44 protein-coding genes, 2 tRNA genes, 1 pseudogene and 1 riboswitch (1 of these 48 running past the window's edge) are annotated in these 46,663 nt (G+C 70.6%); of the genes and pseudogenes, 17 read left to right on the top strand and 30 right to left on the bottom strand.

All coding sequences use genetic code 11. The features are described from left to right. Positions 1-383: 383 nt before the first annotated feature. On the bottom strand, positions 384-926 hold the full coding sequence (locus IEY79_RS32305) for a MarR family winged helix-turn-helix transcriptional regulator (RefSeq protein WP_189111202.1): 543 nt from the start codon (positions 924-926) through the stop codon (positions 384-386). Between the two features lie 154 nt (positions 927-1,080). Here IEY79_RS32305 and IEY79_RS32300 point away from each other — a divergent pair, with 154 nt between their 5' ends. Continuing rightward, positions 1,081-2,364 (top strand): MFS transporter, encoded by a 1,284-nt coding sequence (locus tag IEY79_RS32300; RefSeq protein WP_189111209.1) that lies wholly within the window; start codon positions 1,081-1,083, stop codon positions 2,362-2,364. A gap of 12 nt (positions 2,365-2,376) precedes the next feature. Here the strand turns inward: IEY79_RS32300 and IEY79_RS32295 are convergent, their stop codons facing one another. Together IEY79_RS32295 and IEY79_RS32290 are read right to left on the bottom strand one after the other, a co-directional pair. Continuing rightward, entirely contained in the window at positions 2,377-4,218 is a 1,842-nt protein-coding gene (locus IEY79_RS32295; RefSeq protein WP_189111201.1) for an ATP-binding SpoIIE family protein phosphatase, read from the bottom strand. A 137-nt stretch (positions 4,219-4,355) separates the two neighbouring features. Next, positions 4,356-5,831: an NAD(P)/FAD-dependent oxidoreductase gene (locus tag IEY79_RS32290; RefSeq protein ID WP_189111200.1), complete on the bottom strand. Its 1,476-nt coding sequence runs from the start codon at positions 5,829-5,831 to the stop codon at positions 4,356-4,358. A 336-nt stretch (positions 5,832-6,167) separates the two neighbouring features. Between IEY79_RS32290 and IEY79_RS32285 the strand changes: the two genes are divergently transcribed. Further along, positions 6,168-6,986, top strand: a complete 819-nt coding sequence (locus IEY79_RS32285; protein ID WP_189111199.1) for a TetR/AcrR family transcriptional regulator — start codon at positions 6,168-6,170, stop codon at positions 6,984-6,986. Positions 6,987-7,337: 351 nt separating this feature from the next. After that, positions 7,338-9,338 carry a sigma-70 family RNA polymerase sigma factor gene (locus IEY79_RS32280; protein ID WP_189111198.1) on the top strand — a complete coding sequence of 667 codons (2,001 nt, stop codon included), beginning with the start codon at positions 7,338-7,340 and terminating at the stop codon, positions 9,336-9,338. A 53-nt stretch (positions 9,339-9,391) separates the two neighbouring features. Here the strand turns inward: IEY79_RS32280 and IEY79_RS32275 are convergent, their stop codons facing one another. Continuing rightward, positions 9,392-11,497, bottom strand: a complete 2,106-nt coding sequence (locus tag IEY79_RS32275; RefSeq protein WP_189111197.1) for an asparagine synthase-related protein — start codon at positions 11,495-11,497, stop codon at positions 9,392-9,394. A 573-nt stretch (positions 11,498-12,070) separates the two neighbouring features. On the opposite strand from IEY79_RS32275, the gene IEY79_RS32270 reads away from it, so the two are divergent. From IEY79_RS32270 to IEY79_RS32255, 4 genes are all read left to right on the top strand, one after another. Further along, positions 12,071-13,621: an NsdA family TPR-like regulatory protein gene (locus tag IEY79_RS32270; protein WP_189111196.1), complete on the top strand. Its 1,551-nt coding sequence runs from the start codon at positions 12,071-12,073 to the stop codon at positions 13,619-13,621. 148 nt (positions 13,622-13,769) lie between these two features. Beyond that, entirely contained in the window at positions 13,770-15,023 is a 1,254-nt protein-coding gene (gene lhgD, locus IEY79_RS32265; protein ID WP_189111195.1) for an L-2-hydroxyglutarate dehydrogenase, read from the top strand. Positions 15,024-15,197: 174 nt separating this feature from the next. After that, positions 15,198-15,983, top strand: a complete 786-nt coding sequence (gene trmB / locus IEY79_RS32260) for a tRNA (guanosine(46)-N7)-methyltransferase TrmB (protein WP_229701313.1) — start codon at positions 15,198-15,200, stop codon at positions 15,981-15,983. Positions 15,984-16,140: 157 nt separating this feature from the next. Further along, complete coding sequence (locus tag IEY79_RS32255; RefSeq protein WP_189111207.1) at positions 16,141-17,403, top strand: PrsW family intramembrane metalloprotease; 1,263 nt, start codon at positions 16,141-16,143, stop codon at positions 17,401-17,403. A gap of 57 nt (positions 17,404-17,460) precedes the next feature. Here IEY79_RS32255 and IEY79_RS32250 read toward each other — a convergent pair whose 3' ends face one another. The 5 genes from IEY79_RS32250 to IEY79_RS32230 form a co-directional block, all read right to left on the bottom strand. After that, complete coding sequence (locus IEY79_RS32250; protein WP_189111194.1) at positions 17,461-18,525, bottom strand: M23 family metallopeptidase; 1,065 nt, start codon at positions 18,523-18,525, stop codon at positions 17,461-17,463. Positions 18,526-18,536: 11 nt separating this feature from the next. Beyond that, a riboswitch (cyclic di-AMP (ydaO/yuaA leader) is annotated at positions 18,537-18,691 on the bottom strand. Positions 18,692-18,943: 252 nt separating this feature from the next. Further along, positions 18,944-20,125, bottom strand: a complete 1,182-nt coding sequence (locus IEY79_RS32245) for a PP2C family protein-serine/threonine phosphatase (RefSeq protein ID WP_189111193.1) — start codon at positions 20,123-20,125, stop codon at positions 18,944-18,946. A 493-nt stretch (positions 20,126-20,618) separates the two neighbouring features. Continuing rightward, a complete protein-coding gene (locus IEY79_RS32240) occupies positions 20,619-21,368 on the bottom strand; it encodes a MerR family transcriptional regulator (RefSeq protein ID WP_189111192.1) in 750 nt (249 codons plus the stop codon). Positions 21,369-21,510: 142 nt separating this feature from the next. Then, positions 21,511-21,584: transfer RNA gene (locus tag IEY79_RS32235), tRNA-Met, on the bottom strand. Positions 21,585-21,654: 70 nt separating this feature from the next. Then, complete coding sequence (locus tag IEY79_RS32230; RefSeq protein ID WP_189111191.1) at positions 21,655-21,834, bottom strand: hypothetical protein; 180 nt, start codon at positions 21,832-21,834, stop codon at positions 21,655-21,657. Between the two features lie 101 nt (positions 21,835-21,935). Here IEY79_RS32230 and IEY79_RS32225 point away from each other — a divergent pair, with 101 nt between their 5' ends. Further along, complete coding sequence (locus tag IEY79_RS32225) at positions 21,936-22,592, top strand: HAD family hydrolase (RefSeq protein WP_229701305.1); 657 nt, start codon at positions 21,936-21,938, stop codon at positions 22,590-22,592. 39 nt (positions 22,593-22,631) lie between these two features. Here IEY79_RS32225 and IEY79_RS32220 read toward each other — a convergent pair whose 3' ends face one another. Beyond that, positions 22,632-22,844, bottom strand: a complete 213-nt coding sequence (locus IEY79_RS32220; protein WP_189111190.1) for a hypothetical protein — start codon at positions 22,842-22,844, stop codon at positions 22,632-22,634. Positions 22,845-23,028: 184 nt separating this feature from the next. Here IEY79_RS32220 and IEY79_RS32215 point away from each other — a divergent pair, with 184 nt between their 5' ends. Beyond that, complete coding sequence (locus tag IEY79_RS32215; protein WP_189111189.1) at positions 23,029-23,235, top strand: antitoxin; 207 nt, start codon at positions 23,029-23,031, stop codon at positions 23,233-23,235. 114 nt (positions 23,236-23,349) lie between these two features. On the opposite strand, the gene IEY79_RS32210 is transcribed toward IEY79_RS32215, so the two are convergent. Beyond that, positions 23,350-23,781: a VOC family protein gene (locus tag IEY79_RS32210; RefSeq protein WP_189111188.1), complete on the bottom strand. Its 432-nt coding sequence runs from the start codon at positions 23,779-23,781 to the stop codon at positions 23,350-23,352. Positions 23,782-23,860: 79 nt separating this feature from the next. Here IEY79_RS32210 and IEY79_RS32205 point away from each other — a divergent pair, with 79 nt between their 5' ends. Beyond that, a complete protein-coding gene (locus IEY79_RS32205) occupies positions 23,861-24,460 on the top strand; it encodes a TetR/AcrR family transcriptional regulator (protein WP_189111187.1) in 600 nt (199 codons plus the stop codon). A gap of 37 nt (positions 24,461-24,497) precedes the next feature. Here the strand turns inward: IEY79_RS32205 and IEY79_RS32200 are convergent, their stop codons facing one another. Beyond that, complete coding sequence (locus IEY79_RS32200; RefSeq protein ID WP_189111186.1) at positions 24,498-25,376, bottom strand: alpha/beta fold hydrolase; 879 nt, start codon at positions 25,374-25,376, stop codon at positions 24,498-24,500. A 184-nt stretch (positions 25,377-25,560) separates the two neighbouring features. On the opposite strand from IEY79_RS32200, the gene IEY79_RS32195 reads away from it, so the two are divergent. Beyond that, positions 25,561-27,618: an AfsR/SARP family transcriptional regulator gene (locus IEY79_RS32195; RefSeq protein ID WP_189111185.1), complete on the top strand. Its 2,058-nt coding sequence runs from the start codon at positions 25,561-25,563 to the stop codon at positions 27,616-27,618. A gap of 30 nt (positions 27,619-27,648) precedes the next feature. Here IEY79_RS32195 and IEY79_RS32190 read toward each other — a convergent pair whose 3' ends face one another. The 5 genes from IEY79_RS32190 to IEY79_RS32170 all read right to left on the bottom strand — a co-directional run bounded on the left by IEY79_RS32190 (position 27,649) and on the right by IEY79_RS32170 (position 30,935). Continuing rightward, complete coding sequence (locus IEY79_RS32190; protein ID WP_189111184.1) at positions 27,649-28,434, bottom strand: DUF4232 domain-containing protein; 786 nt, start codon at positions 28,432-28,434, stop codon at positions 27,649-27,651. 84 nt (positions 28,435-28,518) lie between these two features. Further along, on the bottom strand, positions 28,519-29,013 hold the full coding sequence (locus tag IEY79_RS32185; RefSeq protein WP_229701311.1) for a GNAT family N-acetyltransferase: 495 nt from the start codon (positions 29,011-29,013) through the stop codon (positions 28,519-28,521). A gap of 17 nt (positions 29,014-29,030) precedes the next feature. After that, positions 29,031-29,444: an arsenate reductase ArsC gene (locus IEY79_RS32180; RefSeq protein WP_268240643.1), complete on the bottom strand. Its 414-nt coding sequence runs from the start codon at positions 29,442-29,444 to the stop codon at positions 29,031-29,033. After that, entirely contained in the window at positions 29,437-30,543 is a 1,107-nt protein-coding gene (arsB, locus tag IEY79_RS32175) for an ACR3 family arsenite efflux transporter (protein WP_189111181.1), read from the bottom strand. The genes IEY79_RS32180 and arsB overlap by 8 nt, the downstream gene beginning before the upstream one ends. Further along, on the bottom strand, positions 30,540-30,935 hold the full coding sequence (locus IEY79_RS32170) for an ArsR/SmtB family transcription factor (protein WP_189111180.1): 396 nt from the start codon (positions 30,933-30,935) through the stop codon (positions 30,540-30,542). The genes arsB and IEY79_RS32170 overlap by 4 nt, the downstream gene beginning before the upstream one ends. Before the next feature lie 90 nt (positions 30,936-31,025). On the opposite strand from IEY79_RS32170, the gene IEY79_RS32165 reads away from it, so the two are divergent. Beyond that, a complete protein-coding gene (locus tag IEY79_RS32165; protein WP_189111179.1) occupies positions 31,026-31,475 on the top strand; it encodes an ArsI/CadI family heavy metal resistance metalloenzyme in 450 nt (149 codons plus the stop codon). A 421-nt stretch (positions 31,476-31,896) separates the two neighbouring features. Then, entirely contained in the window at positions 31,897-32,256 is a 360-nt protein-coding gene (locus IEY79_RS32160) for a hypothetical protein (RefSeq protein WP_189111178.1), read from the top strand. A gap of 107 nt (positions 32,257-32,363) precedes the next feature. On the opposite strand, the gene IEY79_RS32155 is transcribed toward IEY79_RS32160, so the two are convergent. From IEY79_RS32155 to IEY79_RS32135, 5 genes are all read right to left on the bottom strand, one after another. Beyond that, positions 32,364-32,675: an SCO5918 family protein gene (locus IEY79_RS32155; RefSeq protein ID WP_189111177.1), complete on the bottom strand. Its 312-nt coding sequence runs from the start codon at positions 32,673-32,675 to the stop codon at positions 32,364-32,366. A 55-nt stretch (positions 32,676-32,730) separates the two neighbouring features. Next, entirely contained in the window at positions 32,731-33,135 is a 405-nt protein-coding gene (locus tag IEY79_RS32150; protein WP_189111176.1) for a CBS domain-containing protein, read from the bottom strand. 46 nt (positions 33,136-33,181) lie between these two features. Continuing rightward, entirely contained in the window at positions 33,182-34,693 is a 1,512-nt protein-coding gene (locus IEY79_RS32145) for a DEAD/DEAH box helicase (RefSeq protein WP_189111175.1), read from the bottom strand. 322 nt (positions 34,694-35,015) lie between these two features. Then, on the bottom strand, positions 35,016-35,219 hold the full coding sequence (locus tag IEY79_RS32140) for a cold-shock protein (protein ID WP_189111174.1): 204 nt from the start codon (positions 35,217-35,219) through the stop codon (positions 35,016-35,018). 379 nt (positions 35,220-35,598) lie between these two features. Further along, on the bottom strand, positions 35,599-35,934 hold the full coding sequence (locus IEY79_RS32135; protein ID WP_189111173.1) for a MerR family transcriptional regulator: 336 nt from the start codon (positions 35,932-35,934) through the stop codon (positions 35,599-35,601). A gap of 824 nt (positions 35,935-36,758) precedes the next feature. Here IEY79_RS32135 and IEY79_RS32130 point away from each other — a divergent pair. Next, positions 36,759-37,379: pseudogene (locus IEY79_RS32130) on the top strand (tyrosine-type recombinase/integrase); the annotation flags it as partial. 80 nt (positions 37,380-37,459) lie between these two features. Here IEY79_RS32130 and IEY79_RS32125 read toward each other — a convergent pair. After that, a complete protein-coding gene (locus IEY79_RS32125) occupies positions 37,460-38,464 on the bottom strand; it encodes a 5'-methylthioadenosine/S-adenosylhomocysteine nucleosidase family protein (protein ID WP_268240644.1) in 1,005 nt (334 codons plus the stop codon). A 34-nt stretch (positions 38,465-38,498) separates the two neighbouring features. Beyond that, positions 38,499-38,921, bottom strand: a complete 423-nt coding sequence (locus IEY79_RS38110; protein WP_189111171.1) for a 5'-methylthioadenosine/S-adenosylhomocysteine nucleosidase family protein — start codon at positions 38,919-38,921, stop codon at positions 38,499-38,501. 137 nt (positions 38,922-39,058) lie between these two features. Between IEY79_RS38110 and IEY79_RS32115 the strand changes: the two genes are divergently transcribed. Both IEY79_RS32115 and IEY79_RS32110 read left to right on the top strand, forming a co-directional pair. After that, positions 39,059-39,595 carry a hypothetical protein gene (locus tag IEY79_RS32115; RefSeq protein ID WP_189111170.1) on the top strand — a complete coding sequence of 179 codons (537 nt, stop codon included), beginning with the start codon at positions 39,059-39,061 and terminating at the stop codon, positions 39,593-39,595. A gap of 302 nt (positions 39,596-39,897) precedes the next feature. Beyond that, the gene (locus IEY79_RS32110; RefSeq protein ID WP_229701304.1) at positions 39,898-40,521 is read left to right on the top strand and encodes a hypothetical protein; all 624 of its coding nucleotides are present in this window, start codon (positions 39,898-39,900) and stop codon (positions 40,519-40,521) included. Positions 40,522-40,695: 174 nt separating this feature from the next. On the opposite strand, the gene IEY79_RS32105 is transcribed toward IEY79_RS32110, so the two are convergent. The 6 genes from IEY79_RS32105 to IEY79_RS32080 all read right to left on the bottom strand — a co-directional run bounded on the left by IEY79_RS32105 (position 40,696) and on the right by IEY79_RS32080 (position 45,350). Further along, a tRNA-Lys gene (locus IEY79_RS32105) sits at positions 40,696-40,768 on the bottom strand. Between the two features lie 155 nt (positions 40,769-40,923). Next, positions 40,924-43,128, bottom strand: a complete 2,205-nt coding sequence (locus IEY79_RS32100) for a DEAD/DEAH box helicase (RefSeq protein ID WP_189111169.1) — start codon at positions 43,126-43,128, stop codon at positions 40,924-40,926. A gap of 234 nt (positions 43,129-43,362) precedes the next feature. Next, a complete protein-coding gene (locus IEY79_RS32095) occupies positions 43,363-43,944 on the bottom strand; it encodes a hypothetical protein (RefSeq protein WP_189111168.1) in 582 nt (193 codons plus the stop codon). A gap of 148 nt (positions 43,945-44,092) precedes the next feature. Next, positions 44,093-44,446 (bottom strand): fluoride efflux transporter CrcB, encoded by a 354-nt coding sequence (gene crcB, locus IEY79_RS32090; protein ID WP_189111167.1) that lies wholly within the window; start codon positions 44,444-44,446, stop codon positions 44,093-44,095. After that, positions 44,443-44,976, bottom strand: a complete 534-nt coding sequence (locus IEY79_RS32085) for a fluoride efflux transporter FluC (RefSeq protein WP_189111166.1) — start codon at positions 44,974-44,976, stop codon at positions 44,443-44,445. Before IEY79_RS32085 ends, crcB begins: the two co-directional genes overlap by 4 nt. Further along, entirely contained in the window at positions 44,973-45,350 is a 378-nt protein-coding gene (locus tag IEY79_RS32080) for a metallopeptidase family protein (RefSeq protein WP_189111165.1), read from the bottom strand. The genes IEY79_RS32085 and IEY79_RS32080 overlap by 4 nt, the downstream gene beginning before the upstream one ends. A gap of 84 nt (positions 45,351-45,434) precedes the next feature. Between IEY79_RS32080 and IEY79_RS32075 the strand changes: the two genes are divergently transcribed. Further along, a protein-coding gene (locus IEY79_RS32075) for a metallophosphoesterase family protein (protein WP_189111164.1) crosses the window boundary here: on the top strand, positions 45,435-46,663 show its 5' portion. It continues 409 nt past the right edge of the window; only the first 1,229 of its 1,638 coding nucleotides appear in the window; the start codon lies at positions 45,435-45,437; its stop codon lies beyond the right edge, outside the window.

Here is a 46,663-nt window from a genome sequence, read left to right as displayed (position 1 = left end):
TCAAGGAACGGACGCTTCCTTCGTACTCACCCTCTCGGGCTTTCCTCCGGGCTTCCCTTCGGTCCTGCAGTCTTGCTGTCTTGCGTTTCCGACTCTATCAGAACCTTTCGGCGCCTGATTCCCAGTCAGCGGGTTTGTCTTTCCGGCCCTGCGGCCGTTCCGACGTTTCAAACTCTAGCCCGTTTCCCCGCCGTCTCACAAATCGAGTCCCGGTAATGGATTTTCGGCACGCCGAAATTGTTCCCGGTCGAGGGGTCCCGCAGAGTTTGTGTGCCGCATTCAAGCGGCCGGAGTGCGTCGTAGAACCCGTTACGGCTCCATGACAACTCGAAGAACCTTACGGACCGACCCCCGCAGTGTCAACTTGGGCTGTTCGCCCTGCGTCAATCCAGGTCGGTCAGGCGCCCGCCGGCGTCCGGCTGCTCATGTTCCACGCGGCGGAGCAGGCGGATCAGCAGCTCTCCCAGCACTCCTCGTTCCGCTCCCGAGAGGTCCTGGAGCAGGTCTTCCTCGAAGTGCGAGGCCATGCGCATGGCTTCCAGCCACTTGGTGCGGCCCTCGTCCGTCAGTTCGACGATCACCCGGACCCGGTTGTTCTCGTCCCGGTCGCGGGTGACCAGGCCCTCGCCCGCCATCCGGTCGATCCGGTGGGTCATCGCCGCCGGGGTGAGGCCGAGGCGCTTCGCCAGTTCCCCCGGGCCGAGGCGGTACGGGGCTCCCGCCAGGACCAGTGTCTTGAGGACCTCCCACTCGGCGTTGCTGATGCCGAGCTCCGAGACCTGTCGCCCGTACGCCACGTTCATCCGGCGGTTGAGCCGGCCGAGCGCCGAGACGACTTTCTCCACCTGGGGGTCAAGGTCGTCGAACTCCCGCTGATAGGCGGCGATCTGTTCGTCGAGGCTCGGCTCCTCGGGGCTGTCAGGCATGCCGCGCAGTATGGCACGCAGGCCGTTCGCACTGAAGTCCTTCGATGTGTATTGTTGAGACTCTAACTTTAGTGTTGAAGTCTTCAGACCTCAGTAGTTCGTACTTGTCCTTCTTCTCCTTCTTCGTCAAGGCAGGTGAGTGTTGACCAGGGTGATGGGCGCCGCGATGCGCCGGATTCAGGCAGGGAACGCGTTGAGCGCGTTCGGGCTCGGGTTCACCGTCCCGTATCTCTATGTGTATGTGGCCCAGGTGCGGGACCTGGGCGCGAGTACGGCGGGGGCCGTGCTGGCCGTCTTCGCCATGGCCGCGCTCGTCGCCCTGCCCTTCACCGGTCGCGTGATCGACCGGCGCGGTCCGCTGCCCGTCGTTGTCGGTGGTGCGGCTCTGGCCGCCGTGGGTGCCATGGGCATGGGGGTGGCGGCCAGTGTGCCGGCCGCCGTGCTCTCGGCCGCGCTGCTCGGCGCCGGTACCGCCGTCATGCAGCCCGCGCTCGCCACGATGATCGTGTGGTGCTCGGCGCCGTCCGCCCGTACTCGGGCCTTCGCCACGCAGTTCTTCCTCCAGAACCTGGGGCTCGGCGTCGGTGGTCTGATCGGCGGGCAGATCGTCGACGTCAACAGGCCGGGGAGCTTCACGCTGCTTTTCGGGGTCGAGGCCGCGATGTTCCTGGTGCTGGCCGCCCTTGCCGGGACGGTCCGGCTGCCCCGTACGTCCTCCGCCTTGTCCGCGCTTTCCAAGGAGGAGACGCGCGCCGGGGGTGGTGGGCTGCGGGCGCTGATCGGGCACCGGGCGATGGTGCGGTTGTGCGTGCTGGGCTTCGTGCTGTTCTTCGCCTGCTACGGGCAGTTCGAGTCAGGGCTGGCCGCGTACGGGACCGAGGCCGCCGGGATCGACCCGTCGACGCTCGGTATCGCGCTTGCCGCCAACACCGCCGTGATCGTGGTCGCACAGTTCGTCGTGCTCAGGCTGGTCGAGCGGCGCAGGCGGAGCCGGGTCATCGCCTCGGTCGGGCTGATCTGGGCGGTCGCCTGGATCGTCGCGGGGTACGCGGGCCTGGGCCACGGGAGTCAGACGATGGCGACCGCGGCCTTCATCTCCACGTACGCGCTCTTCGGGCTCGGCGAGTCGATGCTCTCGCCGACCGTGGCTCCGCTGGTGGCCGATCTGGCGCCGGACGAGATGGTCGGGCAGTACAACGCCGCTTTCGCCCTGGTCAAGCAGCTCGCGCTGGCCGTCGGACCCGCTGTGGGCGGGCCGATGGGGGCCGCGCTGCACGGCCCGTACATCGTGACGTTCGTGCTGTTCTCGCTCGGCGTCAGTGTGCTGGCGCTGCGGCTGGGGCGGCGGCTCACCCCCGTACAGGACCGGCCTTCGCTCGCGCACAAGTCGCGCGTGGTGGCCGTGCACAAGCCGGAGACCGTCGCCCTTCCTCAGTAGGAGGGGCGCGGTTCAGTGGGGCAGGGCGAACTCGCACCAGACCGCCTTGCCACCACCCGGTGTGCGGCGGGAGCCCCAGGACGAGGCGATCGTCGCGACGATCGAGATGCCGCGGCCCGCCTCGTCCGCCGGTTCGGCGTGGCGGCGCAGTGGCAGATGGTCGTCCCCGTCGGTGACCTCGATGATCAGCCGGCGGTCCGTACGGCGGAGTCTGAGCCGCATGGGCGGGGTGCCGTGCTGGAGGGAGTTGGCGACGAGCTCGCTGGTGGCGAGCACGCCGAGGTCTCTGAGCTCGACGGGAAAGCGCCACGAGGAGAGGACTCCCGAGGCGAACGCGCGGGCGCGTGGCGCTGCCTCGATACCGCCGAGCAGGTCGAGCGCGGCGTTGTGGAAGAGCTCGGCGGCCTGGCCGGTACGGGCGGGGTGCTGGAGGACCAGGACCGCCACGTCGTCGTCGTGCTCGGCCGTGACGCCCATCGCGCGGATCAGCCGGTCGCAGACGACCTGGGGTGATCCCTTGGCCCCGGCGAGCGCGCGCTCCAGGGAGGCCACGCCCTCGTCGATGTCCTCGCTGCGGCGCTCGACGAGCCCATCCGTATAGAGGACGGCGGTGGAGCCGGGCGCCAGCTCGATACTCCCGGAGGTGTGGATCCAGCCGCCGGTGCCGAGCGGGGGGCCTGTCGGGTCGGCGGCGCGCGCGACCGTGCCGTCCTCGGCGCGTACGAGGATCGGCAGATGGCCCGCGGACGCGTAGACGAGACGGCCCTCGTTGGGGTCGTGGACGGCGTAGACGCAGGTGGCGATCTGGCTGGCGTCGATCTCGGCGGCCAGTCCGTCGAGCAGTTGCAGTACTTCGTGCGGCGGCAGGTCGAGGCGCGCGTACGCGCGGACGGCGGTGCGCAGCTGGCCCATGACGGCCGCCGCGCGGACGCCGCGACCCATGACGTCGCCGATGACCAGGGCCGTACGGCCGGCGCCGAGGGTGATCACGTCGTACCAGTCGCCGCCGACCGCCGCGTCCGTACCGCCCGGCTGGTATGTGGCGGCGACGCGTAGGTCGTCGGGCTGTTCCAACTCCTGCGGGAGGAGCGAGCGCTGGAGGGCGACGGCCGTCTCGCGGAGTCTGCGCTCGCTGGCGCGCAGGCGCTCGGCCGCCTCGGCGTGGTCGGTGACGTCGGCGGCGAAGATGAGGACGCCGCCGGATCCGCTGGTGTCGACGGGGGTGCAGGTGACCGTGTAGGAGCCGTCGCGCGCCACGGTGGCGGCGCCGTTGACCGAGGTGTGGGGCGACGGGTGGGCGGCACCCGAGGTGTGGAGCGCGCCGGATGTGGCCGCCTGGACCTTGCGGGACTTGACCGTACGGGGCTTTCCGCTGCGCAGGACCTGGTCCATGAGGGGCATCAGGCCGAGCTCGATCAGCTCGGGGCAGCTCTCGGCCGCGGTGCTGCCCGGCTCGCGCGGTCCGAAGGCGTCCTCGTAGGCATCGTTGACGTACGCGACGCGGTGGTCGGGGCCGTACACCAGCGCGACGAGGGCGGGGAGTCCGCCGAGGACGTCGCGGACGGTCAGCTCTTCGAGCTCGGGGATTCCGGCCGGTCTGCGGTCGCTCGCTTCGCCGCCGCCACCGCTGTCTCTGCTGCCTCTGGTGTTCTTTCCGCCTCTGCCGCCCTGGCGCTCACCGCGGCGCTCGCCGTGTCGTTCGAATTCACCACGGGCGGCGGGCACGGAACCGGCGGAACCCGACGAGTGCGCGGAATTCTCCCGTGGCTTCGCCTGGGAGTCTCCAGAGTCCGCCCGCGCGGCGATGCGGCGCTGTGTACCGGGGAGCCGGGCGCTCCAACGCGTGAAATTCACGGATTTTCAGGCCTCATGGTGTCGTTGCTGTTCGCCTTGGCGGGCTACCGGGTCGCTCTCTACCCAATCACGCTGTGCAGATGTGAACCCACCTATGGTCACACGTTCAGTGTTGCCGACCGCACTGACATTGGACGTCACACGTCTCTGGGTCGTTCCCGTCCGGCGGCGAGTTCGAATTCGGCACGTGGGTGCTCCAGGGAGCCGAGGGAGACGATCTCCCGTTTGAAGAGCCCGGCAAGGGTCCATTCCGCCAGTACGCGCGCCTTGCGGTTGAAGGTCGGTACGCGGCTGAGGTGGTACACGCGGTGCATCAGCCAGGCCGGATATCCCTTGAGTTTACGGCCATACACGTGTGCGACGCCCTTGTGGAGACCGAGTGACGCGACGGAACCGGCGTACCGGTGACGGTAGTCGTGCTGCTGCTCGCCTCTCAGTGAGGCAACGATGTTCTCGGCGAGGACCCGGGCCTGGCGGACGGCGTGTTGCGCGTTGGGGGCGCATTCGGCACCTGGCTCGTCCGCCGCCAGGTCGGGGACGGCTGCGGCGTCACCGGCCGACCACGCGTGTTCGGCGCCGTCGACGGCGAGCTTGGCCGTACAGACGAGACGGCCGCGTTTGTCGAGGGGCAGATCGCTGGCGGCGAGGATCGGGTGCGGTTTGACGCCGGCGGTCCAGACGAGGGTGCGGGTGGGGAGGCGGGCGCCGTCGGAGAGGACGGCGACCCGGTTCTCGCAGGAGTCGAGGCGGGTTTCGAGGCGTACGTCGATGTTGCGGGCGCGCAGCTCGCGGACCGCGTACTTGCCCATGTCGTGGCCGACCTCGGGAAGGATGCGGTCCGAGGCCTCGACGAGGATCCACTTCAGGTCGTCGGCCTTGACGTTGTGGTAGTAGCGGGTCGCGTAGCGGGCCATGTCGGCCAGTTCGGCGAGGGCTTCGACACCCGCGTAGCCGCCGCCGACGAAGACGTAGGTGAGGGCGGCGTCGCGCAGTTCCGGGTCGCGGGTGGAGGAGGCGATGTCCATCTGCTCCAGGACGTGGTTGCGCAGGGCGATGGCCTCCTCGACGGTCTTGAAGCCGATGCCGTGCTCGGCGAGGCCGGGGACCGGGAGGGTGCGGGAGATCGAGCCCGGGGCGAGGACGAGTTCGTCGTACGTCATCTCGAAGGCGCCGGGCGGCTGTTCGGAGCCGTCGGCGTCCGGGCGGTCCGCGTGACCGGCGCCGGCGTGACCGCTGTTGACATCCCGGCCGCCGACGGCCGCTCTCGTATCCGCCTCTTCCTCCGACGCGGCGGTGACGAGCGTCGCGACGCGCTTGCCGTGGTCGATGGATCTCGCCTCACCGACGATGATCGTGCAGTCCGGCAGGACCCGTCGCAGCGGCACCACGACATGGCGCGGTGAGATCGAGCCCGCGGCGGCCTCGGGCAGGAACGGCTGGTAGGTCATGTACGGGTTGGGCGACACGACCACGACCTCCGCCTCGCCGCTCCGGAGCCTCTGCTGGAGCCGGAGCGCGGTGTACATCCCGACGTAGCCGCCACCGATGACGAGAACGCGTGCGCGGGGCGGTTGTGCGGGGGTCGTCCCCCGGGAGATCTCTGCCTTCACCACCCCATGAGGCAACGGGCTCCTTGGTTTGTCCACAGCCCCGGCAAATTGTGTGACCGGAGCCCTTCGACCGCCCCACGTGCGCAAATCCCCCTGTGGCGGGGAAGGTTCGCAGGTCAGGCGGCACGGACCCGGTGGTGGGAGAGTACCGAATCAGGCATCTTCCGGTCCTTGCTCCGATCGGGGGGCGCACTGTGCGGAACCACCCCCTTCTGAATTCCCCGGGGCTCAACTATGTTCGTACTTCGTCGGGGGCGTCGGCCGTGACTTGGTCGGACGGTCCCGGCTGTCAAGGCGGGGAGGTCTCCGGGGGGAGACGTCATTACCGGGGGAACGCTTATGCACATTCAGGATTCTCATTGGCAGGCCGTCGTGTCCGTGGACGGCAACGGACGCGCGAGCGCGGGCGGGATCGGCCGTGCCGCACCGCTTCGCGTCGACGCACAGCGCAATCTTGAGCATGTCCTGCGGGCGGCTCGTGAGGTGTTCGGCGAACTCGGTTACGGGGCGCCGATGGAGGACGTGGCGCGCCGGGCCCGGGTCGGGGTCGGCACGGTCTACCGGCGGTTTCCCAGCAAGGACGTGCTGGTCCGCCGTATAGCCGAGGAGGAGACCTCCCGGCTGACGGAGCAGGCGCGTGCCGCTCTGGGGCAGGAGGACGAGCCGTGGTCCGCGCTCGCCCGCTTCCTGCGGACGTCGGTGGCTTCCGGTGCGGGCAGGCTGCTGCCGCCTCAGGTGCTGAGGGTCGGGGTGGACGTCGACGAGTCGACGGTCGTCCCGGAACCGGCCGACGAGGCACGCGTGCCGCACCAGCGGCAGTCCGGGCACCCGGATCTTCGGGTGGTCGGTGCCGGCGAGCATGCCGGGCAGCACCCTTCGGTGCCGGGGGGGTCGGCGGAAACGGCCGACTCGGCTGGATCCCTGGGCGACGACCTGGCGGACTCCGCTTCGGGCACGGTCGAACTGCTCGATGTCGTAGGGCAGTTGGTCGAGCGCGCGCGGGCGGCCGGCGAGCTTCGGTCCGGCGTGACGGTGGCCGATGTCCTGCTGGTGATAGCCACGGCGGCGCCGGCGCTGCCGGACGCGGCCCAGCAGGCGGCGGCTTCCGCACGGCTGCTGGACATCCTGCTCGAAGGGCTTCGGTCCCGGGCGGCGTAGGGCGAGCCGGGGCTCGACGGATACCGGCCGAGGTGGTCGGCGCGTCAACTTGAGGCCCTGGGGCGGTCGTCGGACGGCTGTTCGTCCGACGACCGTGCCGCCCTGCCGTGAACCGGCCGTCGTGAGTCGTGCGCCCGAGGCGTGCCAGGCACGTGCGGTGCGGAACATCCTGGTGAACGACGTGCGTGCCGCGCCCGGTCGAGTCCTCCGCGTACGGCCGCGGGCGGCGGCCCGGTTCCGGGGCCCCATCACGTAAGAGTGACCGCTGTCAACACGGGTTTGGCGGTGCCGGGCGCTGTGGCACGCTGGCCAGGTGTTTCGGGTCTGCAGGACGCTACGGGGGCTTCCGCGATGAGCGGTGACGGACGGGACGGGCCACTGGGTGGTGGCGGTGCCGGGGGTACGGGGCCGGGGGGGCCGCCGTCCGAGCAGGTGCCGTACCAGGGCGGGCGGGGAGGTTCTTCCGGGGCCGCCGGGCCTGTTCATCCCGGGCGGCCCCAGGGCCAGGCGGGCCCGAGTGTGCCGCAGCAGCGCGCGGGCGCACCGGTGGCGGCCGAGGCCGAGACTCTTACCGAGGGACCAGCCACCGATCTGCCGCCCTCGGACGCCGAGTTGATCCAGCGCATGCGGGCCGGCGACGACGGTGCGTACGAGGAGCTGTACCGGCGGCACTCCGCGGCCGTACTGCGCTACGCGCGGACCTGCTGCCGGGACGGCCACACCGCCGACGACCTGACGGCCGAGGTGTTCGCGCGCACGCTCCAGGCGGTGCGCGGGGGCGCCGGGCCGGAACAGGCGGTGCGGGCGTATCTGCTCACGACCGTGCGACGTGTCGCCGCCGCGTGGACGAGGACCGCCAGGCGCGAGCAACTGGTCGAGGACTTCGCGGTGTTCGCGGCGGATTCCGCCCGCCCGGCCGAGGTGTGGGACGACGGGACGTTCGACCCGGGCGCCGACGTACGGGCGATGCACGAGGCCGAACGGTCGCTCGCCGTGCAGGCGTTCCGCAGTCTGCCCGAGCGCTGGCAGGCGGTGCTCTGGCACACCACCGTCGAGGAGGAGTCGCCGAGCGCGATCGCTCCGCTGTTCGGTCTGACGGCCAACGCCACCGCCGTGCTGGCCAGTCGGGCGCGTGAGGGACTCAAGCAGGCGTATCTCCAGGCGCATGTGAACACGGCGGTCGCCTCGGCCGGCGACTGCGCGCAGTACGCGGACCGGCTGGGCGCGTACGCGCGCGGCGGTCTGCGGATCCGGGCCGAGCGCGGGCTGCGCAAGCACTTGGACGAGTGCGCGAAGTGCCGCCTCGTGGCGGGCGAGTTGGCCGATGTCAACGCCGGGATTCCGGCGGTGCTTCCGCTCGCGGTCATCGGCTGGTTCGCGGCCGGGTACTCGCTCAAGGCCGCCGGGGTCGTCGCCGGTGGGGCGGCGGGTGCCGCGGGAGCGGGCGCGGCGGCCGCGGCAGGTGGTGCGTCGGGCTCCGGGGGAGGCGCCGCGGGCGCGGCAGGCGGGGCGGCGGCCGAGGGGCTCGGCGCGCCCTTGAAGGCGGGGATCGCGGCCGTGCTCGCTCTCGCCGCGGCGGCGGGGCTGGTGTGGGCCCTGTCCGGGGACGAGGTCGCCGACCGGCCGAAGGCGAAGCCGCCCGTCGTACAGCCTGTCGTACCGGAAGTGCCCATGCCTACACCGGAGTTGAAGCCGCCGGCCGCGCCCGCTCCGCCGCCCGAGCCGGTACCGGCTCGGGCGGACAAGGCGACACCGTCGCCGTCGCCGAAACCGAAGCCGAGTCCCACGCCGACGAAGGCGCAGCCGGCTCCGCCCGAGCCCCAGCCCTCGGCCCCGGTGCGGCCCCCCGCCCGTCCGAACCCTCCCGCTCCACCGCCACCGCCGCCACCGCCGCCACCACCGCCGCCTTCGCCCGCGCCGGACGTCTATCAGGTGAACCGGCTCAAGTTCGACGTGACGGGCGACGGGTCCGGGCCCGAGGTGCGGATCGGGCAGAGCAGTTGGCTCTGGCAGCGCGCCGGGATGTCGATCGGCGGCACGCGGTACGGGCACGGGGCCTCCATGCACGCCTCGGGTTCGGTGACGATCGACCTCAACCGCCGTTGCGCCGGTTACCAGGCGCTGGTCGGCATCGACGACATGACGCTGGGGCTGGGCGCGGTGCGCTTCTCCGTGTACGGCGACGGCCGCCGGCTCTGGCGCTCCCCCGTGGTGCGAGGCGGCGACGGGGCCGTACCGGTGAACGTGGGGATCGGCGGCCGGAAGACGATCCGGCTGGTGGTCGAGCCTCACACGCCGTTCGAGGCGGTGGCGGTCGCGGACTGGGCACAGTCCAGGATCAGCTGCGGCTGAGAGAGGCGGGCCCCTGGCGGCACCGCCGGACCAAGGCACGCCGGACCGTCCTCCTACGGATGCAGCGTCGGGCGGGGCATCACGCCGCCCGCCACGGCGCGTTGGCGCGGCGCCGCCGTGCCCGTCCAGCAGGTGCCGCGGCGCGAGAGCAGCCGCCTGAGCCACAGTTCCGTGGAGACCAGGTCCGCGATGCCGTCCAGCGGGATCGGCTCGCCCTCGGCCGCCTTGCGCAGTGCCTTGCGCACCACACGGGCCTCGATCAGACCCGCGTCGGCGAGCAGCGGCGCGTCGAACAGCGCCATCAGGTCGTTGACGGCCGCCCGCAGCCCGGTGCGGGTCGCGGCCACCGATGTCGCGTGCGTCGTGGCGCCCCAGCCCGGCGGCAGGTCGTGGATGCCCGCCCCCGCGAGGACCGCGCGCAGCACGTCGGAGCGGGCGCCGGGCTGGACCCTCAGCGATTCGGGGAGCGCCCGGCAGGCCCGTACGACCTGGTTGTCGAAGAACGGCGCGTGCAGCCGCTGGCTCCGGATCTCGGCGGCCTGCTCGAAGATGCGGTGGTCGGCGGCCTGCCGGGCCAGCGCGGCCCGTGCACGGGCCTCTCCGGGCCGCTGGACGGAGGTGGGGCGGATCGCCGCCGCCGTGAGGCGAACCGATACTTCAGCCAGAGCCTCCCCCGTCAGCCAGCGCGCGGCCGGTCCGGGACGCGACCAGGTGAGCGCGGCGAGCGATGCGCCCAACGGCCCATGCGCGGCGGGGGCGTTGCGGTCGCGGTGCACGCCGGGGAGCTGGGCGGCGGCCTCTTCGAGGCCGGTGCGGTACGGCGTACGGGCGAGGCGGCGGGCCGCGCGGTAGACGGTCAGCGGCACGAACAGCGAGCCCGCCGAGGACCCCTGGGCCCTGGCGAGCGCGGTGGTCGGCCGCAGCAGATCGCGCCGGCGCCGGTCGATCAGCAGGTCGGCCAGGCGCGCCGGGTGGGCGTCCAGTACCTCGCGGGCCCCGGCGCCGGTGAAGTGGTCGGCGCTGCCCGCGGCGAGCCGGCGGCGGTGGCGTTCGGCGGTGACGAGGGACGGGCCGGGCTCGTCGGTCAGCGGGCCTTCCAAGTCCGCGTACGGCAGGGCCTCTTCGCCCGCCGCGACGACCACGTGGTGCAGCCGGGGGTTGGAGGCCATGGCGCGGGCCCGTTCGAGCTCGGCCTCGCGGCCGCCGGTGACGAGGTCGTTGAAGGTGACGGCGAGGAGCCGTTCGCCGGCTCCGGTGCCGTGGCCGAGGACGGTGCCCGGCGCGCCCGGCAGGCCGGCGGCGAGCAGGGCGAGCGTGCCGGAGGCGCTGCCGCCCGACAGGTCGGCGCCGATGCCGGGGACGGGTCCGCCGCGCGCGGCGCGCCGGTCGGCGGGTCCCATGCCCGGCACGGGCCCGGGGTCGGGCGGCGTCGCCTCGGGGGCGTGGCGCGGTGCGAGGAGTCGGGCCCGTACGGCTTCGACGAGGGCGTCCCGGACTCCCTCGACGGCCCGTTCGGGGTCGACCTGGGGCGCGGCGACGGCGAGCGAGGCGACCTGTTCGTACCCGGTGATCTCGCGGGATCCCTCGCGCAGTACGAGGGCGTGGCCGGGCGGGACGCGTTTGACACCCGCGTACGGGGTGGAGTCGCGCAGCGCCTCGGGGGTCTCGGGGCAGGCGAGCAGCGCGGCCAGATGCCCGATGTCCAGCTGCGCCTCGATGAGGTCGGCGAGCGGCAGGGCGGCGGTGGCGTACGCGGTGCCACTCGCCCACGGCGTGTGGAAGACGGGTCTGGCGCCCGCCAGATCGCCCGCGACGGTGATCCGGCGGCCGATCTGGGCGACGGCCGTGTAACTGCCGGGCCAGGCGGTGAGATGGCGCAGGGCGCCGCCGCGGGCCGCGAACAGGCCGATCTTCAGCTGTTCGTCGGTGGCTCCGCAGCAGCCGAAGACGGCGAGTCGGGTGAAGGGGTCGACGCTGACGACACGGACCTCGTCGTCGCGCCAGTCGCCGACGGCCCACAGCGGATCCGGGTCGCCCCACAGGAGTTGGGAGCCGACGGGATGGACCGTACGGCCCTCGGACTGATCGCCGACGGAGCCCGCCGTGGCGGCCGTGCCGAAGCTCGCGGCGATACTGCTCCACCCCACCAACCAGCGCATCGCCGCCTCCACAGCCTGTGGACCAGAGTCGAACCGTAGTCGTTCGTGAACATGCTGCCACGACAACGGCACACAGGAGGGGCCCCGGGACGGGAGCGCGAAACACGAATGCGCCCCTGGCAAAGGACAATTGGCGCACTGGGGGGCTCAGGTCGGACAGGCAGCATTCAGCCAATCTCCGAGCCCGATCGGCCGACAGAACGTCGGCAAACGTACAGTCCGGGAGGCGCCTTCGCCTCCCGGACCGATCCGCCACCCGCGGGGAAATGAGGCGGCGGTGTCCCCCAGCCCACTGGTTCCAGTACGCAGTGGGCCGACCCACGCAGCACTCATGGAAGCGCTCCCGGTCTCTTTTGGCCAAGAGCGCACGGCCGGGCGCACGGCCACACACCCGGAGCACGTGTCGGCCGCGGCGAGTTTCGCGCGTACTCGCGTACGGACAACAATCCCGCCATCCGGACCTCCGCCCCTTAACGGTAGGGATGCGGCGAACTACGCTGGGTTTACGAATGCCACGGGGTCCCTCACAAGAGGGGCCGGCGGGGCGGCCGTCTGTGTGTCGAGGGGTGGCGCATGTCCAGGGAGCTACGCGGGCCGAACGAGAAACTCGGCACCGTTCTCGCCCTCGCGGGAATCAGCAACGCCGGTCTCGCCCGGCGGGTCAACGACCTCGGGTCGCAGCGCGGTCTGACGCTTCGATACGACAAAACCTCAGTGGCGCGGTGGGTGTCGAAGGGGATGGTTCCGCAGGGTGCGGCGCCCCATCTGATCGCCGCGGCCATCGGCGCCAAGCTGGGCCGTCCCGTACCGCTGCACGAAATCGGCCTGGCCGACGCCGATCCGGCGCCTGAGGTGGGTCTCGCCTTCCCGCGCGACGTGGGTGAGGCGGTGCGCTCGGCGACGGATCTGTACCGGCTGGACCTGGCGGGCCGGCGGGCGGGCAGCGGCGGCATCTGGCAGTCGCTGGCCGGTTCTTTCGCGGTCAGCGCGTACGCCACGCCCGCTTCCCGGTGGCTGATATCGCCCGCCGACTCGTCCGTCGCGCGAGATGCGGCGATGGCCGAGGCGGCACGGAGAGCGCACGCGGCGCACGGCGGACCGGGGTTGACCGGACCGCCGCCTTCCACCACCGGCGCGACGGGCCCACCGGCCGCCCCGGGCGCACCCGGGGCCTTAGCCGCCGACGCGGCCGGCGAGGTCTCGCCGCTGCGCGTGGGCCACAGCGATGTCGCCAAACTCCGCGAGGCGGCCGCCGACGCGCGGCGCTGGGACTCCAAGTACGGCGGCGGGGACTGGCGTTCGTCGATGGTGCCCGAGTGTCTGCGGGTCGACGCGGCGCCGCTGCTGCTCGCCGCGTACAGCGACGAGGTCGGCCGGGGTCTCTTCGGCGCGACCGCCGAACTGACCCGGCTGGCCGGGTGGATGGCCTTCGACACCGGCCAGCAGGAAGCCGCGCAGCGCTACTACATCCAGGCGCTGCGGCTCGCCCGCGCGGCGGCCGACGTGCCCCTCGGCGGTTACGTCCTGGCCTCCATGTCCCTCCAGGCGACCTACCGCGGCTTCGCCGACGAGGGCGTCGACCTGGCCCAGGCGGCGCTGGAGCGCAACAGGGGCCTCGCGACGGCCCGCACCATGAGTTTCTTCCGGCTGGTCGAGGCACGCGCGCACGCGAAGGCGGGCGACGCGGCGGCCGCCGGAGCCGCCCTGAAGGCTGCGGAGGGCTGGCTGGAGCGCTCGCGGCCGGGCGACGCGGATCCCAGCTGGCTGGGCTTCTACTCGTACGACCGCTTCGCCGCCGACGCCGCCGAGTGCTATCGCGATCTGAAGGCGCCCCGGCAGATGCGGCGCTTCACGGAGCAGGCGCTGTCCCGGCCGACGGAGGAGTTCGCGCGCTCGCACGGGCTGCGCCTGGTGGTGAGCGCGGTCGCGGAGCTGGAGTCCGGCAATCTGGACGCGGCGTGCGCGGCGGGGACCCGGGCCGTGGAGGTGGCGGGGCGGATCTCGTCGGCGCGCACCACGGAGTACGTACGGGACCTGCTGCACCGCCTTGAGCCGTACGGCGACGAGCCGAGGGTCGCGGAGCTGCGGGAGCGGGCGCGCCCGCTGCTGGTGGCGCCGGCGTAGCGGAGGGCGGGGCCGGCGGGCTCCGCCCCGATCCGGTGCCGGGCCACCGACGGAATGCTTGGTGAACGGTGTAAGACACGCGTGGGACCCCGATGGTTTAAGGGCATTGTCAGTGGGCCAGTGCACTATCGGGTGGGAGGTAGCGCGGGTGAAGAACGACGGCTCGGGTCGCGTCGGCGGCCACGGCTACGGCTATGACTGCGACGTGCTGGTGATCGGTGGCGGCATCGTCGGTCTGTCGACGGCCTACGCCCTCACCCGGGCGGCGCCCGGGACCCGAGTGACGGTCCTGGAGAAGGAGCCCGGTCCCGCGCGCCATCAGACGGGGCACAACAGCGGAGTCATCCACAGCGGTGTGTACTACCGCCCCGGCTCCCTCAAGGCGCGGTACGCGATCAAGGGCGCCGCCGAGATGGTCAAGTTCTGCGCGGAGTACGGCATCGCGCACGAGGTCACCGGCAAGCTCATCGTCGCCACCGGCCGGGACGAACTGCCCCGGCTGCACGCACTGGTCCAGCGCGGCCGGGAGAACGGCATTCCGGTCCGGGAGCTGGGCCCGGCGCAGATCATGGAGTACGAGCCGGAGGTGCGCGGCCTGGCGGCGATCCACGTGGGCACGACCGGGGTGTGCGACTTCGTCGCCGTCACGGGGCGGCTCGCCGACTCGGCGGAGGCGTCGGGCGCGTCCGTGCGGTACGGCATGGAGGTCACCGTCGTCGACCGGCGGGAGTGGGGTGTCGCCGTCCGTACGTCCTCCGGAGAGGTCGTCAGGGCCCGCACCCTCGTCAACTGCGCGGGGCTCCAGTGCGACCGGGTGGCGCGGCTGACCGGTGACGACCCGGGCATGCGGATCGTCCCGTTCCGGGGCGAGTACTTCGAACTGGCCCGGCCCGGTCTCGTCCGGGGGCTGGTCTATCCGGTGCCGGATCCGGCCTTTCCGTTCCTGGGGGTGCATCTGACGCGCGGCATCGACGGCGGCGTCCATGTCGGCCCGAACGCGGTGCCCGCGCTGGCCAGGGAGGGCTACTCCTGGTCCGCCGTGCGCCCCCGTGAGCTGGCGGGCACGCTCGGCTGGCCCGGATCCTGGCGGATAGCGCGCAGACACTGGCGTTACGGCGCGGGCGAGCTGCGCCGCTCGCTCTCCAAGCGCGCCTTCGCCACCGCCGTACGCCGGCTGCTGCCCGAGGTGACGGACGCGGATCTGCGCCCGGCGGCGGCCGGGGTGCGGGCCCAGGCGGTGCTGCGGGACGGCACCCTGGCCGACGACTTCCTGATCCGGGAGGCACCGCGCGCGGTGCATGTGCTCAACGCCCCCTCGCCGGCGGCGACGGCCGCGCTCCCGATCGGCCGCGAGGTGGCGAGGCGGGCGCTGACGATGCTGAGGGACGCGGGCAGGGTCTAGGGGTGCCGCGGACCTCGGTGGGCGGTGATCTTTTTTGGGCCGCCCGGGCGGGTCCGTAGAATCGGTGGTCCTGCCCAATTCCGACGTGGCTGAGAAAACGTGTCCGAGACCCAGATGAACGTGAACAGCGACCGCGACGGCGCGCCCGCCGACGACACCCACCCCTGGTCCCGGATGTTCCCCGGGGGCACGGGACCGGCCGCCGACCCGGCCGGATCGCACTTCGAGCGCCGTATCCGCAGCTTCCAGCCGCGCCGGAGCCGGGTCACGACCGGCCAGGCGGAGGTCCTGCGGCGGCTGTGGCCGTCCTGGGGGCTGGACATCGACGGCCGGCGGGTCCTCGACCTCGACGCCATGTTCGACGGACTCCCGGTCGTCCTGGAGATCGGCTTCGGCATGGGCGAGGCGACGGCGCGGATGGCGGCCGACGATCCCGGCACCGGGATCCTCGCCGCCGACGTCCACACACCGGGACAGGGCAACCTGCTGCGGCTGGCGGAGCGGAACGGGCTCACCAACATCCGGGTGGCCAACGGCGACGCGATCATCCTGCTGCGGGAGATGCTGGCGCCCGGGTCGCTGGACGGGATACGGGTCTACTTCCCCGACCCGTGGCCCAAGACGCGCCACCACAAACGGCGGCTGATCCAGCCCGAGTTCCTCACACTGGCGGCGCCCGCGCTCAAGCCCGGGGCCGTACTGCACTGCGCCACGGACTGGGAGCCGTACGCCGAGCAGATGCTCGACGTGCTGAGTGCGCACCCGGCGTTCGAGAACACCGCCCCGGACGAGGGCTACGCGCCGCGGCCCGCCTCACGGCCGCTGACGCGGTTCGAGGGCCAGGGCCTGGAGAAGGGCCATGCCGTACGGGACCTGGTCTTCCGCCGCGTGGCGGGCGCTTCACCGACGGACGGCGCGCCCGTGGACGACTCGGCCGTGGACGGCGCCGTCGCCGGATAGGACCGCGGTTGGCCGGGACGGGCCGGACGCCGTCGCGGTTGTCGGTCGCCCTCGTTAGGGTCAGTAGGTGTCCGAACCGTCCCGACCGCCCCCGTACGACCCTCCGGCCCCCGAGCCGGCGATCCCCGCCGTCGAGCGTCAGCAGCAGCTCGGCGACATGTGGGCCGCCGTTCCTGAGCGCTCCCGGTGGCGCTACCGGCCGCATCGCGCGTTCTGGCGGCACCCCGCCGTGCGCGCGGGCGCCGTGATCATCGTGCTCGCGCTCTGCGGCCTGCTGCTCATGTCGCTCGTACGGGAACAGACCGGCACCCAGGGCTTCCTGGTCGGTCTCGGGCTGGCGATCCTGCCGGTGCCGCTGCTGATGGCGGCCTTCCGCTGGCTGGACCGGGTGGAGCCGGGCCCGTGGCGGAATCTGCTGTTCTCCTTCGCCTGGGGTGCCTGCGCCGCCGCCCTCGTGGCGATCACGGCCAACTCCTTCGCGACGCAGTGGATAGCGACCGCCACCGCCGACCCCGCCGGTGCGGAGTCCCTGGGGGCCACGGTGGTGGCACCGATCGTCGAGGAGAGCGCGAAAGCAGCCGCGATCCTGCTGATCTTCCTCTTCCGGCGGAGGTCCTTCACCGGTCTCGTCGACGGGGTCGTCGTCGCGGGCTTCACCGCGACCGGCTTCGCGTTCACCGAGAACATCCTCTATCTCGGCAGCGCCTACGGCGAGGACCAGCAGATAGGCAACTCCGGGCTGCCGGCCGTGACCGCGGCGACCTTCTTCGTACGGGTCGTGATGTCGCCGTTCGCGCACCCGCTCTTCACGGTCCTGACGGGTATCGGCTTCGGCATCGCCGCCCTCGCCACCCGCCGGCAGCGCGTCCGCCGGTGGCTGATGCCGGTGCTGGGCCTCCTGCTCGCGATGGGCACGCACGCGCTGTGGAACGGCTCCTCGTCGCTGTTCGGCCCGTACGGCTTCTACGCGGTGTACGCGGCCTTCATGGTCCCCGCCTTCGCCCTGCTCACCTGGCTGGCGGTATGGACCCGGCAGCGCGAACTGCGCATGGTCTCCGTCGAGTTGCCCGCGTACGCGGCGGCAGGCTGGCTCGCCGAGACCGAGCCGCTCGCCCTGTCCTCGATGCGGGCGCGCTCGATGGCGCGCGACGTGGCGGGACGCGCGTACGGCCCGAAGGCGGCCCGCGCGGTCGGCGAGTACCAGGCGTTCGCGACCGCTCTGGCGTTCCTGCGGCACCGGGCCGGGCGCGGCACGGCGGGCCCAGACTTCGCCGCGCGCGAGCAGGAGCTGCTGCACCACATGTGGCAGCGCCGGGAAACGGCGTCGCCCGCGCTGACGTACGCGGCGCGGGCGACGGGGCGGGTCTGGTCTCCGCCGCCGTACATCGACTACGGCGGCTACAACCCGTATCGGAGCTAGGGTCTGTCGTTTGGATCCGGCCTGGTCAAAACGACAGGCCCTGGTCCGGGCGGGTGGCTACGGCGTGAGTCCCTTGCCGCGCAGCCAGCTCATCGGGTCGATGCCGCTGCCGCCCGCGGTGTGCACCTCCAGGTGCAGGTGCGGGCCGGTGACGTTGCCGGTGGCTCCCACGCGGCCGATGGTCTCGCCGGTGGAGACCTTCTGGCCGGCGGCGACGGTCATCGAGGACAGGTGGGCGTACCAGATCTCCGTACCGTCGTCGAGCTCAAGCACCACGCGGTAGCCGTACGAACCGGACCAGCCTGCCGATGTGACGGTCCCGCTGTGGACCGCCTTGGTGGGCGTGCCCGTGGGGGCGGCGAAGTCCAGGCCGGTGTGCTGGCCGGAGGACCACATGGAGCCGGCCTGGCCGTAGGTGGAGGTGAGCGTGTACGAGGAGGTGGGGAGCGAGAAGCTGGCGGCCAGCTTCTCCAGGCGCTTCTGCTCGGCCTTGCGCTCGGCCTCTTCCTTCGCCTTGCGCTTCGCCTCGGCGGCCTTCTTCTCCGCGTCGGTCTGCTGCTTCTCGGCCTCGGCCGCGGCCTTCTCGGCGGCGGCCTTCTCGGCGCTCGCCTTCTGGGCGGCGTCGGCCTCGGCCTGCTGCTGCTCCGCCTGCTGGAGGATGCGGGCGCGCAGCGCCTCGCCGGAGTCGGTGGTGCCCTGCTGGGCGTCCGCGGCGGTGAGGCCCGCCGTGGTCAGCGGGGAGGGTGTCTCGTCGGTCTTCTTGTCGCCGTCGGACATGAAAGACCCGACGCCGGGAAGGGACTTGGCGTCGGGAAGACTGTCCGAGAGCGAGTCGGGAAGTGATATCGAGACAGCGGGCTTGTCCTGGGCGGAGGCGATGCCTCCGGCGCCGACCGCGGCGATGACACCCACGCCGAGGACCGTGGAGCTGCGGGCGAGGGCGTTGCGCTGCTTGGCGACACGGTGCTTGCCGCGTACGGGACGGATGGAGTCCGCGGTGGGATTCCACTCCTCCCAGTCCCTGGTCGCCTCGCCGTCGGTGAGATCGGTGCCGGCGAGCCGGCTCCCGGGGCCGAAACGGGCCGGGATCGAGGCTTCGGGAGCAGGCCTGTTGGACGCCACTGGGGCGCTCTCCTTTCCTTCCTTCTCGCCTACCGGGTTAGCTGACGGGTTCGGAGCAGGAAGGTCTCCTACGAGCGCTTTCCGCCGCACAAGGCAGCAAAAGACGCCCGATTCACCCCAATTGGTGGTTCCCCGGTTTCCTTGCGGAATTCGGCGCGTGCGCACGGCGCCGTCTCTTTCGACGGCTGGGACAACCGCGCTGCGTTATCGAACGTTAATAGACGACGGGGACTTATTCCAAGCTGTTCCGGGTGATCGTTAGCGAGCGCGGCAGGGATCAACCGGGACACAAGCTGGCGCAATCGGGCGAGTTGATCGCGGTTCGGGCCGTGTGCGATCACTCACTCGATCTGACGGTGCGTCAGATGTTATGCGGAGTGATGCGCCTCAACTACGCTGCGTGGTGGGGGAGATGACATCACGGCACGACCGGCATCGTCCGGCGCCGCTCCGGCTGCCGCGCGGTGGGCCGGCTGATGGCCAGCAGCGCCATGTCGTCCGTACTGCCGCCGCCGGTGTGCAGCCGTACGTCCCCGACGATCGCCTCCAGCAGATCGTCGGGACCGGGAAAGATCCGTCCCGCGAGCCGTTCGCCCGGGTCGTAGAAGACGCCGTCCGCGTTGCGCGCCTCGGAGAGGCCGTCCGTGTAGAGAAGCAGCGTCGCACCGGGCCGGTACGGGATCTCCTCCGCGCGGTCCGGCCACGTCCCCAGTTCCCCCATCCCGAGCGGCAGTGCCGGGTCGGTGGGGGCCAGCACGGTCAGCGCGCCGTCGGGGCCGAGCAGCAGGGGTTCCGGATGCCCGCGGTTCAGCACGCGCACTATGCCCTCGGCGTGCGGGACCTCCGCCAGTACGGCGGTGGTGAAGCCCTCGAAAAGGTCGATCCCGCTGCGCCCCCTGCCTTCGCGCGCCAGCGCCCGCTCCAGCCGCCGCGCGACGCCTTCGAGCGACCTCTCCTGCTCGGCGGCCTCCCGGAAGGCGCCGATGACGACGGCCACGGTCTCGACGGCGCCCATGCCCTTGCCGCGTACGTCGCCGACCACCACCCGTACCCCGTACTCCGTGTCCTGGACGGCGAACAGGTCACCGCCGATGTACGCGCCCTCCTCCGCCGCCTCGTAACGCGCGGCGATGTGCAGCCCGCCGATCCGGGACTCGGGTGTCGGCAGGACGGCGCGCTGGGCGGCCTCGGCGATGACCCGTGCCGAGGCGAGGCGTTCACCGCTGCGGCGTACGACACCGTTGATGGCCAGCGCGAGGACGGAGACGGTGAAGACGGTCAGCGATTCGGTGATCGTCTCGATCCCGTCCGCGGAGTTGTTGAAGTAGCGCAGCCCGAGAACGGCGCCGACGGACAGGATGCCGACGAGGAGGGTGCGCATGAACGAGAAGAAGGGGGCCGCGACCAGCGGCGCCGCCGAGAAGAACGGGGAAGCGGTGAAGGCGGCCGGGGTCACCTGGTCCAGGACGATCCCCGCCACGATGATCAGACCGGGCAGCAGCTCCACGACCGGATGCGTCGACCGGGCGGCGAGCCGGCCGCTCCCCCGCCTGGGCGGCCGGGGATCTTCGGGACCGAAGCCGGGCGGGTGCTTCTCCACGGGCTGCGAGCGGCTCCGGGTCGGGTCGTTCGGGGCCGAGTCCGCCTGCCGGAAACCTTCGTCGGCGCGGCGGAGACCGCGCTGGACCCCACGCCGGAGGCCCTCGCTGAGCCGGCGGAGCCTGGAGGGGACGCGGGGACGGTGGGGCGATGCCTGATGGGTGGGTCCCCCGGCGGAGGAACCGGGGACGGCCCCCTCGGCAGGGCGGTGCCCGCTCCCGCCGGGGGGACCGTCCCCGGTCCCGCCGTCTCCGCTGTCTCTCAGGTGCCCCACCAGTGGCCTCCTGCCCGGTCCGTCGACGGCCGCGGACGGTACCGCGTCCCCCCAGGCTGGCCTCTTGCACGCCGGGCGGCTACCCGCTGTCGACCGACTGGGCTACCGGTGGGCCAGTGCGGTGACAGCGGTTCGGCCGCGGTCACCGGCCGGCGTACGCCGGTGGTGAGCCGGTCGCTCTCCCGTGCGGGCGCGGCCGTGGGGTCGCGCCCGGCGAGCGTCAGTCGTCGGTGAGGTGGCGCTCGGCGTAGACCTTCATCGCGTCCCGTACGAGGACGGCCGTGCCCTCCTCGTACTTGTCGTAGTTACGGCCGAAGCGCGGATCGTCGACGTACATCGCGGTGACGCCGATGACGTACGACCTGGCGGGGCTCGTCGTCGTCGACAGCCAGTCGCAGTGCCGGCGGGCGATGGCCTGCGCCTCCTCGCTGTCGGCGGCGAGACCGTCCTTCCTGGCCCGGCCCCAGTCCCGGGCGATGGTCTCGTGCCGTTGCGTGAACTCCTTCCGCTCGCGCTCGCTCAGGGCCCGCCACCAGCGGTCACCCTTCTCGTACGCGTCCCGGCCCCACCGCTCGGTCACCTCCTGCTCGTACCGCGTGTGATCGAAGCCGTCGAGAACTTCCTCGGCCATGAGTTCTTCTCCCCTCCCTGTCTTGTGGAGAGTGGTCCGGACCGACGCGATCAGCCGTCCCACGCGCTCACGTTCCTGTTCGAGCAGCGCGAGATGCGTGCGCAGGGCGGCGGCCGTGTCCTGCTGGCCGTCGAGGATCCCGGCGATCGCGGGCAGGCTCAGGCCGAGCTCACGCAGCAGCAGGATCCGCTGCAGACGGACGAGGGCGTCCTGGTCGTAGTAGCGGTAACCGTTGCTTCCGACCCTGCTCGGGTCGAGCAGCCCCAACTCGCCGTAGTGCCTGAGCGTGCGGCTCGTCGTGCCGGCCTTCTTCGCGATGTCCTGGATCGACCACTCCATGACCGGAACGCTAAATCTTGACGTTGCGTAAAGGTCAAGCACGATGTGCCGGATCGGGGTTCGAGGGCCGGGGATTCGGGAGTCGGGCGCGCACACGGCGAAGGCCCGGATCCAGTGGATCCGGGCCTTCGTCTTCTGCCAGTAGCGGGGACAGGATTTGAACCTGCGACCTCTGGGTTATGAGCCCAGCGAGCTACCGAGCTGCTCCACCCCGCGCCGTTGAATGCAACACTACGCCATCCGGACCAAGATCATCTCCATTTACCCGCCGAGGGCCCCGATCGGCCTAGGCGGCCTCCACCACATCGGCGCGAATCGCCGCGGCCCACTCGACCAGCAGCCTTTGATACTCCTCCTGCTCGGCGGTGGACAGCGCCCGGCCCGCGCGCGCCCACAGGGCGCGGATCTCCGCGTTGACGACGGCGGCGGGACGGACGGAAGCACTGGCATCAGAGGAAGCTGACATGGAGCAAGGCTACGGCCAGCCACTGACAATGGGCAGAGCGTGTGCCTCACCACCTCGCACAGTCACCGTCCCGGAGCCCCTTAACGCCTAGGCTTACCCCGGTGATCGAAACCATCGTGTTCGACGTCGGCGAGACTCTCGTCCGCGACGACCGCTACTGGGCCTCCTGGGCCGACTGGCTCGGCATCCCCCGCCACACCATCTCCGCGCTGGTCGGCGCCGTCACCACCCAGGGCAGGGACAACGACGACGCCCTCCACCTCATCAAGCCGGGCATAGATGTCGGCGAGGCGTACCGGGCGAGAGAAGCCGCGGGCCGGGGCGAGCACCTGGACGAGTCCGACCTCTATCCCGACGTACGGCCCGCCCTGGCCGGTCTGCACCAGCTCGGCGTACGCGTCATCATCGCCGGCAACCAGACCGTCAAGGCCGGTGAGCTGCTGCGGGGCCTCGATCTGCCCGCCGATCTCGTCGCCACGTCCGGCGAGTGGGGCGTCGCCAAGCCGTCGGAGGAGTTCTTCGCCCGGGTCGTGGAGGCGGCGGACACCGCGCCCGAACGGATTCTGTACGTGGGCGACCACCCCGTGCACGACCTGTTCCCCGCCCAGCGGGCCGGGCTGCGGGCGGCGCATCTACGGCGCGGCCCCTGGGGCTATCTGACGGCCGACGATCCGGACGTCGTCGCGGCGGCGGACTGGCGGCTCGACGCGCTCACCCAGCTGATGCCGATCATGGCGGAACTGCGGCAGCCGGTCTGAGCGGGGGCGTGGGGGAGGAGCCTGAGGCAGGGCGGCCGGTCACTCGGGGCCGTACTCGTGCGGCTGCCCGCCCTGCCACTCGACCCAGGAGGGGTCGTCGAGCAGTTCCCACGCGTCGGGCAGCCCGGCGAGCCGGAGGAATTCGATCAGATGGTCGTCGTTGTGGGCGAGTCCCATGATCCGGCCGCGGACGGTGACTCTCCGGCCGCCCGTCCCGGACGGCCGGTGCACGACGATCGGTGTGTCACTCATACGGTCAAGAGTGCGACTCCCGGGGCTGGAGCGCAGCCTCGGGGGCCACTCTTTGCCCGGAGATCCCAGCGGAATAGGGCGCTAACCGGCTCTTCCATACGCTTTGTCGCCGCCCGGATGCGGGATGCGGCGGGCGCCCCGATGCTGGGAAGGGGAGCAACCCCACAAGGGAGGACGACCCATCATGTCCATGCTCGACAGACTCAAAGGCCTGATGAAGGGCCATGAGGACACCGCTCGGAAAGGCGTCGACAAGGCCGGTGACGCCGTGGACAAGACGACCGGTGGCAAGTACGAGAGCAAGGTCGACAAGGCCCAGGAGAAGCTCAACGAACAGATGGGCTCCCGGGACCGGCCCACGCCGGGCGACGACCGCCCGCCACAGAGCTGATCCGGGGCGAAGCGGGCGCGGCTCCGCGCCCGCGCGTACGCACCACGAAGGCTCCGACCGGTCCGCGTTCCGGTCGGAGCCTTCGTCGTTCCGGTCGGAACCTCTGCCGCGCCTCTACGGCGAGGATGTGCCGGCGCCGCCGTACTGGTCAGCGAACTCCCGCGTCGGCTCGATGGTCGTGATGATGTCGATCAGCACCCCGCTGGGGTCCGTGACGATGAAATGCCGCTGCCCGAAATCCTCGCTGCGCAGCCCGAGTACGGGCGTCAGCCCCTCCCTCCCGACGAGCCGCTCCCACTCCGCGTCCACGTCCGCCACCTCGAAGTTGAGGAGCAGTCCCTGGACGGGCCTGCCGTAGCCCTCGGGCACGGTGGGGTGGGTGGGGTCGAGGAGCGCCAGTTCGTACGGAACCGCCCCCGGGCGCAGCAGGCTTACGTACCAGTCGGCCTCGAACGTCGTCTCGAACCCCAGGAGCCGGATGTAGAAGTCGCGGGACTCCTGGAGCCGCTCGGTGGCGATCACGGGATAGAAGCTGGTCAGCTCCATGACGGATCCTTTCGCATACCATCGGTACGCCAACGACGCTATTCGCATACCACCGGTATGTCAAACGGGGAGGAACGCCATGCCGCCGGACCAGCACGGGACCAGGGCCCAGCAGCGGGAGCGAACCAGGCAGACCCTGCTGCGCGAGGGCCGCAGGCTCTTCGCGGAGGTCGGCTACGGCGCGGTGAGCCTGGCGGAGATCGTGGCCGCCGCCGGCGTGACCAAGGGCGCGCTCTACCACCACTTCGACAGCAAGACCGCGCTCTTCCGTGCCGTACTGCGCGACCTCCAGCAGGAGGTGGGCGAGCGCGTCATGGAGGCGGCCGGGGCGCGGGACGACTCCTGGGACCAACTGGTCGCGGGCTGCCAGGAGTTCATCACGGCGACGACCGCGCCGGACACTCAGCGGATCATGCTGGTCGACGGGCCCGCCGTACTGGGCTGGACCGAGTGGCGGGAGATGGACGAGGCGTCGTCGGCGCGTCATCTCAAGGAGGCGCTCACCACGCTCGTGGAGGAGGGCGTCATCGCCGCGCAGCCGGTGGCGCCCCTCGCGCACCTGCTGTCGGGCGCGATGAACGAGGCGGCGCTGTGGCTGGCGACGTCGGGGGACCCGGCGGACCTCGCCGACACGAGGGCCGCGCTGGGGCGGTTGCTCGACGCGCTGCGGGTGGGGTGAGCGTCCGGCGCCCCACCGCTGGTCATGGGTGGGCCGTTCAGCGGGTGAGGAGCTCCCGTACGGCCCTGACGACCTCCTCCGGTGCCTCCTCGGCCATGAAGTGGCCGCAGCCCACGGTCGCGTGCTCCAGGTCGGGCGCCCAGGCGCGCCAGCGCTCGTCGGCGTCGAAGCCCAGCACCGTACCCCAGTCCTGCTGGAGGACGGAGACCGGCATCCGCAGCTGGTTGCCGGCGTCGCGGTCGGCCCGGTCGTGGGCGACGTCGATCCCGGCGGAGGCACGGTAGTCGGCGACGATGGAGGGGACGGCCGCGCGTGAGGCCGCCAGGTACTCGGCCCTGATCGCGGCCGGAATCGCCCGCGGGTCGCGCGTCCAGATGTCGAGGAAGTGGCCGAAGAAGGCGTCGGCGCTCGCGGCGATCATCCGCTCGGGCAGACCGGGCGGCTGGGCCATCAGATAGAGATGGAAGCCGACGGCGGCCGTGGTGCCGTGCATGACGTCCCAGGTGTCCAGCGTGGGCAGGACGTCGAGCGAGGCGAGGTGGGTGATCACGTCCGGGTGGTCCAGGGCGGCACGGATCGCCACGAGGGCGCCCCGGTCATGGCCCGCCAGGGCGAACCGGTCGTGCCCCAGGGCGCGGGCGAGCGCGACGGTGTCGGCGGCCATGGTGCGCTTGACGTACGTCACGCCTTCGACCTCGGCGGGCTTGTCGCTGGCGCCGTAACCGCGCAGGTCGGGGCAGATGACGGTGTGGTGGGAGGCGAGTCCGGCGGCGACGTGCCGCCACATGAGGTGGGTCTGCGGGAAGCCGTGCAGGAGCATGACCGGGGTGCCGGAGCCGCCGACGGCGACGTTGAGGGTGACGTCGTCGGCGACGGGGACGCGCCGGTAGCTGAAGCCGGGGATGGTGGGGTGCATGGTGCGCTCTTTCGTAGGCTGACGTGCGTTGACGCGTCGACTCGTTGCCGCGTTGTTCTCGTGGCTTCGAGCCTGCGGGCCGCGAATCAGCGATCGGTCAGCGATCGGAGAGCGGTGGGTCGGCGGGTGGTCGGCGCCGAGGGTCGTGGGCGTCGGGGGCATCCCGAGGCGGGCGGAGGGTCGGATGGAACGGGAGCCGGACCGCGAACAGGTCCTGTTCGGCGTGCTCGGTCCCGTGACCGCCGAGGACCGACGCGGCGCGGTCGCGCTCAAGGGGCCGCGCCACCGCGCCGTACTGGCCCGCCTGATCGTCGCCCGCCGCCGTGTCGTCCCCGTCGCCCGGCTGGTCGCCGACCTGTGGCCGGACTCGCCGCCGGCCGGGGCGGTCGGCTCCGTACAGACCTTCGTCGCCGCGCTCCGCCGCGCCCTGGAACCGGACCGTCCACCCCGTGCCCCCGCCCGGCTCCTCGTCACGGACGGCCCCGGCTACGCGCTGCGAGCCGGCCCGGACGCCGTCGACGCCTGGCGGTTCGAGACGGCGGTCGACGAGGCGGCGAAGCTGCCGCCCGCGCGGGCGCTGCCGCGGCTGGACGAGGCGCTGGAGCTGTGGCGCGGGCCCTCGTACGCCGATTTCGTACAGGAGGAGTGGGTACGGGGCGAACGCGCCCGCCTGGCCGAACTGCGGCTCCAGTCGGTCGAGCGCAGAGCCGAGGCGCGGCTGGCCCTCGGCCTCACCGCCGAGGCCGTCCCCGACCTGGACGCGCATCTGGCCGACCACCCCTGGCGCGAGGACGCGTGGCGGCTGCTGGCGCTGGCGCTGTACCGGACGGGCCGGCAGGGAGACGCGCTCGCCGTCCTACGGAGGGCACGGTCGACCCTGGTGGAACAGCTCGGGCTGGACCCGGGGCCGGGGCTGCGGAGGCTGGAGGCGGACATTCTGGCGCAGGACGCGGCGCTCGACGCCGTTCCGGACCGGGCGAGCGGGGAGCCCCCGACCGGTCGCACCGACCCCGGCGAGACAGCGGCCCGCCTGTGGACGCGGGCCGCCGCCGCGTACGACCGCACGGTCGCGGCCGGCGCCCGTGCCCGCCTGGAGACGACGGTGGGTCTGCTCCGCGACCTCGCGGTGACCGGCGGCGGCGGTCTGACGGCCGCCCGCGAACACCGCCTGGCGGCCATCACCGCCGCCGAGGAGTTCGGCGACCCGGAACTGACCGGCCGGGTGATCGGTGCCTTCGACGTGCCCGCGATCTGGACGCGCGGCGACGACCCGGAGCTCGCACGGCGCATCGTCGCCGCCGCCGAACGCACCCTGGCCGCGCTGCCGCCTCCCAACGGACACGGCGGCTACGACGCGGTGCGCTGCCGGCTGCTCGCCACCGTCGCGGTGGAGATGCGCGGCTCGCACTCCTCGCGCGGCCCCCAGGCCGCGGCCCAGGCGGAGGCGATCGCCCGCCGGCTCGACGATCCGGCGCTGCTGGCGTTCGCGCTGAACGGCACGTTCATGCAGTCCTTCACCCGCGCGGGCCTCGCACCGCGCCGCGCGGAGACCGGCACGGAACTGGTCGCGCTGGGGGCCCGGCACGGCCTGGTGACCTTCGAGGTACTGGGCCATCTGATCCTTCTTCAGGCGCTCGGCGCTCTCGGCGACTTCGCGGCGGCCGACACGCACGCCACCGCTGCCGACCGACTGGCGGCCCTCCACGAACTCCCGCTCGTGGGCGTCTTCACCCGGTGGTACGGGGCGCTTCGCCTGTCCGCGTCCGGTGACATCCCCGAGGCGAGGTCGGCGTACGGGAGCGCCGCCGCCGACCTGCCGGACTCCGGCATGCCGGGCCTGACCCACGGGCTTCTCCCGCTCGCGCTGCTCTCCCTGCGCTTCTCCGCCGACGGTCCCCGTCTCCCCCCGCCCGACGCGCTCGACGCGCTCGATCCGCGGGCGGACTGGGGCCCGTACCGTCCCTGGATCACCCCGCTCGCCTCCCTGGCCACGGGCGACCACCCCACCGCCCGCACCGCCCTGCGCGCACTGCCGGAACCGCCCCACGACCTGCTGTACGAGGCGTGCTGCTGCCTGGAGGCGACGGCGGCCCTGGCGCTCGGCGACCGCGCCGTACTCACGCGCGTACGCGACCGTCTGGCCCCCGCGTCCGCCGAACTCGCGGGCGCGGGAAGCGGTTTGCTCACGTTCGGCCCGGTGAGCGGCTACCTCGCCGCGATCGACGCGGCGCTACGACGCTGAGCGGGGCCGGCCTGCCGGCGCCGGGTCGGCTCAGAGGAAGGGGGTGACGACGTCGGCGGAGTCGGCGTGCCAGTTGCTGACCTGGGGCTTGTCGACATTGACGGACTCGACATCGAGCTGGCCCGCGTCGCCGGCGTCGTCGGAGGCGGAGACGATGAGCGTCTCGAACATCTTGCCGTCGTCGTTGTCGGTGCTCTTGGGGTTCACGCCGAAGTAGGCGGCGGTAGAGCCCTTGAGCTTGACGGCGTCACCGGAGCCGCCCTCGGCGTTGGACGCCACGGTGTCGGGGTCGGAGCCGAACATGACCTGCTTGGGGGCGCCTTCCAGGGTGCAGACGACGCCCGGCTTGGCCTTCGCCGTAACGAGGTAGTAGCCGCCGGCCTGGGACTCCAGCTTGACCGTGAAGTTCAGGTCGCCGTTGTCGCACGGCTTCGCGTAGTAGTCCTGCTTGGCGCCGTCGACGTCGTTGTCCTTGCCGCCGTCCTCGTCGTAGTAGTCGTCCTTGGCACCGTCGACGTCGTTGTCCTTGCCGGCCGAACCGCCGTCCTCGTCGTAGTAGTCGTCCTTGGCACCGTCGACGTCGTTGTCCTTGGCAGCGGAGCCGGCGTTCGCCGCCTTGCCCGCGTCGGCGGAGGTGTCCGCGCCGGAGTCGCAGGCGGTGAGAGTGGCGGTGAGAGCCACCATGGCCACGGCGGCCAGGGCGAAGCGGGCGGACCGGGGCGACCGGGCGGCAAGGCGCGAACTCATCGGGTTCTCCATCGACTTGTTGATCCTGGGCTCTCCTGCTGACATCGCCAACAGTAGGCCGGAGATCATCCGCGAATGATCGCGCGAATGTCCGGGTTCCGTTTCATCGTTCGATCCCCATGTACCGCCCTGCTCCAGCCTTCTGACGGACCGTCAGTCGATGTTCCGGCTCCGGCGTTCGACGAGGATGACGTCGCGCCACCGGCCGTGGTGGAGGCCGACGCGCCGACGGGTGCCGACGACACGGAACCCGGCCTTCTCGTGAAGGGCGAGGCTGGCGGTGTTCTCGGGGAAGATGCCGGACTGCACCGTCCAGATCCCGGCGGCCTCGGTGGAGGCCAGCAGGGCGGTCAGCAGGGCGAGTCCCACGCCGCGGCCGCGGGCGTCGGGGCCGACGTAGAGGGAGTGTTCGACCACTCCGGCGTACGCGCCCCGGCTGGACACCGCGGCGACGGCGGCCCAGCCCAGTACGCGGTCGTCCTCGTCGAGTGCGACCAGGCGGTGCCGGGGCAGCTTGGCCGCGTCGAACCCCCGCCAGTCCGGAGCGGCGGTCTCGAAGGTGGCGTCGCCCTCGTCGATGCCCAGTTGATAGATCGCCAGGACCTGTCCGGCATGCTCGGGCCGCATCGCCGTGATGCGTGCGCCCATGGCTGTCACGTCCGCGGTCATACCACGTGTACGCCGAGTTCGCCGAGGAGCCCGCGGATACGCCGCCCGATCTCGTCCCGGATCGGCCGGACCGCCTCGACGCCCTGACCGGCGGGGTCGTCAAGCTTCCAGTCGAGGTACCGCTTGCCGGGGAAGACAGGGCAGGTGTCCCCGCAGCCCATGGTGATCACGACGTCGGACGCCCGCACGGCTTCCACCGTCAGCGCCTTGGGAGTCCGGGCCGAGATGTCGATGCCGACCTCCGCCATCGCCTCGACCACCGCCGGATTGAGGGTGTCGGCCGGCGCGGAGCCGGCGGAACGGACTTCCACGGTGTCGCCCGCGAGGTGGGAGAGGAAGGCGGCGGCCATCTGGGAACGGCCGGCGTTGTGGACGCAGACGAACAGCACGGACGGTGTGCTCTCAGACACGGGCGGAACCTTCCAGGGCTGTGGCCGGTCCGGCCGCCGGCGGGGGCTGGGGGAAGAAACGCCGGGCGGCCAGGGCGACATGGACCAGGCCGATCAGTACCGGCACTTCGATGAGGGGACCGACGACGCCGGCCAGAGCCTGTCCGGAGGTGGCGCCGAAGGTCGCGATGGCGACCGCGATGGCCAGTTCGAAGTTGTTGCCCGCGGCCGTGAACGCCAGCGTCGTCGCCTTTGGGTGGTTGAGTCCGATCGCGCGTCCCAGCGCCATGGATCCGGCCCACATGAGGGCGAAGTAGACCAGCAGCGGTAGCGCGATCCGTACGACGTCGAGCGGCCGCGAGGTGATGGCATCGCCCTGGAGGGCGAAGAGCACGACGACGGTGAACAGCAGCCCGTACAGGGCGAAGGGGCCGATGCGCGGGACCAGTCTCGTCTCGTACCAGGTGCGCCCCTTGGTTCTCTCGCCGATCCGGCGGGTGAGGAACCCGGCCAGGAGCGGGATGCCCAGGAAGATCAGCACACTGCGGGCGATCTCCCACACGGACACGTCGAGGGCCGTCTGCTGAAGGCCCAGCAGGCCGGGCAGCACGCTCAGGTAGAACCAGCCGAGCAGGCTGAACGCCAGAACCTGGAACACCGAGTTCAGGGCGACGAGGACGGCGGCGGCCTCGCGGTCGCCGCGGGCGAGGTCGTTCCAGATGATGACCATCGCGATGCAGCGGGCGAGGCCGACGATGATCAGACCGGTGCGGTACTCGGGCAGGTCCGGCAGGAAGAGCCACGCCAGGGCGAACATCAGCGCCGGGCCGACGACCCAGTTCAGCAGCAGCGAGGAGATCAGCAGGCGTCGGTCACGGGTGACGGTGTCCAGGCGGTCGTAGCGGACCTTCGCCAGCACCGGATACATCATCACCAGCAGGCCGAGGGCGATCGGCAGAGAGACCCCGGTGACGGTGACCTTCGCCAGCGCCGTCCCCAGGCCCGGGACCAGGCGCCCGAGCCCGAGGCCGGCGGCCATCGCGGCGAGAATCCACACCGCGAGGAACCGGTCCAGGAATGACAGCCGCCCGGCGACCGGGCCCCCGGTCCGCCTGCTCACGAGGCCGCACCGGCGGGCTCGGTCAGGGGTGCTTCGGCGGGGCGGGTGAGGAGCGCGGCCAGACGGTCCGTCATCTCGGGCAGCAGCCGGTAGTACACCCACGTCCCGCGCCGCTCGGAGTCGATGAGACCGGCCTGCTTCAGAAGCTTCAGATGATGGGAGATCGTCGGCTGGGACAGGTCGAACGCCGGGGTGAGGTCGCAGACGCAGACCTCCCCGCCCGCCCGTGAAGCGATCATCGACAGCAGCCTCAGCCGCACCGGATCACCCAGCGCCTTGAAGACCTTCGCCAGCGTCTCGGCCTGATCGGTCTCCAGCGGGGCGGTCAGCAGGGCGGGGCAGCAACCGTCGGGGCCGTCCTGGCCGAGCACCACAAGCTCCTGTTTCGACATGCGTCTATGTTGACATTCTTCGATACAAGAAGCAAGGTGGAACCAAGAGTCATCGACAGACATCAATACAACCTGATCGGGGAGACAGCCATGTCCCGCGCCCAGCTCGCCCTCAATGTCGCCGACCTCGAAGCCTCGGTCGCCTTCTACTCCAAGCTCTTCGGCGCCGAACCCGCCAAGCGCCGCCCCGGCTACGCGAACTTCGCCCTCACCACCCCGCCGCTCAAGCTCGTTCTCATCGAGGGCGAGCCCGGCCAGAAGACCCGCCTCGACCACCTCGGCGTCGAGGTCGACACCACCGACGAGGTCACGGCCGCCACCGAACGCCTCAAGGACGCCGGCCTCGCCACCTTCGAGGAGAACGACACCTCCTGCTGCTACGCCCTCCAGGACAAGGTGTGGGTCCACGGCCCCGGCCAGGAGCCCTGGGAGGTGTACGTCGTCAAGGCCGACGCGGACCAACTCGGCAAGACCCCTGCCCCGAAGGCCGCCACCTGCTGCACCGAACGGAACGACCCCACCGAAACGCCGGCGCCGTAGCCCGCCTGACGGGCCGTCGCTCACGCCCGAGCCGGGAGACGGCAAAGCGCCCCGACCGGAGTGAACCGGTCGAGGCGCGTGCTCGGCGTGGTTGGCCGTGTGGGACTCGAACCCACAACCAACGGATTAAAAGTCCCGGCAGGGCCCTGCCGGGACTTCCGTCAGCTTCCGCGCTGGTCCAGAAATGCCTGGTCAGAGACCTGTCATGTGTTGTCCGGTCCAAGCTCGCGTGCGGCATGTCAGCACGTCCGCTCACGCATCGCTCACGCAGCAGGCCCCGTAGACCATGACTGGGCCAACACGCCTTCCAGATGTTCGCTGGAGGTCTGCGGCGTCATCGTCTGTTCAGGTTGGTCTTGCACCTGTCGTGGAGTACCGCTGCTTGAGTTGGTCGGACGGCTGGTGATTACAATCGTCTCTCATGTCGAAGCTTGACGAGCTGCTTGTTGATGTCGCCGCTCTGGTGGAGTCCGGGCGCAGCAATCAGATGTCTCTGACCGTGGTCGCCGGTGGTGCCGTCATCACAGGGCGGCTGGCTCCCGAGGCCGTTTGGAGGCAGCGGGTGTCGGAGGTTCTGGCGGACTCGGCCCGCCTGAACGATTTCTCCGCCGTGTTCACCACTGCGACACAGGAGGAGGGGCGGCCCACGCATCTGCATTTCCATTTGGCGCGGATTCTGCAGGGTGCGGTGGGGATCCCCGAGACGGGCGGGATGTACCGCGTGGCGATCGAGGACATCAGTGCCTGGACCGTTGGCGACTTCAGCTACTCCGACCACTGATTCAGCGTCGTGCCGAGAATGCCTCGGTACGCGGTGAGGGTCCGACCGGCTTGTTCCGGTGGGACCCTCACTCGTTGTTCTGGTGGCGGCTCGCGCCTGCCCGTCTGTCAGAGGGCCGCAGGGGCGCCGAGCATCGCGGAAGCCTGTTGGAAGGGGTTGAGGACGCGGGTGGGTGCGGCGGCCGGGGGGAGGCCGCGGCAGGTGAAGCCGAGCCGGGTCATGGCCCGCAGGACTTCGCCAGCGCTGAAGTCGCGGCGGTCCTGGCGTGTGAGGACCTGTCCGACCTGTTTGACGGGGTAGGTACGGCGGCCGATGATCACGGACTCGCCGGAAGCCTGTTCGGGTTTGACGCCCTTCATCGATTCAAGGACGCCGCTTTTGGTGAGGTCGAACGGGAAGCGGGCGATGACACAGCGCATGATGCCTCACAGGGAGAGGAACGAAGAGGGGGTGGTTCTGCTGCGGTGAGGCGGTTCAGCGGGCGACGGCGAGGACGCCCGGAGCGCTGCCGTGTTCGTCGACGACAGGCAGGGCATCGGCCTGGCTGTGGCGCATCGTGTGCTCGGCTTCGGCCATGGGGGTCACGGGACGGGTGAACGGTCCTGGGTCGCCGAGGATGTCGCGCAGCTGGATCCGGTCGGTGTACGCGGAGCTGTCACGGGCCGCGGTGAGCTGGGCCTGGGTGAGAAGTCCGGTGCACAGGCCGTCGTTGTCGCAGACGAGCAGGTGCCCGGTGCGGGCGCTGGCCATGACGGACAGGGCGACCTCGACGGTCATGTCGTCACAGACCTGCGGTCCGCCGGTGTCCATGGCGTCGGCCGCCGTCCTGTGTACGGGGGTGGCACTCGCCTGGCGGGGCTGCGTCTGAACCAGCGTCAAAAGGTGCCTCCTGCATTGGTGGGTCAGTTTCCTGATCACGAGATTTTTATGCCGCCGCGTCGAAGGAGGTCTGCCGCGCTGTCATGCGCCGGGCAGCCGAAGCGGGGCTGCGCCGGCCGCGTGAGGACGTGCTGCGCTGACGCCGCTCGGGGGCCGGAGCGGTGATCGTCACGGGAATGCCGGACGGGGCTTGGGCGCCGGTGATCCGGCTGAGTGCCTCTTCGCCGGGGCGGACCTGGGTGGTCTGGGGCACGATGCCGGCCGCTGTCATAAGGCGCGTCATGTCCCGGCGCTGGCTGGGGGTGACCAGGGTGACGACACTGCCGGATTCCCCGGCCCGCGCGGTCCGGCCGCCGCGGTGGAGGTAGTCCTTGTGGTCGGTCGGCGGGTCGATATTGACGACGAGGTCGAGGTCGTCGACGTGGATGCCGCGGGCGGCGACGTTCGTGGCCACGAGCACGGTGACGTGCCCGGTCTTGAACTGGGCCAGGGTCCGGGTGCGCTGCGGCTGTGACTTCCCGCCGTGCAGGGCCGCGGCCCGTACCCCGCTGGCCAGCAGGTCTTGTGTCAGCCGGTCGACAGCGTGCTTGGTGTCCAGGAACATGATCACCCTGCCTTCGCGGGCCGCGATCTCCGTCGTCGTCCGGTGCTTGTCGGCGCCGTGGACGTGCAGCACGTGGTGCTCCATCGTGGTGACCGCCCCTGCGGAGGGGTCGACGGAGTGGACGACGGGGTCGGTGAGGTAACGGCGGACGAGGAGGTCGACGTTGCGGTCGAGGGTGGCGGAGAACAGCATCCGCTGGCCCTCGGGGCGTACCTGGTCGAGGAGTGCGGTGACCTGGGGCATGAAGCCCATGTCGGCCATCTGGTCGGCCTCGTCCAGGACGGTGATCGCGACCTGGTTGAGCCGGCAGTCACCGCGGTCGATGAGGTCCTTGAGCCGGCCCGGCGTCGCCACGACGACCTCGGCACCACCACGCAGCGCGTTGGCCTGCCTGCCGATCGACATTCCGCCGACGACGGTGGCCAGGCGCAGCCTCACCGAGCGGGCGTAGGGGGTGAGTGCGTCGGTCACCTGTTGTGCCAGCTCACGCGTCGGCACGAGGACCAGGGCCAGCGGCTGGCGGGGTTCGGCGCGCTGACCGGCGGTGCGGGCCAGCAGGGCCAGGCCGAAGGCGAGGGTCTTGCCGGAGCCGGTGCGCCCGCGTCCCAGGGCGTCGCGGCCCGCGAGGGTGTTGGGCAGGGTGGCACCCTGGATCGGGAACGGGACGCTCACGCCTTGCCCGGTCAGTGTCGCCAGCAGTTGGGCGGGCATGTCGAGGTCGGCGAACGCCTCGACCGCGGGCAGTGCGGGCGTGACCGTCTTGGGCGGGGCGAACTCTCCCTGGACCGCTGCGCGCCGTCGGCCGTGGCCGCCCGAGCGGCCCGTCCCGCCCGAACGGGCCGGGGCGGGCGAGCCGAAGCGGGCGCCCCGCCTCGACCCGGCGGTGGACCCGAAAGCGGGGCCTTCGGTCCGGCGAGGGCGGGAGGAACGGGCGTTCGTACGTGTGGGGTTCATCGAGAACCTTCCTTGATACGGCGCGCATCAAGGAATTCCCGCAGCCAAAGAACAGCGCGGGGAATCACAAGAACGAACCGAGTGGAATGCGAAAAGGGAATGCGGCTTGCAGCGATTCCGGGGCCGGATGCAGACGACGAGATAGGTCACGTCGCGCGGACGCGAAAATCCATACATCGACCCGCGCATCTCCGAAAAGGTGCGAATCCCTGAAGGCGCGGGGCTGCTGGCGGCGCTGTTCCACAGGTGACACCGCTGTGGAAAATGCCCGTAGCTGGGGCCCACACCCCACGGGGTGTGGACCCCAGCTACGAAGTAAACGTCAGGCGGGAACGATGTTCTCAGCGGTCGGGCCCTTCTGGCCCGTCACGATGTCGAAGGTGACCTTCTGACCTTCGAGCAGCTCACGGAAGCCCTGAGCGGCGATGTTCGAGAAGTGGGCGAACACGTCACCGCCGCCACCGTCCTGCTCGATAAAGCCGAAACCCTTCGCCGCGTTGAACCACTTCACAGTACCTGACGCCATGCCATATCTCCTTTAAGGGCAGTACGCCGAAACCCGCAATGCGCGGATGCCGGGTCGCCGCGATGATGCCCCGCCCGGAGAACAACCGGAAATACAATGAAGCTTCCGTCGGCCGAAAATGCCCACGAGGAAGCTTGAAGTTTTGGGAACCACAACTGCAACTGAAATAGACAGTAGCATGAGGTAGCGACGCGCGTGCGGTGAATAACTTCACTCCGCTGATTGCCGTAAAAACACTCCCCGCACTGCGCGTTAAACCCTCATCTCGCGGTTATAGATATTGCCCCGCTCGGAGAGTAGCGTTTCAGGAAAAGCTGGCACTGTTCAGGCTCGGAGGGCACCCATAATCCGGTGGCACCGCCTCGCCAGCATCGACCCCTCAAGCGAGGGGCGGTCCCGCCGCTTTGGCGGCGTTGCGGTGTTCGGCGTTGATGCGCTGGGCTTCCTCGAGTTGGTCTTCGAGGATGACGATGCGGCAGGCGGCCTCGATGGGGGTGCCCTGGTCGACGAGCTCCCGGGCACGGGCGGCGATGCGCAGCTGGTAGCGGGAGTAGCGGCGGTGGCCGCCCTCGGAGCGCAGCGGGGTGATGAGGCGGGCTTCGCCGATGGCGCGGAGGAAGCCCTGGGTGGTGCCGAGCATTTCTGCGGCCCGTCCCATGGTGTAGGCGGGGTAGTCGTCGTCATCGAGCCGGCTGAACGAGTCGTCTGCTGTCATCTGCACCTCTCCGGAACGCGTGGAGGGGCCTTGGTGCCATATGGCACCAAGGCCCCGAAGGAACTGCTACACCATCTGCCGGCCCTGTTCTCGCGCCGGCCTTCTGTGTCCGTACGACCGTCCGGGAGAGGACGGGGAATACGGGGATCGCGGTTGCTTGACCGGAGACCACCTCACTATCGATGTCCTGCGGTACCCGAGCTCACTGTTTCCACCCGGGCGATCCTGATGGCGCTCGGCTCCTCCGTTCTTCCCTCTGGGATCAATCACTTACCTACTGCTGGTACTGCGCACTGCTCTGTACTACTGGTAATGCGAACTGCTGGTGACCTGAGTAAGCGCCACTCTCCGGCAGCCAGCCCCGTCGCCCGTCCTGCATCTGCTCTGGCTTAGAACCCCACTGCCGAACCTCCCGGCACGCGCGCCCGCAGCCGACGCCTTCACCGAGGTGCTGCTCAGTCACTTCACTGCTGGTACCGCACTTGCTTCCCTGCGGTACTGCTCGTGGCGGCCCCTGATCACTGCGGGCCACCCGGTCCGGCCGTCAGTCCCGTCACCGTCCTGCAATCGCTCTGGCTTCGGAACTCCACTGCCGTACCGTCCAGCGAACTGCAACTTCCGTACATCTGCCCGGCAGTTCGTCTCTGCCACGGCCCTGCTGTCTCTCTGAGCTACGAGAGAAACCATAACCACACCACCGCCCAATGTCTACTCCGGCCGACATAGATTTCTTTACGCGGATCAGGGAGATAGCCGGTCACGACCGCAGACGGGGCATCCCATGACCTCACTCCGGCCGGCGACACAGCCCTGGACCTGACCGCCCGGCACAGTTCGGCACGTTCCTGAACTCCGACGAATCCGATCGCCTCTACCGGTTCTTTCACCTCATCGGCACCCGCGGTCTCGGCCGGGGCGAGGCAGTCGGTCAAGGCTGGACCGACATCGACCTGGACGCCGGCCTCATCACGCCCGCCCGCGAGATCGTGGTCGACGGCTGGGATCCGTACGAGTCCGCTCCCAAGACCGACGGGAGTGCCAGCACCATCGCGTTGGACAGCGTCAACGTCGCCCTGTTGCGCGAGCAGCACGCGGCCATGCTGATCGCTCGGGAGGAGTGGGGCGACGCCTGGGTAGAGACCGGGAAGGTCTTCACGCGCGAGGACGGTTCTTGGCTGCACCCCGAGATGGTCTCCGATGCGTTCCGCCGCATCCTCGCTACCACTGACCTGCCACCGATCACCCTTCGGGACTTGCGGCATGTCGCGGCCACGCTCACGCGCGGCGGGGGCGGCGACCTCCACACGATCAAGGAGACCCTGCGCCACTCCACGATCACATTGACCTCGGACACGTACACGAGCCTGCTACCCGATGTCGACAAGGCTGCCGCTGAGGCAGCCGCGGCACTGGTTCCTCGTGCCAGTAGGCGGAACGCGGGTTGAACGGCGAACCTGCGTCCGAAATGACTCGCCATAGGTTCACTTTGGCGATCAACTGGCTGGTAGAAGGTCGCGCAATGGCCCTAACGGTGACGGCGAGGCGTACGGAAGGAGTAGATCAGTCGGGCTGCCAACTCCTCAGCGATTTGCACGCCGTGGCTGGCCACCACCGCTGCGGTGACCGCCTCTTCAGGTTCGGCCACGATAGGAGCGTCGCTCGTGCGGAGCCCTGCGGAATTGGGGTTGACCTCGCTAAGGCGCTCAACAGTTACCAGCCTGGTATTCTCGATGGTTGCCGCCGGGGCATATGACGGAGTAGCCGGTCCGTCAACAGATTCCAAAAGCGCGAGTAGAACCGTGATCCGTTCACGTGTGTGTTCCTCGTCGAGAACGTAAGTGAGGCCAGGATTCGGAAGGGGCTCCCAAGCACTGCGCTGACCAGATCTCGTGATGGCAAGACCGGCTGAGCGCCCCCTTGGATCAGTCACCGTGACCGCGATCATCTCAGCTGAGTCGTGCACTTCGACACGCTCAAGGTTGGTGAAGAAACCCCTCGAACGCCCCATGTCCACCAATTCACTGGCCAACTGCCGCATACGCGCCGCTGGCACGCGAACAGTCGACGGCACGGGCACAAGGTGGATTTCGAGCAGAGACGGTCCGTTGGTGTGAGGCCCTGTTGAAAAGAGGTCCTTGCGCCAAGACACGTCGACCGGCCGGTCCAGGGGATGCCAGATCAGCTCATCCACGGGCTGCACCGGCGCGCTCGGCAGCTTAGGACCAGAAGGAACATTCGGTGCGATTTGCGCAATGACTTCCGCCAGAAACAGCGCCGCGTTTCTGGCAGCGGATTCCTGCGTGCCGACGCCATCGGTGGTCTGCTTGGTCCCGTCCGCCCAATCGCTGATGCCTCGGACAAGCAGGTGAGGAACTGCTGCCTTGTGAGCAGCGCTCACGAAACCCGCGCCTTCCATATCCACCGCGACAGCATCGTTGTAGTTCTGATCCAAGAACAGCCGGGGCGAAGATCCTGCCGGTGAGTTGATTACCCTGTCGCCGGCCGCAATCGGCTTGAAGTGCACCTTGATGGCCCGTTCGCCTTCAGGTAGCTTCGCCCGCCAGTCAGTCAGTCACATTATCGGTATACATTGCCACTTGTTGCAGCAGATGCGTGGTCTCCCAACTGCGGGGTCGTACCTTGAAGCCCTCCGGGTCCTCTTTTCCGCCGTGGTAGGCATACACCTCCAGTGCTACGACCACATCGTTCGGGAAGACGTCGGGCTTGAGGGACCCTGCAATTCCCGCAAAGAAGGCCGCCTGCGGGCGGAAATGACTCACTGCCCGCTCGGTGATTGCCGCGGCGGAGTCGTTACCAGCGCCCGTAATGGCCAGATAGACCGTCCACGATGTGCCCCTAAGTCGCCCGCACGTGAACACGGTCCCGGCGTGATCAACTCTTTTGGGCTCCAGCAACAGACCGCGTACTGCCCTGTACTCCAGAGGCAACGCCGTCAGCACCAGGACCTCGTTCGTCGCCTCGCTCATGGCCGCCCCCTTGTCCTGCCTGCCCCCATGGTGCACGCTCACCACGAAGCTCACACCCCTCGCCTACCTACAGTAGATCCGATAGGCCACGGCGCACGTGGCCGTTGATGGCGTGTCGTGGAGACTCGGGGGAAGCTATGGCTGACAGCGACGATACGACCGAGCTCACACTCCTTCTCGCCGAGTATTCGCAGATCAAAGACGAGCAGCGAGCTCGTATCGGGTTCCGAGACAATCTGCTGTACGTCACCATCGGCGCGGTCACAGCTGTGACCGCTGTTGCCTTGCAGACCAGCCATCCTGACCTCGCGTTGGCTCTACCGGTGGTGTGCGTAGTGCTCGGATGGACCTATCTGGTCAACGACGAGAAGATCTCGGCCATCGGCCGCTACATCCGTACCGAACTCGCCTCACGGCTGTCGACGCTCAGCGGCCCGGCAGCAGCCTCTGCCTTCGGGTGGGAGACCTACCACCGCGGCGATTCCAGGCGGGCCTCGCGCAAGATCACTCAGGCCGTGGTCGACCTGACGGCGTTCGTCGCCGTCCCTTTTGCCGCCCTCACCGTCTTCTGGCTCTACGGGACGGCCAGCGCGCTGCTGATTTCTTCTTCCATTCTTGAAGCCGTAATGCTGGCTGTCCTAGGGGGGCAGTTCTTGTGGTACGCGGAGCGGTGATTGCCATCCTGGTGCCGCAACCTGAGTGGCTGCGATGAGCGCCCTCAAAAGCGCCGTGCGGAGAACCAAAAGCGCGTGAACCCTACATTCTTCTTATAACGCCTGGGTATTCGAGGCGCCGCGAAGGCAGGATTGCACAATGACCTTCACCGATCCCTCGGCAGGCGCCGTCGCGGCTTCCCTCGCTCAGCTCCGCGACTGGGGCACAGTTCTGGGACACCTACGACCCTGCTGCCCACGGACCTCGTCGAATGCCACGTTTCTACACTGCATGCCGCCATGAAAACTGGTGGGGAAGCACCGTGCAGTTGACGACTCTCTTCAACCTGGCGAAAGAGCACGGCATCCCCGTTGCATGGGTCACGCCGGCCGAGACGCTTCGGCGCCTGGCCTCGGCACCTGTCGGTCACGATGACAAGCTCGCCATCTTGACGGCCGATGAGGGCGACATACAAGGTCTATGTCGCCTCAAACTCGACGAGTGCACTGACGAGTGGCTCACTGGGGAGGTGGAAGCTGGCGAGAAGGCAGTCGCCGCCTGGGCAGACGGGCATCGTGAAGCCGCTGCCAGCCTCGCCGTAGCTGGTGTCGAGCAGATGCTCCACAACCTGACCCAGATCCCTCGCGGCAGGGGCGCGCACGGGAGGCTTCACCAAGCTGGAACGAAGGAGCCGAACAGCTACTTGCCCAAGTCCCAGTATGTACTGGCACCTCTCAACGCCTTCTACACCCAGTACGAGCCGTCCAAAGGCGATCCGCTACCCGAAACGCTCTCCCGCCATGCCGTGGTTCACCACCTGCCCTTGTCTCACATGACCCCAGGGCACTGCATCATCGCCGTCATGCTCTTGGTCTCGATCATCCGCGAGAGTCAGGAACACTACGACGGGATTCGGGACGACCTCCTCATGCAGGCCAGCGACTGAACAAAGCTGGAGCGCTGGGGGCCGTTGGCAGGCCGTCCATGGCACTTGATGCTGAACCACCCGCTCACGCATCGCTCACGCACGAGCCAGAAAACGTCGAAGCGCCTCGACCGGAGGAAGCCGATCGAGGCGCTAAGTAGCAGGTCAGAGGGGGTTTCCCCTCGTTCCCGGCGGTAGGCCGTGTGGGACTCGAACCCACAACCAACGGATTAAAAGTCCGCTGCTCTGCCAATTGAGCTAACGGCCCCTGACGAGTCATCCACGAGCATAGCCCGCCCGGGGCGTCCGGCCGATCGGGTATCCCCCGGTGGCGGCGAAGACCACGGGGCGGGGCCCGCACCGCAGCCGGTTTCGGTGCGGTACGGGCCCCGTCGGGTGTGGGCTCAGGCCGGTGGCCTGTGGTCAGCCGTTGCGCTTCCAGCGCGGCTTGTCGTCGCGGCGGCCGAACGAGCCCGTGCTCGTGCCGGTGCCGGTCGTGCCTCCGCGGTGGTCGTCGCGGCGGCCCGACGGGCGGTCGTGGCCGCCCGAGCGGAAGCTGCCCGAGGGGCGGTCGTCGCGGCGGTCGCGGTTGAACGGGCGGTCACCGGTGGGACGGTGCTCGCGACGCTCGAACGGGCGGGCGCCCTCGCGGCGGTCGCCGCCCGAGGGACGGTCGTCACGGCGCTGGAAGCCGCCACTCGCCGGACGGTCGTCACGACGCTGGTAGCCACCACCGGCCGGACGGTCGTCACGACGCGGGTAACCGCCACCCGCCGGACGGTCGTCGCGGCGCTGGAAACCACCGCGGTCGTCACGGCGGTCGTCACGGCGCTGGAAACCGCCACGGTCGCCGCCGCGGTCACCGCCCCGCTCGCCGCCGCGGTCGTCACGACGGCCGTAGCTGCCACGGTCGTCACGGCGCTGGAAGCCGCCACGGTCGCCGCCGCCGCCGTCGCGCGGCGTGTAGCCCTTCGCGCCGCCACGGCCGCTGCGCTCACCGCGGTCGTCCCGGCGCGCGTAGTTGCCGCGGTCGTCGCGGGACGTCTGGGCCGGTACGGACGCGGCCGCCGTCGCTGCCTCGATGGCCGCCACGGCCTCGGCCGCGACCTCCGCCACCGCCGCCTCCGGGTCGTCCCCACGCTCGCGCGCGGCACGCGCGACGAGGCGGTCGGCCTCCTCGCGCAGCTCGCCTGCGCGGCGCTGGAGGCGCTCCAGCTCCTTGGTCAGGTCGGCGACCTCGCGCTCCGCCTGCTTGGCGGAGTTGTTCGCGGAGTCGGCCTGGACCTCGGTCAGCGAACGGGCGCCGGTGATCTCGGCGACCTCCGGCTCGAAGGCGCCGGCCCCGGCGACCATGTGACGCGCGGCGTCGACGCCCGCGTCCTCCATCAGCCGGAAGATCTGGCGGCGCTGGTGCGGCAGGGCCAGCGAGACGACGACGCCGGACTTGCCGGCCCGCGCCGTACGGCCCGAGCGGTGCAGATAGTCCTTGTGGTCACCGGCCGGGTCCACGTTCAGGACCAGGTCGATGCCGTCGACGTGGATACCGCGGGCGGCCACGTCGGTCGCGACCAGCGCGTTGACGTGACCCTCCTTGAAGTCCGCCAGCGTCCGGGTGCGCGCACCCTGCGTCATGCCGCCGTGCAGCGCGTCGGCCTTCACGCCCGAGTCGCGCAGCTGCTCGGCGATACGGTCGGCGCCCAGCTGCGTACGGACGAAGATGATCGTGCGGCCCTTGCGCGCCGCGATCGCCGCCGTGACCGGCGCCTTGTCCTTGGGCTTCACGACGAGCACGTGGTGGCTCATGGTCGTGACGTTGCCCTGCGCGCTGTCGACCTCGTGGTGCACGGGGTTCTTCAGGTAGCGCTTGACCAGCGTGCTGATCTCGTTCTCCATCGTGGCGGAGAAGAGCATCCGCTGGCCGCCGCTCGGCACCAGGTCGAGCAGCTCGGTGACCTCGGGCAGGAAGCCCAGGTCGGACATCTGGTCGGCCTCGTCGAGGATCGCGATCTGTACGTTCTCCAGCGAGCACGCGCCGCGGTTGATGATGTCGCGCAGCCGGCCCGGGGTGGCGACGAGGACGTCGACACCGCGCTCCAGCGCGTAGATCTGGTTGCCCATCGACGTACCGCCGCAGACGACCTTCATCTTCAGGCCGAGCACGTCGCCGTACGGCTGGAGGGCGTCGGCGACCTGCATCGCCAGCTCGCGGGTCGGGGTCAGGATGACGCCGCGGGGCTTCTTCTTCTCGGTGTGGCCCTCGGCGAGGGTGGCCAGCAGCGGCAGACCGAACGCGAGGGTCTTGCCGGAGCCGGTACGGCCGCGGCCCAGGATGTCCTTGCCGGCCAGGGCGTCCGGGATGGTCGCGGCCTGGATCGGGAAGGGGGCGATAACGCCGTTCTGGGTGAGCTTGCGGACGATTCCTTCGGGCAACCCCAGGTCGCCGAAGGTGATTTCGGGGGTCTTCGGCGTCGCGGGGGCCTCGGCCGCGTCGGCGGCCTCGGTCGTCTCCACGGCGTCCGCCGTGATGCTCTCGGCCGAGTCGGCCACGTTGGCCGAGTCGTGGGAGTCGATCGGCTCGTTGGAGTCGTTCTCGGGCATGACGGCGTGGTCAGTACTGGAAATGGACATGCGAAATGCGAAACCTTCCGGAGTCTCGGCACGCGCCCAAACTCCGTGATTCGCAATTCGACCGCCTCAATGCGGTCAGCCACGGCAAGGGAGAGTACGCGCCACGCGGCGCTCTTCTGTGTCGGCGCCAGGCAATGATCAAACGATCTACTACCATACGCACCGCTCCCCCTCCCTGGCAAACCGCTTCCACGCGATCCGCCTCACACCCGCCGTCCGCCCGGGCCCCGCGCCTCACACCGGCCCCAACTGCGGGGACGCCGCGGGCTCCTTCCGCATCCCGGCCCCGTTGCCCGGCCCTAGCGCGTTCACCCGTACGTCCGCGGCCGGCGAGGCCGACGGCACGTCCGGCGGGCCGCTCGGCTCGGGCCCCGGCGGTGGCTCCGCCGGAGGGTTCGGCTCGGACGGCTCGGACGGCGGCAGCGGGGTCCGGGTCGGCTGTTCCGCGGGCGGTACGTCCCCGCCCGGCGGCCTGGGCGCGGGAGGCAGCGGCTTGCCGTCCGGGCCCTTGGACGGCTTCGTGGACGGGTCGCCCGAGGCCTTCGGATCGCCCGGCTTCCCCTTCTCGCCGTGCTCGCCGGTCCGCTCGGCGCCCTTCGGCCCCGCGCCGCTGGGGCCGCCGGCCGGTACGCCCGCGCCGGCGTCCGCCGTCGTACCGCCGTCCTCCTCGGCGGCGGCCCCGGACCGCTCGGCCGATCGCGAGGGGGCCGGCTTCCCTTCGTCGTCGCCGACGCTCATGCAGCCGGTGGAGGTGGCGACGGCCAGCGAGGTGATGATCCAGACAGTGAAACGGCCGGGGGCGGACAACTGGCGCACGCGGGGCACCTCCGGGGCGTGAAACGGCTCGCCCGCCGAAGGAAGCCCGACGGCAGGGAGAGGATTGCCCTGCCCAACTTCCTTTTCCCCACAAGGGACACGCCCGCCACGCGCCGAAGGCGCAGCGGCCGCCCCGTGCGGCCCGGCCTCAGAGCGCCCCCAGCTCCCACCCCGCCCACACCGCGCCGAGCCCCACCAGCACCGACGCGGTCGCATACGCGCCGGCCACCAGCGCCGCCCCGCGCTCGGCCAGCCGCAGCGTCTCGTACGAGAACGTCGAGTACGTCGTGAGCGCCCCGCACAGCCCCGTACCGAGGAGCGCGTACGTCGCGGACGACACGGCCGCCCCGGCCAGCACACCCAGCACCAGGCTCCCCGCCACGTTCACGGCGAACGTCCCCCAGGGGAAGAGGGTTTGATGCCGCGCCTGCACCGTACGGTCCGTCAGATAGCGCAGCGGCGCCCCGACCGCGCCTCCCACGACCACGAGCAGCCAGTTCACGGCGCCGCCACCCGCCCCACCGCGCGGCGCGTGAGCGTCGCCGCCAGCCATACCGCCGCCATCGCGCCCACGAGCGTCACCGCCGCGTACCCCAGCGCCGCCGGAGCCTCGCCGTGCCGCACCAGCCGCAGGAAGTCCAGCGTGTACGTCGAGAACGTGGTGAAACCTCCCAGCACTCCCACCCCGAGGAACGGCCGCACCAGCGGATGGACCGACCAGCCGCCCTCGGCGACCAGCACCATCAGGACGCCGATCAGCCCGCACCCCAGCACATTCACCACGAATGTCGTCCAGGGGAACGCTCCGTCGGCCGTGGGCCACAGCCGTTCGGCGCCGTACCGCGCCGTCGCGCCCGCCGCACCGCCCGCCGAGATGACGGCCAGCACGTGCCACAGCCGGTGCCCGGCCGCTTCGGCGCGCTGACCGGGTTCCCGCAGATCGACATCGGGGTCGACGGGCTCCGCGCCGGAGCCGGTGGAGCCCGCGGACCCGGCAGACCCCGCGGGCCCGTCCTCGGGACCCGGACTCACCCGTACCCCAGCTCGTGCAGCCGGTCGTCGTCGATCCCGAAGTGGTGCGCGATCTCGTGCACCACCGTGATCTCCGTCTCGGCCACCACGTCCTCGCGCGTCTCGCACATCCGCAGCGTCGGCCCCCGGTAGATCGTGATCCGGTCCGGCAGCACGCCCGCGTACCACTCGCCGCGATCGGTCAGCGGAGTCCCCTCGTAGAGCCCGAGCAGATCGGGGTCGAACTCCTCCCCCGAGTCCTTCGCGGCCGCGGGGTCGGGTTCGTCCTCCACGAATACCGCGACGTTGTCCATCAGCCGCATGAGCTCCGGCGGGATCCTGTCGAGCGCCTCGGCCACCAGTTCCTCGAACTCCTCGCGCGTCATCTCCAGCACCCCGCCATTGTCACGCAGGTCACCAAGATCGGGGCAAGGCGGCGCCCACGCATGATCGCGGGTGCCCCTGGGCATACGCGCCCAATGGCCCGCGACGTACGCCGTGTCCCGATCCGTACCGCGATCACAACGATCGGCCGGATCCGGCGGCACTACCGGTCCCGCGGCGACGGACCCACCAGCGCCCTCGTCAGCTCACCCCACCCCTACACCCGCGCGCTCGGGCTCATCGCCGTCGTCCTGCTCGGCGCCTGGCTCGGGCTTTTGATCGTCGGCAGTGTGCGTACGCCGGTGGGCCCCATGGACACCAAGATGACCCTGCGCCCTTCCCTGACCGGCGGCACGAAGATCAACGTCTCGCCGCTGGGCGCGCTGGAACTCGACTCCCACACGGCCCCCATCCGCCTCGACGTCGATGTCGACCAGCTCGACCCGGTCCGCTCGCAGGCCCTCGTCGAGCACCCCGAACGCCTCGCCGGTCTCCAGGAGGAGGTCGCGAGCGACGTCTCGGCCGGCACGACTGAGCTGGCCGTACGGTCCTGTGTGGCGGTCGTCTCGGGCGCCACCGCCCTCGGTCTGGCCGTCTACCGCCGCCCCCGACGCGCGCTGGCCGCCGGCGGGCTCGCGCTCGTACTGCTGAGCGCGGCCGGCGTCAGCGCCTTCGCGACCTGGAACCCGAAGTCCGTGCTGGAGCCCCGCTTCTCCGGGCTGCTCTCCTCGGCCCCGCAGGTCGTCGGCAGCGCGCGCTCGATCGTCACCGAATTCGACGTCTACCAGAAGGAGTTGGCGCGGCTGGTCACCAACGTGACCAAGCTGTACGACGCGACGTCGACCCTGCCGTCGTACCAGCCGGACCCGGGCACCCTGCGGGTCCTCCAGGTGTCCGACATCCATCTCAACCCGGCCGCCTGGCACATCATCGGCTCGCTGGTGGAGCAGTACCGGATCGACCTGATCATCGACTCGGGCGACACCATGGACCACGGCTCGGCCGCCGAGAACAGCTTCCTCGACCCGATCCCCGATCTGGGCGCCCCGTACGTCTGGGTGCGCGGCAACCACGACTCGGCCGAAACCCAGAAGTATCTGGAAGGCCTGAAGAACGTCCATGTCCTCGACCACGGCCGCGCCGTCACCGTCGCCGGGATCCGGGTGGCGGGCACGGGCGACCCGCAGTTCACCCCCGACCGCTCACTCGCCAACGCCGGTGATCCGGCGGAGGAGATGGCGGGCATCCGGCTGGCGTCGGCCATCCGCGACCAGGAGCGGGCGGGCACCCCGGTGGACATCGCCGTCGCGCACAACCCGATCGC

Source organism: Streptomyces camponoticapitis, assembly GCF_014646115.1.
GTDB lineage: Bacteria > Actinomycetota > Actinomycetes > Streptomycetales > Streptomycetaceae > Streptomyces > Streptomyces camponoticapitis.
The sequence above is the reverse complement of the archived record's forward strand: the minus strand, read 5'-3'. Positions and strand labels throughout refer to the sequence as shown.

What these genes read in the sequence shown, in the direction of transcription:
- IEY79_RS32205 (WP_189111187.1), top strand. Translation starts at nt 23,861, where the DNA reads ATGCCGCCGGACCAGCACGGGACCAGGGCCCAGCAGCGGGAGCGAACC.
- IEY79_RS32270 (WP_189111196.1), top strand. Translation starts at nt 12,071, where the DNA reads ATGTCCAGGGAGCTACGCGGGCCGAACGAGAAACTCGGCACCGTTCTC.
- IEY79_RS32220 (WP_189111190.1), bottom strand. Translation starts at nt 22,844, where the DNA reads ATGAGTGACACACCGATCGTCGTGCACCGGCCGTCCGGGACGGGCGGC.
- IEY79_RS32145 (WP_189111175.1), bottom strand. Translation starts at nt 34,693, where the DNA reads ATGAACCCCACACGTACGAACGCCCGTTCCTCCCGCCCTCGCCGGACC.
- IEY79_RS32140 (WP_189111174.1), bottom strand. Translation starts at nt 35,219, where the DNA reads ATGGCGTCAGGTACTGTGAAGTGGTTCAACGCGGCGAAGGGTTTCGGC.
- IEY79_RS32200 (WP_189111186.1), bottom strand. Translation starts at nt 25,376, where the DNA reads ATGCACCCCACCATCCCCGGCTTCAGCTACCGGCGCGTCCCCGTCGCC.
- IEY79_RS32280 (WP_189111198.1), top strand. Translation starts at nt 7,338, where the DNA reads ATGAGCGGTGACGGACGGGACGGGCCACTGGGTGGTGGCGGTGCCGGG.
- IEY79_RS32160 (WP_189111178.1), top strand. Translation starts at nt 31,897, where the DNA reads ATGTCGAAGCTTGACGAGCTGCTTGTTGATGTCGCCGCTCTGGTGGAG.
- IEY79_RS32300 (WP_189111209.1), top strand. Translation starts at nt 1,081, where the DNA reads ATGGGCGCCGCGATGCGCCGGATTCAGGCAGGGAACGCGTTGAGCGCG.
- IEY79_RS32165 (WP_189111179.1), top strand. Translation starts at nt 31,026, where the DNA reads ATGTCCCGCGCCCAGCTCGCCCTCAATGTCGCCGACCTCGAAGCCTCG.
- IEY79_RS32305 (WP_189111202.1), bottom strand. Translation starts at nt 926, where the DNA reads ATGCCTGACAGCCCCGAGGAGCCGAGCCTCGACGAACAGATCGCCGCC.
- IEY79_RS32115 (WP_189111170.1), top strand. Translation starts at nt 39,059, where the DNA reads ATGGCTGACAGCGACGATACGACCGAGCTCACACTCCTTCTCGCCGAG.
- IEY79_RS32185 (WP_229701311.1), bottom strand. Translation starts at nt 29,013, where the DNA reads ATGGGCGCACGCATCACGGCGATGCGGCCCGAGCATGCCGGACAGGTC.
- IEY79_RS32240 (WP_189111192.1), bottom strand. Translation starts at nt 21,368, where the DNA reads ATGGAGTGGTCGATCCAGGACATCGCGAAGAAGGCCGGCACGACGAGC.
- IEY79_RS32190 (WP_189111184.1), bottom strand. Translation starts at nt 28,434, where the DNA reads ATGATCTCCGGCCTACTGTTGGCGATGTCAGCAGGAGAGCCCAGGATC.
- IEY79_RS32230 (WP_189111191.1), bottom strand. Translation starts at nt 21,834, where the DNA reads ATGTCAGCTTCCTCTGATGCCAGTGCTTCCGTCCGTCCCGCCGCCGTC.
- IEY79_RS32155 (WP_189111177.1), bottom strand. Translation starts at nt 32,675, where the DNA reads ATGCGCTGTGTCATCGCCCGCTTCCCGTTCGACCTCACCAAAAGCGGC.
- IEY79_RS32275 (WP_189111197.1), bottom strand. Translation starts at nt 11,497, where the DNA reads ATGCGCTGGTTGGTGGGGTGGAGCAGTATCGCCGCGAGCTTCGGCACG.
- IEY79_RS32210 (WP_189111188.1), bottom strand. Translation starts at nt 23,781, where the DNA reads ATGGAGCTGACCAGCTTCTATCCCGTGATCGCCACCGAGCGGCTCCAG.
- IEY79_RS32195 (WP_189111185.1), top strand. Translation starts at nt 25,561, where the DNA reads ATGGAACGGGAGCCGGACCGCGAACAGGTCCTGTTCGGCGTGCTCGGT.
- IEY79_RS32100 (WP_189111169.1), bottom strand. Translation starts at nt 43,128, where the DNA reads ATGTCCATTTCCAGTACTGACCACGCCGTCATGCCCGAGAACGACTCC.
- IEY79_RS32135 (WP_189111173.1), bottom strand. Translation starts at nt 35,934, where the DNA reads ATGACAGCAGACGACTCGTTCAGCCGGCTCGATGACGACGACTACCCC.
- IEY79_RS38110 (WP_189111171.1), bottom strand. Translation starts at nt 38,921, where the DNA reads ATGAGCGAGGCGACGAACGAGGTCCTGGTGCTGACGGCGTTGCCTCTG.
- trmB (WP_229701313.1), top strand. Translation starts at nt 15,198, where the DNA reads ATGTTCCCCGGGGGCACGGGACCGGCCGCCGACCCGGCCGGATCGCAC.
- IEY79_RS32170 (WP_189111180.1), bottom strand. Translation starts at nt 30,935, where the DNA reads ATGTCGAAACAGGAGCTTGTGGTGCTCGGCCAGGACGGCCCCGACGGT.
- IEY79_RS32285 (WP_189111199.1), top strand. Translation starts at nt 6,168, where the DNA reads ATGCACATTCAGGATTCTCATTGGCAGGCCGTCGTGTCCGTGGACGGC.
- IEY79_RS32255 (WP_189111207.1), top strand. Translation starts at nt 16,141, where the DNA reads ATGTGGGCCGCCGTTCCTGAGCGCTCCCGGTGGCGCTACCGGCCGCAT.
- IEY79_RS32215 (WP_189111189.1), top strand. Translation starts at nt 23,029, where the DNA reads ATGTCCATGCTCGACAGACTCAAAGGCCTGATGAAGGGCCATGAGGAC.